The following is a 56,587-nucleotide window of genomic DNA, read 5'->3' as shown; positions in this document are numbered from 1 at the left end:
CCTCCGACTCTAGGGCACCCACCGCTCACCGGGTAGTGTTCCGCTCCGATCCCCGGCAGCGCGAGGGGCTGAGCGTTCTACATCGTCGCGCCGACCACGGGCGCGTTCCTTTGCTCGCACCACGATCAGCGTGACCAGGCTGATCGGTCCCATGATGAGGAACTTCAACGCCGACCACACGTACACGAGGAAGACCAGGTGCAGGAAGCCGGGGCCGCCGTGCTCGATGGTGGTGGTGGCCCACTGCGCGATGGCGAGATAGGGAGCTGCGATGAGCATGGCCGGCACGCCCCACTTCAAACCCGCACGGGTGCGGATCAGGTCGAGCACGATGTTGCTGGGCAACCAGGCCCGCAGGATGCCGCGGGTACGGATGCTGGTGACGAGTATGGCGCGGAGCATGGCTCAGTCCTCCCAGGAGGCGACTCATCTTCGGGAGGGACGTGCCGGGGGCCGGTTCCCCTGGACTGTCAACCACCGCATCCAGCTGGTGCGGCAGCGTAGTTAACTTGTATCGCCTAGATCACATCCTACCAATCCGGGCTGACACAGGGAAGTGCGACTGCGGCCAACCGGCTTATCGGTGCGCCGACCCCTTGCTGCGTACCTGCCCTCGAGAGGGAGGTCAGGATCATGCCAGAACACATCGAGGGACAGTTCGCGTTCGACTTCGACGAGATGGCCCGCGAGGAAGCACGTGCACGCCTGGACGAATGGGGCGGTGCACCGCTGGGGTTCACGCGGGACTACTTCCCGCCCGCGCAGCTTGATGAGGCGTTCGAGCACTGGAAGTTCCTCAACGGCTCCATGGGCTCGTGGAAGCGCAGCCACATGTGGCACCGGGAAGGCTGGAACGGGACCGGCACCGAGTTCGGCGGGCACCGCGGCGAGATCTTCGAAGCCGAGCTCGGCCCCGAGGACGGTCACGAAGGCCCCGGCGGAATGCTGGAGCAGATGATCTGCGAGCCGTGCGAGTGGCACGTGATCGGCGACGAGAACTCCGTCATCGAGCAGTGGCACGATCACGCGGTGCCCGGTTGGCGTGACCTGCCTGTTCTACCGGCGACGATCCGTGTCCGAGATGGCGGCTCGAGCCTGTCGAAGCTGGCCATGAAGTGGATCACCGAGCGCTACCCGCAGCACATGCAGGTTCCCGGCGCGCCGATCATCACCGAGCGCGGGCCCTACGGCACCCGGCATGTGCACCATTACTCGCCGTGGGGCGGCTACGACCTCTCCCACACCGCACTCGAACGCCCCGCCGCACCTCAGGTGCCCTCACGGGCACCGCGACGTGAGCTGCCGCCGTTCGTACCGGCCTCGCAGCCCGGGCAGTCCAGCCCGGCAGGCCGTGCCCTGTCCCAGTGAGACGAGCATACGAGGAGGGCCGGAACCGAGATCGGTTCCGGCCCCCAGACTGTGCGGCGGGTGGGTCAGGTCAGTTCACCGGTCTCGGGGTCCAGCCGAGCGTAGAAGTCCTCCTCAGCCTGTTCCCGGCGGGCGACGTCGGAGACGACGAAGGCCACGAAGTCGGCGTCCCGGTCGGTGATCGCGGCGTCCTCGATCGGCTCGGCCTGTTCCTCGCCGGGCCAGATCGTCTGCCGGGTCGGTCGGTCTCGATCCAGCCGGGTTCCGGACGCGGCGACCCAGTCGCGCAGCCGCTGCCGGGAGTCCGCGAAATCGCGTAGCCAGCCGATCGGTGCCGATCCGTTTTGCTGCGGGTCGTAGGCGCAGAGCCAGTGGATGTGCAAGGCGCTCAGCTCCCAGACCAACTCGGGGTGACGATGCCAGTGCGGCGGGATCACCGCGGCCGGGAGCCCGAAGGCGTGGCGCAGCCAGTCCACCCACCGGTTGAGCTCCAGCCAGGCCTCCTCGGCCTGCTCGGCGGTCAGCAGGTTCCAGTTCACCGGCCCCGGCGGCTCGTCCAGGGCCGCGGGCCCGTCACTGGGCGGGGTGGGCAGGTCCTCGGGTTCGGGCTCGTCCAGCTCGGGGACTTCTTCCGGGCCGGGGGTGATGTCGTCGTCATCCATGAGGGTTCCTCCTACTGGCCCATCGCGACGGTCTCGGGCTGCTGGGCTGGGCGCTCGGGGGCCTCGAAGGCCTGCGCCCGCTGGGCGGTGACTTGCTCCTGGGTCAGGCCCTCATCCCGTGGGGTCCGGTCGACGGTGTACGTCGAGCGGGCGGCGTCGTGGCCGATCTTGCGGGCGACGAATTCTTCGCCACCGACCTGGCGTCCCTCACGCTCGTAGGTATAGGGGCGTACGTATCCGTCGGCGACGAAGCGGTCGCCCTTGGCGAAGGCTTCTGCGGCGTGTTCGGCGCTCTTGCGGTAGACGACGAGATCGTGAAACGACGGCTCGAGCTGTGTGAACGTGCCGTCTTCCTCGCGTCGGTAGTGTTCGATTCCCATCCGGGCGTAGAACCGGGCGACGCCTTGCTGCCCATAGGTCAGTTTGGGGTCCGTGGCGATGAACCCCGAGACCGATGTGCCGGTCTTCATGGCCATGATCCGGCCTCCTTCCTGTGTGCCTGGCGATCAGAACCTCTGCTCGCTGCTGGCAGACAGGTGCACGCCCCGTCCGGTAGTCCTCGGAGGCCAGCGGGGCCGGCTACAGGCGACGGTCGAACCCGCCTGCGGCACTTGAGCGCGATGCCTCCGGTATCGGGTCCGGGGTCCGGGACGGATCGGCTTTGACCCCGAGTGCGGGCCGATGAGCGCGCACTGCCTCGACCGTCAGTTCCCGGCCGCGATCCTGCCCGGTCTGTGGCTGCCCGGGCTGTTGCTCGGGGTTGTTCTTCCGGGTGGCGGCCAGCTTCTTCTCGACCTGTGCGAGGTTCTGCTCCGCCTCGGCCAGGGCCTCGGTGTGCCGGAAGGGCTTGCCGATGCGCTCTTGGGCCTCGGCCAGGGACTGCTCGGCCTCGGCCAGGTCGGATCGGGCGCGCTCCAACAGGGTGGGGATGCCGGAGACTCGGTTCTCGATGCGCTGGATCACTCCCGCCCCGCCGGCCAGGAACGTCTCTCGTCCGACCACGGTGGCGCTGCGTGGGACATCGGCCAGGGCGATTTCGACCGAGGGCTCATCCCCCAAAGACGGGACCGTGGCCACGGTGATGTCGAAGCCGCTGATCTGCCCGAGGGTTCCGTAGTCGCGGCCGATGTGCTTCGGCGCCCACGTCACACCTTCCCGGTGCGCCCACTGGGCGAGGGCATGGCCGGCGTCGGTGCGCGAGTCGTAGCTGTGTCCGGCCAGCGTGATGCGGAAATTCTCTCCCGAGGTGTCGGTGACCTGGCCTGCGGCCTGTTCGAGACCGGTGATCTCCTCCTCGTGCCGGGTGATGTCCTCGCGGGCGCGGAGGCGGGTGTGTTCGAGCATGGACTCGTTTCGGGAGTGGGCGCGCTCGAGGCGGTGCAGCTTGGCGACCTCGGCCTGGATCGTGGAGTGTTCCAGCAGTAAGGGGTTGCCGGAGCTGATCGCTTTGGCCTCGGCGGCTGAGAGCTCGGCGGAGTCGATTTCTTCGACCTCGCGGACATCGAGGGACCCGCGCATGATCTGGGAGATGAACTTCGCTTTGCGCTCCACGGCCTGCCACATGTACGCGTCGAAGCTCTTCTCGGTGACCAGGCGCACCACCCCGACTTCCGGGTTCTGGTTGCCCTGGCGCAGGATGCGGCCCTCGCGTTGGGCGATATCGGAGGGCCGCCAGGGGCAGTCCATGTGATACAGCGCCACCGCGCGTGCTTGGATGTTCGTGCCGACCCCCATTTTCTGGGTCGATCCGATGAGCACCGCGACGTGCCCGGCCCGGGCTGCGGCGAAGAGTTGGGCCTTGTCGATATCAGACTTGGCTTCGTGGATGAAGCGAATCGACTCGCCGGGCATCCCGCGCAGCACCAGTTGAGCGGCCAGCTCGTCGTAGGCGTTCCACTGATCGGGGTTCGGGGTGCCGATATCGGCGAAGACCAGCTGCAGCGCCCCACGGGCCGCGGCCGGCTGCCCGGTGGCCGGGTCGAGGTATTCGTTGTCGCGGGTCTGCTCCCAGACGCGGGCGATCGTATCGGCGGCCACATCGACTTTCGTCGGCCCGGTGGGCTGATCGTCGAGGACCAGGCGGATGTCCAAGGCTGCCTTGCGGCCATCGGTGCTGATGGTCAGCATGTTGTCCTCACGCGGCGTCACCAAGCGGGCGGCGACTTTCTCGGCCCGGTCACCTAGGTCGGCGACGAAGTCTTCGAGCTCGGCGGTGGGCTGGACGACCTCCGTGGACGGGGCGCGGGAGCCGTCGTCGCGCTCAGCGATATCGGGCACCGGAAGCTGGAGGTCCTCGGCGGTTTTCACATCGGCGAAGGTGGACCACATGCGCAGCATCTCCGGGACGTTGGTGAACCGGGAGAACCTGGTTTTGAGCCGGAAGCTGCCGGTCGGGGACATCTCCATGTCCGTGCTGGTCTCACCGAAGGTGGCCGCCCACGCATCGAAGGCCTGCACACCGGCCGTGTCGAGCAGGTCCGGACGCAGGTACTTCTGCATTACGAAGGCCTCGGTGATGCTGTTCGAGATCGGGGTGGCCGTCATCCCGGTCACCACCCGGTCCTTGCCCTGGTCGCGCAGATAGGTCAGCTTCATGTCCAGGTCACTGGCGCGCCCGGAGCCCTCGATCGCGGCATCGGAGATGTTGGACTCCGTGGCCAGGTTCTTGTACATGTGCAGTTCGTCGATGACGAGGTAATCGATGCCTGTGTCCTCGAAGCACACTCCCACGTCGCGGCTGGTGTCCAGGCGTTCCTTGAGCTTGTTCTCCAGGTTGACCAGCTTGCGCTGGATGCGTTTGACGCTCATCGCATCACCGGCCTCGGCGTTTTCCAGCACGCGCCGGAGGTCGACCACCTGTCCGCGGATGTAGTCCTGCTGAGTGCTCTGACGCAAGGGGATCTTTGAAAACGCCGATTGCGTGAGCAGGATGCCGTCCCAGTCGTTGGCCGCGGCGCGAGCAACGAAGGAGCGACGCTTATCGGCGGTGACGTCCTTGCTCGACGCAGCGAGAATCCGGGCCTGCGGGTAGATCTGCAGCCACTCGGAGCTGAACTGGGCGAGCATGTGGTTCGGGATGACGATCAGCGGCTTGCTGATCAGTCCCATCCGGCGCATCTCCATCGCGCCCATGATCGCCTCGGCCGTCTTCCCGGCTCCGACCTCGTGGAACAGGCCGGTGGAGGGTTCGGCGATCATCCGCGCGACCGCGGCCCGCTGATGCGGGCGCGGGGTGAACGTCTCCGCCATCCCCGGCAAGCTCAGGTATTCCCCGGCCATGGAGTAGTCGCGTAGCACGATGTTGTTGAACCGGGTGTTGTACTCATCGACCAGGCCCTTGGCCCGCTCGGGGTCTTCCCACACCCATTCGGCGAACCGGGCCTGCATCGTCTCGGCCTTCTCCTGAGCCGCGGTGGTCTCGGTGGCGTTGAGGACCATCTGGGGTTTGCCGTCAGGGCCTTCGATCTCGTCTTTGACGATGATGGCCTTCTGTTCCATCAGCGCTTGGGCGATGGCTGGGGCCGGACGGCGTTCGGTGCCCCATTCGCTGGTCGCCTGCAGCCCGGACCGGCCCCCGCGGACGTCCCACATGCCCGGCAGCGGATTCTCGACCCGGACCTGCTCGGTGCGCAGGATCTCTGCGAGGAACTGCTGGTGAATGGCGGGACTGATCCACACGGCCCCGAACCGGGCCGTGATGTCCTCGACGCCGAGGTCCTCGGGCTGCACGTCGGTCAGCGCCTCGACGTTAGTCTGGAAGTCCGGGTCCTCGGCGGCGCGGTCCTTGGCCTGGGCGAGTTTCGTGCGCACATCGCCGCTGAGGTATTCCGGGGCATGGACGAGGGCGTCGGTGACTGGGTCGGTGTAGACCAGCCCGGTCAGCGCCTGCCGGGTCTCGGTCTCGTCCATGCCGAGCATGTCCGCGATCAGCGGCAGGTCGATGCCACCGGTGCGATCCAGACTCAGAGCGACCGCGTCGGCCGGGGTGTCGGCACCTTGGACCTCCGCGCGTGGGGCGACGACCCGGCGGGAGAGGATCGTCGCGGGGCTCGCGGTCTGGGTGGAGTCGTCGAATTCCTCCAGCGCGGTCACCAGTGCGCCGAAGGGATCTGAGCGCAGCAGCCGCAGCGGGGTGGGCATGATGCGGGCGTGGGTCTCCTCACCGGCGTCGTTGGTGCGTCCGGTCCGCCGCCAGGAGAAGCGGTTCAAGGGCCCAAAGGTGCCGAGGTATTTCTGGTAGTCCCGTCGCAGGCTCTCCCGGGCCGTGGTGATCTCCTCGGTGTCATCGGCGGTGGCGGCTTCGAGCTTGAGCAGATGCGTGGCCGAGTCCCGCAGTCCCAGCAGGGCGGTCATCTCCCGGGTCGCGTTCTTCGGCACCTTCAACGGCTCCAGGGAACCACCGTTGATCGTGGCGAATCCTCCGTCGTCGGTGGCCAGAATGGTTCCGTCCCACGTCCGCGGTGCGCTGCCGGTGGCGGCCACCGCCGGTGCCTGCCCGACCGGGGTGGTGCGCGCGGTCATCGTCTGGCCTTTACGGCGGGCGGTGAAGGTGATCTGCTCCAAGGTCGTGCGCAGATCCTCGGCGACATGGTCGAGGTCGCCGTCGGCCCGAAGGCTCTCGGCGCCATACATGCCCTGGCTGATGCTCATCGTGCCCAGCACGTGCTCGGGGTGGGTGTCGAAGTAGCCGTTAATCTTGATCTCTTGCCCGTCGAGAGTCACGGGAGTGACGGTCTCCCAGAGGTCATCGGCCGGCGGCTGGTCTTCGTCACGGCGGCGGAAGATCAACACGTCGGTGATCGCCTCCGTCCCGGCGGTGCGCTGATGGGTGCCGGTGGGCAGGCGCACAGCGCCGACGAGGTCGGCCAGCAAGGCCATCTCCCGCCGCGCGCCTGGGTTCTGGGCATCGAGGGTGTAGCGCGAGGACAACACCGTGACGAGCCCGCCGGGGCGGGTCGCGCGTAGGGACTTGAGGATGAAGTGGTTGTGGATCGACTGCCGGGTGGGGTTATCGACCGGATCGTGGAGGACGATCTTGCCGAAGGGGACGTTGCCGATCACCGCATCGAACTGCCCGTGGGCGGGGCGGGTCTCGGCGAAAGACTCCGCTCGAATGTCCGCGTGCGGGTAGAGGTGGCGGCTGATGCTGGCGGTGACCGGGTCCAGTTCCACGCCGGTCATGCGTGCATCCGGTGGGGCCAGGCCGATGAATGTGCCGGAGCCGGAGCCGGGTTCGAGGACCTCTCCGCCGGTGAAGCCCAGCGAGGTCATGGCCCGCCAGAGCTCGGGGGCGACCAACGGAGACGTGTAGTGGGCGTTGAGGGTCGTGCGGGCCGCATCGTCCCACTCCTGCTCCGAGAGCAGAGCGCGCAGTTCCTCGCGCTGCTCGGCCCACTGGTCGTTGCGCGGATCGAAAACTTCCGGGAGGGCACCCCAGCTGGACCAGCCGGCCAGCACGGCCTGTTCCTGTTCGGTGGCCGGGCGCTGCTCCTCGTCCAGGACGCGGGCCAGTCCCAGGGCATCGAGGTTGGCGCTGTAACGTGCCCGGGCACCGGAGGGCACGCCAGGATGGGTGCGCGGGTCGAACCGCGGCGCGGTGGGAGTTAGTGGACTTCGCGCAGGAACCGCACGCTCGCGGCCTCCGTCAGTACCTTCTCGTGCTCCTGGGCGTACTGGCCCGGGATCTCCGCTGCGATCAGGCCCTCGAGGAACCACACCGGCAGGGCCCAGTCCTTGGCTTTCTCCTCCAGCTCGGCTGTCGGCGGGGCCAGGTCCGGGGAGTCCTGAATCCTCTCGGCCCAGCTGACCAGATTCGAATCTGCTGGCCGGGTCTGCTCCCACTCCTCGCGGGCTTCGTCGATCGACAGGCTCGGATCCTGCATCCAGACCAGCTCGTCCATCACGACCTCCTCCGCGATCCGTCGTGCCGTTATTCGGCGCGAGACCTCCTGTAGGTACCTCCCATTCTCTCGCGAAGAGCCCGCCATCGCCAGAGGGGCGAAGCGACCGGTCTCGATCTGGATCGTCAGTTCCACGATCTGGGTCGCGATCTGCTCGCCCAGCTCGGTGAAGAACGTCTCCTGATCCTGGATCTCCTCCAGCCGGTGCGGGGCGTGGCGACGCCAGTGCTCCAGGGCTTTCGTTCCGTAGTGGTTCATCGGTGGCCTCGGCTTCCTGTTCGTCGGTCTCAGCCGGTGTGTTGGTCTCCGGGCTGGTGCGGTCGTTCTCGATCTGTTTTGCCGCCTCGGTCTCCGAGGTGCCCCACAGGTCGAACTCCAGCTGTCCCGGGGCGGGCTGGCGGCTACGCCGTGCCATCGCGGTCTCCTTCCAGCACACCCGCCGGTATCTCGCGCCCGTTCAGGCACAAACGCATCGGGGGTGGGTGCATCTCAGGTGTCAGGGGTGGTCTCGAGCAGGGCCTCGATCTCGGCCCGATCCGTCTTCAGCTGCGCCCCGTCGGTGCGGTCGGGCCAGCGGCGCAGGTCCGTGATGATCGGCGGGGCCGAGCGCAGCAGCGTCACCGCGGTCCCGAAGGGCAGCAGGCGGATCCGCTCGGGCGGCAACACCGCGACCCGGCGGATGGAGCGCTGGGAGGATCGAGATCCGTGATCGCCGAGGGTGACACTGTCGGTGAACTCATCCCGCTCGCCGATCAGGTTGGACAGGTCTTGGAGGTCCTTGCTGTTCGACGCCCCGCCCAACAGGAGTTTGACGATCGCGGCGTCCCAGATGGCGTTGGCCTGATGCTCGTTCCACTTATCCCGAGCCTGGGCCAGGGACTGCAGGACCGGCATCGTGGTGATCCCGGTACCTCCGCCCTCAGCCATGAGCGTGGGCAGCGAGGGCAACGGCGCCAAGTTCGCGATCTCGTCCAGGGCCAGCAGCATCGGCGGGTCCAGCCGGGCTCCGGGAGCCCGTGCTGCCATCCGCCGGGCGGTCTCGATGAGGTCTTCGACCAGTGCTGCCACCAGTGCGGCACTGGCCCCGGCTCCGGCGCCGGTGGCCAGCAGGTAGAGGGTGCCGGACTCGCGGAGGAACGCCTCCGGGTCGAAGTCCTCCCCGTCCCGGGGTGAGACGGCATCGAGGACCCGCGGATCGGCCAGGGCACTCAGCGACAGGCTCACGCCCTGCCAGATGGAGTCGCGGGTGCGCGGGTCGGCATCGATCATCGACTGCAAGGAATCCGCCCACCCTCCGGCAGCCTGCGGCGAGTTGGTCAGGATCGCCACCGCGTCGCTGGCGGCACTGGGATCCAGGGTCCAGCGGAACAGTTCCTCCGGTGGCCGGGCGTCGATGGCGGCGGCGTGCAGCAGGGCCTGCAGGGCCGAGCGGGTCTTGCCCTCCCAGAATCCTCCGCCTTCCACACCGCCCGAGCTCAGCCCGGTCGCTGCGGCCAGCCCGTTGGCGCGGATCATCGCCGTCAGCGGGTCCGCGCAGCCGCGAATCGGCGACCACCGCAACCCGGCCGGTAGGCTCTCGGCGAGGTGCTGGGGGTCGAAGACCGCGACCGGGCCGATGCGCTTGCGCGCCCGCAGGGTCGCGGTGAGGTTGTCCGGGCGGGTGCTGGTGGTCACCACCGCGCCCGGGGCATCGAGGATCGTGTTGATGACCACGTGCAGGCCCTTGCCGGACCGGGGCGGGCCGATGAGCAGGAGGGAGTCTTCGACCGAGGCCCAGACCTGCTTGCCGTGCGAGGTGCCCAGCAGGTAGCCCACATCCTTCGGGGCCGGGTTCTCCAAGGACGGGCGCAGGTTCCCAGCCCGGCCCAGCAGAGCCTTCGGCGAGGTCGCCTGGGCCAGATCCTGGCGGGTGGCGACCCCGGCCAGACGCCTCGGGTCCTTCTCGACCTGCTGGGTGCGACGGCGGATCAGCGACCACACCCAGGTGATCGCCGCCGCGACCGTGGAGAGCAGTAGGGCCGCGACCAGCCAGTACACGATCGCGTTGAGGTCCTCGGCCTGCAAGGCGACACCGGGATTGGTGGGGTGGATGAGGACCAGCGCCCCGGCGGCCGGTCCTGCTTCCGGTGCAGGGCTGCCGGTCAGCAGTGCGGTCAGGGAGCCGGCCAGGCGCAGGACCAGGGCCACGGCGAACAGGCCGATGAGCCCGATGATCGCGAAGGTCGTCAGCTCATCGCCCATGGAGCCGGTCTGGCGTCCGGCCGGGGAGCTCACGAGATCTCCCGCACGACCAGCGCCTTCGAGGTGCGCCCGAGCAAGATGACCTCGCTGATGCCCAGGCCCTCGATGAGGTCGCGGTCGAGCTGGACCCGAGCGTCCCCGGTCTCGGTGGCCTCGACCTGGCCGGTGACCACGGCCACGGCGAGGGCCTCACCGGGTGCGAATCCCATCCGCGTCGCCGTGACCTCCACCGTCTCGGCCTGCCCGACATGGGCCGGTGCCGCGACCTCCTGCCCGTCGTCCTCGCGGGTGGTCTCCACGGCGGGGTCGGCCTCGGCGTCGGGGTCGAGGGGGTCCGGGGCGGGGGTGCGGCGGATGATGGCCGGGACGATGTCGGTGAAGGCGGTCCCGTCGTTCTCGTGGACTTCGACCCGCACCGGGAACGCGCGGTCGTTCGAGGCGAGGTCGATGATCTGCGGGAACGCACCGCGTCGCCACACTCCGGGATCGGGTGGGGGCGGCAGGGGCGTCTCGTCGACCGTGACGGTGATCGTCCCGTCATCGTTGACGTTCAGCATGACGGTGGGCATGGACACCGGGGGCAGGCTGGGGCTGGGATTCTTGCTCATGCAGGCAGGTGCACGCCGGCGCGACCAGGGCCCCACCGAAGCCGCATTCGGAACCGTGGCGGGCAGCAATCAGGCCCGCCAGGAAGAGTCCTGACGGGCCTGCGCGGTTAGAGGCGGTGGCTGGGCGGGGCGGGGCCGGGTCCGGCGCGGCCAGTGGCATCGAAGGATTCCGTCCGGAGGGTCTGGGCCCGCACCGACTGCGCCCAAGCGCGGGCGTGGTCGATAAGCTGGTCGACGTCGGCGGCTTGGACCCTGCCGCTGGCGTGCGTGCTCCACTGATAATCACCGGCCGGCTGGCGGGTTCTTTCTTCGGCCTTCCAGGACCAGGAGGTCGGCAGCCGGTCGGGATCGGACCAGTCCGTGCCGGTGTAGTGCTCCTCGATGGCGAAGCGGGCATGACTCTCGCCATCTGGGTAGAGGACGAAATGCCCGGCTCCGAACGTCTCGGGGTCTTCGTCTTCGAGGTCGATGAACCGGGAGTAGTCGCGTTTGATCTGCTCCAGTCCCGTACTGAGCCGTTTCATGTATCCGGTCAGGCGTTCCCGGTCTGCATCGTAGGTCGGGCTTGGGATGGCCTCATCTGAGGGGGCGGAGCTAGGGTTGATTATCTCTAGGGGCACATCTTCTTGACTGAAGTTCATGCCTCTCAGGTGCGTCCGCCCGCCTTGTCCGCTGGGGTCCACTGTTGTTAGGAATCCTGGCAGATCGTCGCGACTCCTGAAGTCGCGGGGCGATACTGCTCACCGCGGTTGAGGGTGCCCTGGAACTGCCCGGTCCTGGCGAACCCGCGCCTGTGTCCTACGCCGCTGGCCGTCTGGCTTCGATGAGGTGGCGGGTGGAGTGGGCGATGAACGGGCCGTCCTGCTGGATCAGGTCGTGGAGGTCGCAGAGACGATCGTGGTACTTCTCCACGGTGAAGCCGGGCACCCACCAGATCACCTTGCGCAGCAGATACACCATGGACGCGACATCATGGATCTCGATGCGCAGCCTCGACGTCTTCACGTCGACGATCTCCAGGCCCGCGGCCTGGGCTGCGGCGGTCTCGTCGTCGGGGTGGCGTCCTCGCCGCGCAGCCGGTTGCGGGCCGAGGAAGAACTCGAACAGCTCGAACACGCTCGCCGGCCCGACGTGCTGGGCGAAGTAGGTGCCACCGGGGCGGAGGATCTGGGCGATCTCCTCCCACCAGATCGTGGCCGGGTGCCTGCTGGTGACCAGGTCGAACGCCTCGTCTGCGAACGGTAGCGGGGGTTCGTCCGGATCGGCCACCACGACCACACCGCGGGGATGTAGCAGGCGGGTGGCTTTCGCGACGTTTGGCAACCAGGATTCGGTCGCGACCGCAGTGGTGGGAAACGTCTTGGCTTCGGCGAGGACTTCACCGCCGCCGGTCTGGATATCCAGCGACGCCGTGGCCCTGCTGAGCCGGTCGGCAAGCTGCCGTGCATAGCCCCAGGGCGGGCGCTCCTCAGCGGCCCGCCCCTCCAGCCAGGAGAAATCCCACCCAGACACGTCGGCGCAGGCCCCGGCTTCGATCAGGGAATCGAACGTGTTAGCCATGGGGCACATTGTTTCAGACAACGCGGCAACCTGAGCGCGATCACCACCGCTCTTCGACGAACTGGAACCAGCGGGTACGGGGTCAGGATGAGACCTCGTCTTCGGTGATCTCGATGATCGTTCCATCCAGGATGCGTCCGTTGACCTGCACCTCGATCCGGTGCGGGCCGGGATGGATCGTGCGCACCGAGACGTGCCCGAACCGGTGCTCGCGTGAGAAACGCGCCGGCTGGCCCGCCGGCAGATCGCGCACGGTCAGCTTGAACACCTTGCCCGACTTCGGGCCGCGAGCCCCCTGGTAGTGAATCACGTAGTCGATGGCCGCTCTCGTGGCTTCTTCGGCTTGCAGGGTGAAGCTGATCGTGACCGCATCGCCGATCGCGATGCTCGCCGGCGTGCAGGTGAAGTCAGTGATCTCGATCACCGCGTCCGGATCGAACCCGAGGATCTCCATCGCCTCTGGGCGCCCGCGCTTGATGAGCGTGCGCAGGCCATGACGCACTACGAAGTCACCCTGCGTGGTGCTGGCCGCCCACCGTCTGGCGGTCTCGAGGACGAGGTCGGGGTGGTCTTTGGCGATGTCGTTGAGATGGTTCGCCACCGACCGGCGCACATACAACGACTCGTCATCCACGAGAGCATCCAGCAGCTCCAATGTGGGTGTGGGATCGGCGATGAATCCGGCGAGGCGCCTGCCCCAGGGCAGCCGCGGACGGGTGCCCTCGGAGACGAGCCGGCGCACGTGCTCGTCCGGGTCACGCGTCCACGCCCGCAGGTACCCCATCGTGGTTTCGTACTGGGCGTCGATGAACGGGCGGATCGCGAACTCCGCCGTGTACCGGGAGGTCAAGGCCGCCAGTAGCGGCAGACCGATATCGGGTCGGTCCAGCATCGTCTGAGCAATGTAGGCGTTAACGGCCATCGATGCCCAGTCCTGGAGACCTCCGCGATCGAGGGCGCCGCGAATCATCCGGTCGGCGTCCTCGGGCGAGGGCAGCGTTGTTTTCGTGAGAGCGCAGGCGATCCAGTCCAGCCGGGCCATCAGCTCACGCTCATCGAGACCATCAATCGCGAGCTGTTCGAACGTTGCCCGCTCGAATGATGCCGAAGCACCAGCGAGTTCACTGCCGAGACGTTCGATGAGGCCCGGAGAGAGTTCCTCCTTGAAATCCGCCAATGCGCTTTACCTCTCTTTGGCACGGCCACAATTCCCCTGATGACTGCCGACTGGCCCTCGTTCTTGCGGCCCTCTGCTCGCTGGTTGGACGGGTCTACGGACGAGTGCTGCTCGTTCATGAGACCTCACCGCGCGCTATCGGCCCTAGTCTGCCGGAGAACCTCGCACGCGCGGCGGAGGCGCGCTTGACAGAGCACGCCAGGTTACAGGGAGACGAGGACGATGCTGATCAGAAGGGTTCGTGAAGCTTAGAACTGAGATCGTCTGACCGGGATGGGGTTCTCAAGTATCCGCGAAGCCCTTCACAATCTTCGCCGGACTTCCAGGTGCGGTTGCTTCGTCTGGGTTTCCGCATCTGAATCTTACGCCTCATGTTTGTTTTATCTATCGCGGCAAGATCCGCAGTCATTTCAAAGTGGCAATCAGCGTGTCCCGGCGTTGCCGGTGTGACTGCTCAGATCATCCAGTGGGCGTGTTCGACGCCTGCTCGCGAGTGGTCAGAAGGGCCAGCACCACCAGTGCGGCCGCCACAGCGAATACTGCGCTGGCCGTTGCGACTGCCTGGTGGAAGCCGGGGAGAAAACCGTTGGTGCCTGCGATCATGGCACCGAGCACCGCTATGCCGAAGATGCTCCCGGTCTGGCGGGCTGCGTTGATGACGCCACCGGCCACACCAGTGTGCGAGGGTGGAGCCGCCGCCACGGCAGCGGAAGTAGCGGCGGGCATGGTGAATGCCATACCGAATCCTGCGATGAAGGACAGGACAGCGATCAGCGGGTAGGGCGTAGTCGCGTTCAGAACGATCAGGCTTCCGAAACCCACTGTTCCGATGAGCAGTCCGATCAGCATCGTCGGGAATGGTCCGATACGGGCGGCAACACGCCCTCCCAATGGGGAGGCGATGACCGCACTGCAAGCTTGGGGTGCCAGTGCTAGACCGGCGATGAGCGGGTCGTATCCACGGTACGTCTGGAAGTACAGCGACAGCACGAACAACTGGCCGAAGAAGCTGACGTTGAGTGCGAAACCGACGAGGGCTGCGACCGTGAAGCGAGGTTTTCGGAACAGCACGATGGGCAGCATCGGATCGGGATGGCGACGCTCAACCCAGACGAACACGAGGACGAGGACAACGCCGAATAGGAGCAAGCCCAGCCGGACGGGGCTCCACCCCTGCTCACCTGAGGTGATGACAGAGTAGGTGATCGCCACGAGTGCGGCGATGGAGATCACCTGGCCAGCGGGATCGAGCCGCCGAGTTCGGTCATGCGCCGAGGCGCCGATGCTGCGCATCGTCAGCCAGCAGCCAAACGCGATGATCGGCACGTTGACCCAAAAAACCGCCTGCCAACCGATCGCGGAAACCAGTAGTCCGCCGAAGACTGGACCACAGGCGGAGGCAATACCGCCGGCTCCACCCCAGAGTCCAATGGCCTTCGAGCGTTCGGCCGGGTCCGGGTAGACCGTTGCCAGCAGCGCGAGCGATCCGGGTACGACTGCCGCAGCGCCGATGCCTTGGAGGGCCCGGGCGATGATGAGCGCTGGCCCGGTCGGCGCCAGAGCGCAGGCAATGGAGAGAACTCCGAAGGCGACGAGCCCGAGGATGTAGACCTTGCGCGCACCAATCCGGTCGCAGGCGGCACCGGCAGTCAGCAACAGTGCGGCGAACACGAGCGTGTAGGAGTCGACGACCCATTGCAGGGTCGCCACCTGCGTGTTCAAGGACGCCGCCATGTCGGGCAGTGCCACGTTGACGATGGTGGTGTCGAGCATGACGATGAAGAATCCCAGCACGACGGCCACCAGCGCACCGGTTTTTCGCTGTGTGTTCACTGTGCTCCTCTCTGCGCCGTTACGGTCCGGGTGTCTGCTGGGTCAGGCTGTGGTCAGTACGCGCTGGGGCGGCGCACCGTAGTAGGTCCGCAGACTTAGGTCTTGCGGCCAGGACCGGTACGTTCGTGCATGGAGTGTGGGCAACACCAGATCGAACAGCCGCCATGAGGCACCGAAGTGCGAGGCACGGACTTCATCAGGCGTCTCGTCCCCGCGCAGGCTCAGCAGCTGCTGAGCGATGAGAGGCCCGTCGTCGAGGCCCGCGCTCATGCGGATTGCCGAGACTCCTCCCTGGGCCTCGTGGTTCTGAGCCATCCAGTAATAAGGGGCCAGTCCTGCATAGCGTGGCAGCGGGCTCGGATGGAAATTGAGGATGTCCACAGCGGGCACGTCCCTCAGCTCGCGTCCGACCTGCAGTTGGTAGTTCGCCACGATGATGTAGTCCGGAGCCAGCGCGCGCATCGCCTCCACGATTTCGGAAGCATTGGGGTTCTCGGGCTGATACACGTCGACGCCGTTCTGGCGAGCCTCGGTAGCGACATCGACCTGCACGTCATCGTCGAGGTAGTAGTCGCAGAGAACGCCGGGCGCCCGTGTGACGACCGCTGCCAGGTTGCTTCGCTCGTCAGCGAGGAGACGGTGCAGAAACTCATAGCCGAACAGTGAGTTGGTCTCGGTGATGAGGACGAATCGTGTGTTCACTGTGCCCACCACGCCTTCTCCACCAGCTTCGCCCGCCACGTCAGGGTGTCGAAGAGGGCGTACCCAGGCTGCACGGGAAGCGGCACCCGGCCGGGCAGGTCCATGATCTCTTGGGCCAAGCGTTCGACAAGGACACCTTCGGCCAACGGGGGGCAGGCTCCGAAAATCGGCATGGTCTGGTTCTTCACAAACCATTCGTCCAGGGTCTTCTCCGACGGGAAGTCCTGGTACTCGGGCATGATCCGTTCCATCAGCCGCCGTGTGACCTCCGGCGTGAATTCGGCGTCCTCGGGAAGGTCATAGACCTCTTCGATCGGCATCGAGTCTTTCGTATAGGTGAAGATGATCGTCGAATGAGCCACTGTCGGGATCTTGAACATGAACTTGCACCGATCCGAGGCGCGGAACGCTCGATGCAGGGCATACCGGTTCTTGATCTGGAAGAATTCCATCTGGTCCATGACATAGTCGCACCCGTCCATGAATTCCTCGGCCGAGTCCGGAGTGATACCTTCAGGAAACACATCGATGTTGACATCGCCTGTGAGGTCGTAAACCTGCTCAGCGACCACTTCGGCCTTGTTCCGACCAATCGTGTCGCGTCCGGCACCGTACTGCCGCTGCACGTTCGTGAGATCGAAATGGTCGGGATCGGCCAGCTTCAGATTTAGTGCTCCCATGCGCACCAAACGGGCGGCAACTGCGCCACCGATGCCTCCGGTGCCAACGACCCCGATCACAGAGTCGCGGAGTCTTTCCTGCCTGGCGCGCTGCTCCTCGGTGGTGTCGCCGAGCCAGCCGAGGTTGCGATTGACCCTCTCCCAGTAGAAGTCGTCGTCGTAGGTGCCACGGTACTGCGGACGTCCCGTACTCATCATTCCTCCTCTGAATACGACAGATGCGATGGCATTGAGTCTTGTCCAGGAACTGTTCGGTGGTTGCCGAACAGACAGGGGCTCATACTGGAGGGATGGACACGCGCACGTTTCCCGAGGCTCTTCCGGATATCTCCCGGACCGCCGCCGCGCTGGCCGACGCTTCACGCGCAGCGATGTGCTCCGCTCTGATGGATGGGCGTGCATGGACGGTCGGCGAGCTGGCGAACTACTGTGGCCTCGCGCGTTCGACCGCCTCGGAACACGTGGACCTTCTCACCGAGCGGGGGCTCGTCCTCGACATCCGCCAAGGCCGGCATCGTTACGTCCGCCTTGCTGGTAGCGACATCGCCCGCGTCATTGAGAGTCTTGGTATCGTTGCGCAGTCGAAGTTCGACACCGCCCACAGTCTTCGGGCCTCCTCCGCCACCGACCGCGCCCGGGCTGGACGCACGTGCTATAAGCACCTCGCGGGTCGCCTCGGTGTCGCACTCGCAGAACAGCTTCACGATAGAGACTGCCTGAACGAAATGTGGGAGCCCACCGCCGCCGGTCGTGAGCTGCTGGCCGCGTGGGGGCTTCCGCACGCGCAGTCGGTGACTGCCACTCCATGCATGGACTCAACCGAGAGACGTTTCCACCTGGCCGGACCGCTCGGAAAAGAACTGTGCTCGGTATTCTTCGACAAGGGATGGATTGAACGTCTCGGTGCCACCCGAGCGGTGCGTTTAACCGATGCAGGCACGACAGCACTTGCGGACTCTGGTATTCGGCTGCTGACCGCTGTCGCATCCTGAGGCCCAGAGCATAACAACTACTATTTAGTCTCGATCGCGACGGTCCAAAGGTGTCGACTGCCTGTGGAAACCAAAGCGTCGGCGAAGCTTGTGGACCAGGACGGTGCTTTCAGACTTTCCCGGCCGCGCGAGCGCTGGTATCCCACAGATCCATCTCGGCGGGGTGGAGTTGGTGTTGCGTGACAAAGGATCTCGAGGCGATCTTCCACAGCCCCTGCCCAACACTCAGGGTCGGCAATAAGGACTCTTCGGTGCCGGTCAGGCCCAGGGCCTTGGCGGTGGAGCCGAGCTGGTCGGCTTCCTGCCGGTAGATCACGCGGGTCTCGGCGTTGGCCAGCAGGGAGGCCGCGATCGAACGCATCGCCGATCCTTGATCGCCGACGGCTTCCAGGTCCGAGATCCGGTGAAAGAGCATGAGGTTGGCGATCCCGTAATGGCGGGCCAGCCGCCAGTGCGAGTCCATCCGCCGCAGCAGCGGGGGGTGGCTCATCATCCGCCACGCCTCGTCATAGACGCACCACCGCTGACCGCCGCGCGGGTCCAACAGGGCCGCCTCCATCCAGGCCGACGAGCAGGTCATGAGCACGCTCATCAGCGTGTTGTTCTCCGTCACCCGGGACAGGTCCAGGCTGATCATCGGCAGCGTAGGGTCGAACATCTCGGTCGAGGGACCGTCGAAAAGTCCCGCGAGATCCCCGACCACGAGCCGACGCAGGGCATGGCCGGCGATCCTGCCGTCTTCGGTCAAACGTCCGTCGGCATCGTCGGAAGGGTTGAGGATGTGCTCGACGACCATCGGCAAGATCGGCGTGTCGTTCTCCCGCACCGTCGCGGCCAGGGCCGTGTCGATCGCGGTGTGCTCCAGCGGCGTCAGCGGCCGGGTCAGCACGGTCTCCGTCAGTGCTCCGATCAGGTCTCGGCGGCGGGAGGCGACCGTGGAGGACCACTCGGCATCGGTCATGCCGCTGGGCCGGTAGCCCTCATCAAGGGGATTGAGCCGACTCGGCAGCCCGTGGCCCAGCGCGATGGCGCGCCCGCCCACGGCTTGGGCGACCCGGGTGTGCTCACCCTTGGGATCACCGGGCACGTACACGCGCCGTCCGAACGGCAGACTTCTGGTGTAGAGGCTCTTGGCCAGGGCCGACTTGCCCGAGCCGACGATGCCGGCGACCACGACGTTCGGGGCGGTGATCACGCCGCGGGCGTAGAGCACCCACGGGTCATAGACAAAGCTGGCCCCCGAGTAGAGGTCCTGACCGATGAACACGCCTTCACTGCCCAGGCCCCCTTCGGCCAAGAAGGGATAGGCCGCGGCCAGGCTGGCGGTGGTGTCCTGATGCCGCGGCAACCGGAACCGGCCCGGGGTGCGCAGCGCTGCCGGCCCCGGCTCCCCGGAGGCCGGCAGGTACGCCCGGGCACGGCGTTCGGCGCGTTCGGCCTCGGCGCGTGCCTTCGCTGCGGCCATGTGCTGGCGGTTCTGCTTGGCCTGGATCGCGGTGGCCGCGGCCCGGCGAGCCTTGCGGGAGCGGCGCCGTTCAGAGGCAGGGGCGACCAGCACGGAGGTGTGCAGTCGCTCGTCGTCGTCCCGGCTCATCGTCCCAGCCCTCGGCTGTCCTTGACCGCGGCGACACCGGGGTGTTCGAACCATGAGCTGTCCCGGCGCGACGACTGCGTCGCCCCAGAAGACGGTGGAGCAGGGCTCTGCCCGGCAGGTGCCTGGCGCGGGGCCGGCTTGATCACCGGGCGCGGGAAGCCCGGCACATGACTGTGGTCCGGCACTGCGGGGGCGGCGGGTGTGTCGAGGGCGTCGTCCGGGTCCGGGGTGAAGGTCCGGTAGAGGCCGACGTGGCCGAGGTCGCGGTTGTAGACCATCATGTAGCCCTCACCGGAGGCGGTGTGGTCCAAGGCCCGTATCGGCGGGGTGGTGTAGACGTAGCCGTTGGTCAGAGCGGCGTCGGTGGTCTCGGCACCGGCGTCGAAGGCCTGCAGGTGATCGATCGCGGCGTCTTCGCCTTCGTCGTCGATGATCTCGATGACCTCATCGGCGTCCTGGCCTTGGAGGAAGACGACGTTTAGCCACTGCGGGTCCGGTTCCGGGGACGGCTGCCAGGCGATGAGGTGGGCGTGGGTGCCGGCCCGGTCCAGGCGAGCTTCGACGTCATCGATGAGGGTGACAGCCTCATCGAGCGCGTCGGCGGCGGCGAAGGCATGGGCCTCACCGGTCTTGAAGTCCCCGGCATCGGTGCTGGCCCGGTCGATGTAGTACACGTGCGTCTGCGCCAGGACCTCGAGGGTTTCGCGCAGGCGCCGGGTGGTGGCCAGCAGGTCCCCAACGATGCCGGGCATCGTCTCGGGACGGGAGATGGCGTGGATGGCGTGGGCCAGACCGCGTGTGGCCTCGGCGGTCTCGGCGGCATCACGGGCGGGATCGGAGTAGGTCGGCATGATCAGCTCTCCTGAGTCGAAGGTGGACGCTCCGGCTGCAGGGCGGGAGCGGAGATAGCACGGAGGTGCACGCGAAGGGTCAGACCCGACGGCACAGGGGCAGGGCCGCGGCGGTGAAGGCGCGGGCCTGTTGTCCGACCAGGCGGCGGGTCTCACAGGAGGCCTGGATCGCAGCTTGTTCGAGTGCGGCCAGGTCTCGGTCGAGGTCATCGAGGGTTTCGGCCGAGACGGAGATCAGGCCCGTGTAGCGCACGACGCCGTGGCCGGCGGTCAGATCGGCCTCTTGCTGGAGCACGTCCTGGAATTCGGCGCTGTGCCCGGCGTCTTCGATCTGCCCGATCCGGGCGCGCTGGGTCCGGTCGGAGATGTACTCGACCTTCTTCTTGCGGATATCTCTCGCGGCCTGATCGGTGCGCAGCGGGGTGCAGATCAACGAGAACGCCCGCTGGATACCGGTCGAGAGCAGCACAGGTGAGAGGAACCCGGGGTGGACCATCGCCCGGGGCCACTCGCTGATCCACAGCACCGCGTGGAACGCGGAGTCGGTGCGCAGGTGCCCCCACCGTTCAGTCACAGCGACCGGGCCGGCGGTGGCCAGGTCCTGGCCGATCTCGCCGTGGCGTTCCAGGGTCGCAGCGATGGCCGGGTCGTAGGCCGAGCGCAGGATCACCGCGATCTGGCCGGTGCTCAGCCAGTCGGTGAAGGACAGGTCGGCTGCCCGTAGCGCTGAGGCGAGGGTGGACATGTCCTGGCGGAGGATGTTCGCCGCCCCGCGCAGGCCGCCGCCGGCGGTGCGGATCTGGCGGGCGGCGTGCTTCATGTCCAGGCTCAGACTCAGCGTGGTCGCATGCCTCTCCCCGGCAGGGCCTGCCCGGTCGATGAGCTCGGCGTAGGTCGTCGCCGCCCACGAGCCGTCGTCGCTGCCGTGGGCGGACCACCATTCGGCCAGGCCCTGCCCGGAGTCGGGCAGGGTGCGCTCCAAGACTTGGAGCTGACTGATCCGGCCCGAGCGGCAGATCGTGGCCAGCACACGACCCCAGGATTCGACGCGGCGGTTCTGCTCGACCGGGTCCAGTAACACGAACGCCGGATGAGAGAGTTCGATCATCACCGTCAGCGTCGCGGCCGTGGGGTCGTGGATCATGCCGGCCCCGGTCTCGGGATCGGAATACTCCCGCAGTCGGGCGGCATCACCGGGCAGGGCAAGGGTGCCTGCCGGGCGGGGCATGACGATCCGGCGCCGGTAGATCAGCTGGCCCATGCTGGCCCGCCACACCCACCAGCCGGCGATCGGCACCCACTCCACCGCGGGGCGACCGCTGATGGGGATCCAGGTCATCGCCGCACCGAGGATCCAGATCGGTGATGTGAGCAGGAACAGCGCCCCGCCGCCGCCGTAGAAGGAGCCGACCAGGCTCACCCCGGCGATGCCGAGGGTGACCAGCTGGGAGGCCGAGAGCCCGAGCAGGATGCCCCGACGGGTCAGGCGGCTGAACTTCGCCGGGACCAGGGCGGTCCCGGACTCCGTGGAGGTTTCCGTGGACATGAGGGACTACTCCTTCCCACTCGTCGGGCCTGAGGGCTTCGGACCCTGCCGATTCGGGCCCTGCTTGGGCGCGGACGGTTTCGGTGAGGACGTGTCCGGCGGCGACTTCGGCACCGGCGAGGACGCCGGGGCGGCGTTCGGGGCCGGGGTATCGACCGGGGCCGGTGTCGAGGTCGTGGTGTCCTGGGAGGGCTTCTCGGCGCCCTCGGTTGCCGTCTCTGCCTGTCCGGCCAGGGCTTGGCCTGCTTCGGGGCCGGCGGTGGCGGCCTTCTTCGCGACCGCGGCACCAGCCACGACCGCTGCGGCCGGCCCGGCCGCAGCTGCGCCGGCCCCGGCACCCGCGCCCGCTCCAGCGCCCGCGCTGCCGGCTCCAGCACTTCCGGCCGAACCAGCACCCGCCGACCCCGCACTTGCACTGGAGGCACCGGAGCCACCGGTGCCACCGCCGGGACCAAGAGTGGCGGCCTGGCTCGAGCTGTTGCCGGACTTCTTCCCCCCGCCTCCGCCGTCGCCGCCTTTGTCGGACTTTCCGTCGAGGACCTTGTTCGGGCTGTTGCCCTGCGGCTTGCCCGGTGTCGGCATCGGCCGGTTCAGTGCCGATTTCGCTTCCTGCTCGGAGCCCATCGAGTTGTAGAGGTCGAAGCCGATGAAAGACAGGAATCTGTAGGTGAGATAGGGCGCGAACCCGGCGAGCGCCATGAGCACGATTCCGGCGAGAGGATCGGCGACCGAGGCCAGATCCGCCTCGATCGGTGCTGAGACCTGGGTGACGGCCACGAGCAGGATGATGACCAGGACGAGCTTGCTGAAGATCAACGCGAGGACGAACATCGACCATTTGCCGATCCAGCCGCGACTGGCATCCCAGGAGGCCCCGGCGAACGCGAACGGGGCCAGGACCACGGCGACCAGCAGCAGTGCTTTGCGGATGAGCAGGCTCAGCCACACGATCGCGGCCGCGGAGATCGCGAGGCCGCCGAGGAAGATCGAGATGATCGCGCCGACTCCCGGCGCGGTGATGTTCAGGGTGGCCAGCGCGGCGACCAGGCCGGTGATCTTCGCGCCCATCGACTCGGTGGTCTCGCCGGCGGCTTGGATGATGCCGATGCACAGCTGATCGACGATCTCGAGCAGTAGGGCGGTCAGGGTGAGCACGACGAAGGATCCGAGTACGCTCTTGGCCAGTCCGAAGGCTGCGCGGGAGAGCGCGCCGGGTTCTCGGCGGATCATCCCGGTGATCAGTTGCAGGCAGAAGAAGATCAGCATCACGAAGATCGCGATGCCGAAGATCAAGTTGAAGACCTCGACGTATTCGCCGCTGGTGACATCGACCAGGGTCGTGGTGTCGAAGATCTTCCAGACGGACTCGAACATCCATTCCGCGGCCGCGCCCATGCCCGCGGCCAGCCACTCGAATGGTGCTGATACGAGGCTGGCCGCGGCTTCCCCTGCGGTGTCGCAGACCGAGGAGAGGACAGGTACGTCGCAGAAGCCCATCTCAGATGCCCTGCCCGACGTCCCAGAAGAAGTTCACCAGGGTGACTGCGGCCCCCGACAGGACGGCTGCGGCACAGCTGATGAGGACACCGATTTTGCCCCTGCCCGCGAGGTTCGGGTTGCTCGAGTTGGAGCCGTACGCCCAGACAATCGCGGAGATAATCAGGGCGAGCACGGACAGGATCAGCGCCACGGTCATCACGGCGCCGACGATCTCGCGCAGCTGTTCGATGCCGGGGAGTCCGGAGTCATTGGGGTCAATGTTGATCACGACAGACGCTCCTTCATGCAGAGTCGTTGGGTGCTTGTCTGCGGCAAGGTGCACGGGCGTTGTCGTGGCATGAAGAAGCGCCCATCCGGTATCTGGATGGGCGCTCGGGTCGTTCGTGGAGTGGGGCGGGGATCAGAGCTGTTCGCCGAGGTTGACCAGCCAGTTCAGCCATCCGGTGGCCGCTCCAGCGAGGATCGCGCCGCCGAGGGAGACGAGCACGCCGATGCGGCCTTTGGCGGCGAGGCTGTAGTTGCCGGTGCTCGCAGCGATCGCCCAGATGATCGCGGAGACGAGGACCATGAGCACGGCGATGATCAGCGCGGCCATGAGCAAGGCACCGGCGACCTCCATGAGATCACCGATGCCGCTCATGCCCTCGAAATCGGGAAAAACATCCATGCCCCCAGGTGCACAGGCACCGGGTGGGGCGCCAGCCGCCGATTCGCGTCAACGTCGGGCACGGAGCATTACCTCGGTGGAAGCCCACGCACGTGAAACCGGGCATCGAATGCGACTGACCTGGTGGGTCGAGGGTTCACGGTGCGATCAAGAGACGAATGCATCTGATGTAACTTCGGACCTTTACCGGCAGGGTCGGATGATCGAAGTGCCCGAATGGCCTGCTCGCTTGGGTCCTCATGCCGTCCAGGTGGGTTGGCCGTCGCGTGCCATCGGATGTAGGCTTGCTTTATGCAAGCCAGTGAAGAATCAGTGAAGGACGCCGTCGTCGGCGTGTGGACGTTCGGCTCCTACGAGACGAAGGACATCGACGGTAGCGACGTGGCCTACCCGCTCGGGGAGCACGCGACCGGGATGATCATGTACACCGCTGACGGGTACATGTCGGTGCAGATTGGCGCCGCTGGCCGCCCGGCGTATGCGGACGGGGCCCTGCACGGCGGCACGGACGCTGAACGCGCCGCTGCCGCGGCCGGCTACCTCGCCTATACCGGCACTTACAGCGTGGACGTAGACGTGATCACCCATCACCCGGTCGCGAGCCTGTTCCCGAACTGGGAGGGCAGCGACGTGCCCCGCCGGGCCACGATCCAGAACGACACGTTGAGCCTGGACCTGCTGGAACCCATCCAGCAGGACGGCCAGGCCCGCACCGGAACGCTGAGGTGGCATCGTGCCTCTGCGCTCTGACTGGTCGCACGATGCCTGCTCGATCGCCCGCGGCGTCCAAGCCGTCGGTGACCCCTGGGTGCTGCTGATCCTGCGCGAACTGGTGAACGGACAGACACGGTTCGACGCCCTACGCGAAAGACTCGGTATCGCGGACAACACACTCGCAGCACGGTTGAAGTCCATGACCGAAGCCGGGCTCGTCACCCGGCATCCCTACCACGATGGGCGCCGCACCCGTTACGAGTACCAGCCCACCGAGGCCGCGAAGGACGCGCTGCCGATCCTGCACGCCTTCTCGCTGTGGGCCGGCAAGCACGCCACCGGCGATGCCGACCGGGAGATCGAGATCGTCTGCCGCGCCTGCGGTACCCACAGCACCATGGGTGAGAGGTGCAGCGCCTGCGGAAGTCAGCTCACCGTGGCGACCACGGCATGGATTCGCCCGTCGAGCACCGACCGCACACCGGTACCCCTGGCCGGATAGCCCCCGGAACACTTCCGCTCCCGGCCACCGCGCCCGCGGTGGTCCGAAGAAGCACCAGGAAAGGACACCCGATGCCCGCACCCGATACCGCCTCATTGCCCGCAGCATTCTACCTGCCACTCGCCGAGAACGAGTTCGACTCCACCGCGGCCACAATGAGCCCCTGGGACGAGTCGATGCAGCACGGCGGACCGCCGGCGGCGTTGCTGGCTCGCGCGGTCGAGCGGGTGCGCCCGGATGCGGGGATGCCGATCGGGCGGATCTCGATCGACATGCTCGGCCCGATCCCGCAGGGGCGTATTCGCACCGAAGCGCAGATCCTGCGGCCGGGCAAACGGATCGAGCTGGTCGAGGCCAAGCTGTGGGCAAACGAGAAGCTCGCGGTCACCGCGACCGCCTGGCGCCTCCGCGCCACCCCCGGCGCAACAACCGAGCAAGCACACACAGTGGAAGCCCCGGCGCTGCCGGAGGAGCAGGAGCAGGTCTACTTCCCCGGCGTGGATCCGGACTGGGGGTACGGGCGGGCCATCGAGTGGCGCTTCGTCGCAGGCTCCTACCAGGAGACGGGCCCGGCCAACGTCTGGGCCAGGCCCCGCATCCCGCTCGTCGCCGGCGAGGAGACCAGCCCCGTCCAACGGCTGGCGATCGTCGCGGACTCCGCCAACGGGCTCTCCGCCGAGCTCTCCCAGACCGAGTGGGCGTTCATCCCGCCGACCATGACACTCACCCTCGGCAGACAGCCCGGCACCGAGTGGGTCAACATCACCGCGCGCACGATCATCTCCGCAGATGGCCGCGGTGTGACCGACGGGGACCTCTACGATCAGGACGGATACCTCGGAGTCGTGAGCCAACCCCTGCTCGTCGCCGCCCGCTGACCCGACCGACGCGCATCACCGCGATACCGGCACCACTCATTACGAGGAGGACATCATGACCACGGCCTACGAGCCCGAGATCACCGCACTGCTGTGCGTGGACCTGTACAACGACTTCCTGACCGAGGGCGGCAAGCTCTACCCCTGGGTCAAGGACATCGCCGAGGCCAACGACATGCACGAGAACCTGCGCACGCTAGTGGCAGCCGCCCGGGAGAAGGGCATCACCGTCTACCACGTACCGCACCACCGGTGGGAGCCCGGCGACTACCAGGACTGGAAGTACCCCTCGCCCTATCAGCTCGGTGCTGCCGAGCGGCAGGCGTTCGCCAAGGACACCTGGGGCGGGACGTTCCACGACGACTTCCAGGTCCAGGACGGCGATGTCGTGGCCACCGAACACTGGGCCTCCAGCGGCTTCCCGAACACCGACCTGGAGCACAAGCTCAAGCGGTTCGGCAAGGAGAAGATCATCTGCGTGGGACTACTGGCGAATACGTGCTTGGAGGCCACGGCCAGGATCGGGATGGAACTGGGCTTCCATACGACCTTGGTCCGTGACGCGACTGCGGCCAGGTCCGAAGAGGCGCTGCACGCCGCGCTCAACATTGACGGGCCGACCTACGCGCACGAAGTGCTCACGACTGCTGAGGTAATCCACGCGCTGGGATAGGACCAGCACTTAGTGACGGCGTCCGTGTGCGGCGATACATTAGATGCACGATTCGTGCATTAGATGCGATCCGCCGCACGAAAGGCCAGGTCAGGAGTGCGTCGCAGGGTAGGCCCGGACCTAACGTGTTGCCGCAGATCGGCGCGATTCCGCCATGTATCAAGTGCATGAATCGTGCTTTAGCCTCGATCCACCGATGAACGCTGGAGTAGGTGTCGGGTCCGATTTCAGCTGAGGTCGCAGCCTCCGGGCAGGAATGATCGCCGGGCCTCGCTGCCCGGAGCGTTCCACTGATGGTCCTCAAGTCGCGCCGTTCGCCGGCTGGTCGGTCAGGCTGCAGCTTGCTGTGGTGGTCCGTTGATGGCGGTGAATAGGTTCGTCCAGGCGGTCTCCCACGGCCAATCCTGCGGCAGGTGCAGGGTGATCCGGCGGGCGGAGGTCGCGGTCCGGGCCGGGACGCTGATGAGTTTGCGCCGGATGGTGCCGGTGGTCGCCTTGGCCAGCCCGGCCCCGGCGATCGTGGCCGCGGCCCGGGTGAGGTTGAACGCGAGGACGGCCAGCACCAGCCAGGCGGCGTTGGCATTGAACTCCCCGGAGGGCAGGTGGGCCAGCGCGCTGTCCTTCAGATCGGCGTTGACCTGCTCGATCACGGCATGGGCGCGGTGGGTCTTGTCCGCGGTGACGGTGTCCAGGTCGCTGGTGGTGAAGAAGGCGTGGAACCGGTGGGTGTCGAACAGGGTCGGCTGGTCGAGGTCCTTCGGGTTGAGCTCGGGAATGCGGCGCACCACCAGGCGGCCGGGCACGCGTTGGCCCTTTCTCTTCGAGGTGAAGGCGGTGTAGTCGATCTCGGCGACCTCGGCGCTCGAGATCCAGGTGCCGGTGTCCTCGTCGTAGACCGCGTCGGTGTACTTGATGGTCTGCCAGGCACTGTCGTCGATGGCGGCGATGGCCTTCTTCACGGCCGGGTCCATCCTGACGGTGACGGACACCTCGGCCCCGCCGGCGATCGCGGCCTGCACGGCGGCGTGGCCGTAGTAGGCCGAGTCGGCCCTCATCAGGGTCCTTGCCCCGGCCATGCCGGCGAGGCGGCCGGTGGTGGCCAGTGCGTCGCCGATCAGCCGAGCCGGTGGTGTTGACGGTGGCCAGCTGCGCGTTGAGCCCGCGGACCCCCGAGTAGCCGTAGCTGGAGCCCTGCTTGGCGTGGCCGTGGACCTGGACGATGGTGTCATCGACGTCGACGTACACGTACTGGCCGGGCTCACGGACCAGCAGCGGAGCCTGGGCGCTCAACCCGGTCAGCACCCGGGAGGCGACCGCGTCGAGCTGGCGCACGTGGCCGAAGGCGAACTTACGCAGGAACGAGCCCAGCGTCGAGGGTGCGTACCGGCCGGTGAAGACCTTTCCGGTGCCGCCGTGGCGCAGCAGGGCCATGTCGTCGATCGAGTCGGCGCCGGCGACCATCCCGGCCACCAGGGAGGCCACCTTCGCCCCGGCGTTGGCGCCCTTGTCCGTGGGCACGCTCAGGTGCTGGTCGGCCAGCGCGTGTAGGCCGGCATCTGCGGCGAGCTTGACGGCCGGCACCAGGCCGGCTGCCGACACGAGATTCGGGTCATCGAAGGACACTGACGTGGCCGCCGAAGTATGAGAGAGTTGCACCTGCGAGATGCTCCTTGATCAATTGGAAAGTGAACTGTCGCAAGTTCCATTTTCCCTGATCACAGGGGCATTCTCGTGTTTAACGCGCCATCAAAACCACTACTCGATCGGTGGATCCAGGTTTAGATGCAACTTCCGAGATTATTCTTTCACCGTGATGTGGACGTGGTCGTAGTGTCCGCCTGTGATGTCCTCGGGACTGTGCATGCCCCCACCGTCGTAGTCGCGCCACCCGTCCTTGTCGCTGCCGACCGACCAGATCTTGCCCTGCCAGATCAGATACTCCACGCCCAGGTCCTCGGCATGGTCTTGCATCCAGTGCGTGAAGTCCCAGCCCGCCTCGAGCTGATCCGGCGTCGGCATCTGCCCGATCGGGTTGCCGAACGTGACATCGCAGGCCCGGCCCAACGGGTGCTCGGACTTCTGCCCGGGTCTGGGGGAATAACAGGCCCAGGAGGTGTCGGGGTAGGCCTTCAGCGCCTCGTCGTGGACGTGGAGCATGCGCGCGGTGATCTGCCCGTCGCTGGTGGGATCGTCGACCATCTGGCTGGGATCATCCCCGTCGAAGTCGCTGGGGTCTTCGCCTGTCCCGCCACCGTCGTCGGTCTCGCAGCCGTCCTCGCCGGGTTCTGGGTTGCCGCCTTCGGCCTCGGGGAGGTCTGCCGCGTCGTGATCGTTAAGCCAAGCGGCGGGGTCGGTGTAGTCGCCGTCTGGTCCGCCTTCGCGGACTTCGAAGTGCAGATGGGCTCCGGTGGACTGGCCGGAACTTCCGACGTCGGCGATGTGCTGCCCCGCCGTGATCTCATCGCCGACCTGGACGTGGATGCCGTCTTCCCACATGTGGATATAGGCCGTGGCCAGTCGCTGCCCGTCGACCTGGTGGTCGATGACGACGATCCCGCCGCCGGAGTCGGTGTACTGGGCCTCAGCCACAGTGCCATCAGCGGCGGCGAGGATCTCGGTACCGTCCTCGGCGGCGAAGTCACTGCCGGTGTGCAGGGTCTCTTCGCCGGTGATCGGGTGCGTGCGCGGGCCGAACGGGGAGGTCGCGACCCAGGTGTCCTCCGGGAGGGGGAAGACCACGCGGGAGGTCTCCGCGGCCGGCTGATCATCTTCTTCCCCGTCGCCGCTGCCGTCCTCTGAGGTCGACAGCTTGGTGAGGATGGCCTCGGCGACCGGCTCGTAGTTGGCGTAGCGGTCGGGGTAGGCGCTGACTTCGACGGCTTGGGCGGCTTCGCCCTTGCTCATCTCCTCCCACCCGTCGATATCCAGCAGGCCCCGCGGGGAACCGCCGTTGGGACCGTCCGGCCCGCCGTAGAACGCTTCAGCCTGGTAGTCGGGATCCATCAGCTCTTCGACCGATCCCCACCCGGATTGCGGGCGCATCTGGAACAGCCCCAGAGAGTCGTTGTCGGAGCCATTGCCGTCGTTGGGCATGTCGCCGGATTCGGGGTAGGAGCTGGTGTTCGACAGCTGCTTGAGCACGGATTCGGTCAGTGCCGCCATCAGGGCGATCTGGACCCCGTCGCGGGTGACGCCCTCGGTCTTCGAGCCGGTCTGGATGATCGTGGCCGCGTGCTCGAGCTGCTTCTTGCCCAGCGTGATCGTCTCGCCGTTGGCGGTCTCGGCGGTGAGCTCATCGGGGACATCACCAACATCGCCAACATCACCGTTCTCCCCGGGGGCTACGCATTGGGCGGAGGCGGCGGGGTTCATGATCAGGCCGACGCCGACCAGGGCGAACATCGGGCCCAGCAGAACCAGGACGGCCAGAGCGGCCACGGCTTTCTTCATCGCACGGCCTTTCGTCTCAGCGCAGGGGCGTATCCAGCGCCGAGAGCCGCATGAGGAAACAGGAGTCCTCTTGCCCCTCCGTGGAGGGCGCCACCGTGGCGGTGCTCTCCGGGGTGCTGGTGGCCTTCGGGCAGGTGAGGAAGAGGGTGAAGGTGACCGGGTGCTCGGAGGTGGCGGGGGCGTCGTTCCATGTGCCGTCGCGGTGCCGGGTGCCTTCGATGGTGATCGCGGTCGCGCCCTCGGGCAGTTGTCCCGGCTGGGCCTGGGCCAGGGCCTCGTCCCACTGCTCGGGGACGTAGGCCCGGTCGATGCTCAGATGCTGGCGGGTGGAATGCTTGCGCAGCTCGACCCAGGCCTCCCGGGTCGGGAGGTAGCCGGCGATGTCCGAGGCCAGTCCGGCTTGCTCGACGCCGCTGGGGTCGGCGACCTCCAGCACGGTGGCGGTGTAGTCCAGGGGCATCAACCCGCTGGTGGTGTCCCAGGTGAACAGTGCCTCGGCGGCACTGCGGGCGAAGTCCTCCGGGTCGGTCGAGGGGGCGATGCCGGGGATCTCGACCTCCGCCGGAGCCGGGGACGGTGCTGGAGTCTCGGTGCCTGGAGGGTCAGGCTGTGGTGCGGTGTGCTCCGGGTTGGCGGGGCCGATGATGATGCCGTAGACCCCGACCCCGGTGAAGATGAGCAGGATGATCGTGGCGATGGCCAGGGCGATGTGGCGGCGGCGCAGCCGCGGGGAGCCTTCAGTTCTCGTCATACCCCCAGGTGCACTCCGACCGTCGCCGGTCGGGCGGGGCGGGGTCAGAGGGCGCGCAGATGCCCTCGTCGCGCGCCCTCGTCGTGGGCGTCGCGGGCAGCGCGCAGGTCCCGGGCGAACTGGCTGGTTCCCTCCGCGGTGGCGAGGAAGCTCTCGATCTGTTCCTCGCTCAGCTCAGCGGCGAGCGCCTCGGCGTTGTAGTGGATCCACCAGTTCTCCAGCTCGGTCCAGGTGGCGTTGAACGCGCGCAGGGGCCAGCGGATGATCTTCGCCACCGGTTCCTCATGACTGGTCTCGGGCGGGTCTCCGGCGGGCTGATCCGGGGCGTCCTTGCTCCGGTGAGCGCGCGCGATCGCGTCGTCGGCCATGCTCTGCAGATCCGTGCCGCGCGCCGGCACCGCCTCGCGCTGCTGCAGGCCGCGGATGCGCTCGTAGGCGGGATGGACGGGGCCGCCGTCGTTGATCGCCTCCAGCTCCGCGGTGATCTGCTCTCGCAGCGCCGGTGGGGTCTCGGGGTCGGTGGCGAGCTGATGCAGGTAGGCGATCTTGTCCAGCGTGGTGTGGGAAGCACCGCCGGGGATCATCCCTGCGGCCTGTGCGCGTGCTTCACCTCGGGGAGTCCCCAACGGGTCCGCAAATTTTGCGGACCCGTTCCACCGGGGCTGATGTTCGGAACTGAACTGCGTTGCGGACTCACGTCGGCTGGCGTCTTCGGCCATGAGCGTCTTGAGCTCCCCGTACAGTGCGGCGGCCTCGACGGGGGTGAGGTCCTTGTGCTGGGTGTTCTCATCCTGTTCGGCCAGCAGGTGCCCGAGCCGGTCCGAGATGCTCGAGCGGACCCACACGTCCACCGTCCGCCAGCCCAGCTGCTTCACGGCCGCCAACCGGCGAGCGCCACAGACCAGGGTCCCGTCGGTGGTGATCGTCGGCGGCTGCAGCAGTCCGAGCTGGGCGATGGACGCGGCCAGGGCGTCGATGTCGCCGAGGTCGGTGCGGTGCCGGTGCCCGATCATGATCGAGGCAACGGCCCGCTGGAGTTGGATGTGTCCCTGTGCCTGTCCCATCAGCGATACCCTCCACGGCGCGGGGCGGCCAGGGAGAGGGTGAGCACGAGGTCTTCATCGCGCAGCAGTGCCCGCAGGGTCTCGCCGATGAGCAGCCGGTGCAGGATTCCGCGACCGGTGCTGGTCGCGGCATAGGCCGGGTGCGGGTGCCCCAGCAGCGCTTTGAGCAGAATCGACCAGGAGTCGGCTTCGATATCCAGCAGCGCTTGGGCGTGCTTGTCTCGGCGCAGCGCCTCGTAGGCGGTACGCCGGGTCCCGGCGCGGGCCAGTTCCTGGCAGACGTGCTCGACCGCGGCCCGAGCCAGCGCCGGCGGCCATTTCATCATGGTCACGAAGGCGATGGCGTCTTCGACCAGGCGGGTGGCGGTGGTGAAGGTGTCGTACTCGCGCCGCTGGTCGTCCTCGTCGTGATCGGCGGGGTCCTCGGTCGGGTCGGGGTCGGTGATGTGGAAGGCCTCGTGGTAGTCCGTCAGGGGGTTCTCACGGTCGGAGATCCGTTCGGGATCGTGGAAGGCGGACACGTGCGGGCGGCGAGCTTGATGGACTGAGCACAGCAGTCCTTGGGCGCGTTCTTCGGCGATGCAGGTGATCCGCACCGCGTGGGTGATCACACCCCACGGGTCCTTCGCGGTGCGCGCCGAGCGGGTGCGCATGACATCGAACGCCGCACTGGCGGCCTCCCAGGGGTCGAGGCCGTGCTTGCGCGCCAACGGCGTGTACTTGGCCGCGGCGTGTTCCATCAGATCTGCGGCCACGGGGTCCAAGCGCCAGGCGGCGGGTCCGGCCTCATGCAGGCGGACGAGCAGGGCGCGCAGGCCCTCGCTGGTCGTGAAGTCTTCGGGTTCGGACAAGGTCGTCATCATCGGTATTTCCTCCTGTACGTCAGGTGCACGTCGCTTTCGTGGGGGTCGCATCGGGTCGTGGCGTGGGCTCATGTGAGGTCACCGCCTAGTTCCGTGCGATGGCCGAGCGGGTGGCCGGTTCGCGGATATGGCCGTGGCCGAAGGCCTTCAGCGGTGGCAGCTTCTTCGCGGCAAACGCGCCGGCGCTCTTCCCGGCGGTGACCAGGCCGCGGTCGACCTTGCGGGCGAGGTGTTCCTGCAGGGCGATCCCGCGTCCTGCCATCGCGGCGGAGGACCGGGCGACCAGGTCGGTGGGCCTGACCCAGTCGACGCCGCGGCCCTGCGGGGCCTGGAGGCGCTGGTGCAGGCTCGCGCGGCGCTGCGCGGTCTTCTCGTGCTCGATCGCATCCGGAGCCCCCGTGCCCTCACGGCCGGTGATCCTCGCGGCGTCGTGATCGGGCTCGGCCTCGGGTTCAGGGGCGTCCCACCAAGGGTTCTGCTCTCCGGCAGGGTCCGGAGCGGGTGCGGTGTTCAGCGCATTCCATGGTTCGGGATCGGGCGGGGTGAAGCTGGTGTCCCAGTTCTGCGCGTCCTGGGCGGGATCGGAACTCATGATGTGCTCTCCTTCTCTGCGGCCTCCCCGGGTTCGGACGAGGCGGTAGTGGCGGTCTGGCGGGTGCGCCAGCGGCCGATGGTCGAGGGATGAACGTCCAGGCGCGCGGCGATGGCCTTGTTCGACCACCCGGCCTCCCACAGCCGCGCCGCCTCCGCCTTCCGTCCCGACCCCGCCGATTCGCTCGTGCGCGATGGGGCAGGAAGCTGCGTGGGACCGTCGTCGGATACGGCCTCGGTCGGTGTAGGCGAAGACTCGGCGGTCGGTTCCAGCGGGGTCGGTGAGGGCAGAGCCGACCGGGGCAGGTCCGCCACGGTCGAGGACGTCAGCGGCAACTCGTCACCGTCGCCGTCTGTCCGGTCCGGCACCGTTGCGAGCTCGGGGTCGACGGCATCGGTGCGCTCGGCCTTCTCCAGCCCGTCTACAGCGGATGAGCGATGGTGGTGGGCGGAGCGGATGAGGACCACAGTCAGATGCGTGGATGCCAGCAGCACCAGCGGCGGTACCGAAGCGATCACCGACGCCAGCAATCCCGGCACGGCTGCCTCCGCGGCCACCACAGCGTGCATCGCGTTCGCCGCCACCGAGACCAGAGCCCCAGCGATGAGCAGCCCCCACGGATACCAGGCCCCAGCCCGCCCATCGAGAGCCACCACAGCGATCGTGGCGACGACGATGAGCCCATCGACGAGCAGCGGCCACACCCACGCCTGCGAGCTGGCGATCCCTGAGCGTCGCGCCAGATCCGCCAGAGCGGTGAACGAGAGCCAGAACGCGCCCAGAGCGATCCCGATCGTCCCGCATGCGGCCGTGATCACCGACCATCCCCACCGTTCCGAGCTGCCCATGATCACATCACCCGATACACCGGCGGACGCGACGGCCCCGTACTCGCCGGGGAGAACGAGCGCTGCTGGTCGCCGACGGTGGTGCGTTGCCGTGCTCCGCTGCCGTGGACGTTGTGGTAGGCCGACTGCACCGTCCGGGAGATCTCCCGCTGGCCCAGCCCCGCCTGACCGGCGGCCGCACCGAGGACGTCGAGAGCCTCACCGGCAGGCATGCCGTTCTCCGCCAGCCGGCACGCGGCCTTGAACAAGCCCAGGTTCCGTTCGCCCTCGCGCAGGCTGGCCACCCGGTCAGCGAGCGCGGCGATATTCGGCGTCCGCCGAGTCCCGCGTGACTCGGGTGCAGGCACGGCAGGGCGGGGATCGAGGAAGTCCCGCAAGCCCTGGGCATCCACGGCGGTGGCCGGGCCGTTGTTGACTTGGTCCAGCCGGTAGTGGTGTTGCTGGCCGTCGATGTGGCGGTGTGAGGGCGGGACGATGATGTAGCCGCCGTCACCGCGGAAATCCACACCAGCCCGGGCCGCCTGCCACGACCGCTGCTGCGTCGCCGGTGTGGCCGGGTAGATCAGGTGGGCGCCGCCGGAGGGGGTGCGGGTGACGACTTCCCAGTGCCCGAGCTTCCCGGCGTCGTGGGCGCGGTTGATCGCGTCGTAGCCGTTGACCTTCTCGTGCAGGTCGACATCGACGACGACCACACCACTGGGATGGCCGGTCGGCAGGCCGATGTTGGCGTTGGGGATCTGGTCCCACCACGCCTGGACCTGGCTGAAATCTGTCGTGGCATCGTGGAACCCGCCGTGGGTCAGGGGGCGCTTGCCGTTCGGCGCGCAGGGGAAGACGGGTACTCCAGCCCGGGCGAACTCGCGTGCGGCTGCGCCTAAGGGCCAGGAGTCATCGAGGCGGAGGAGGACCGAGGAGACGGCACCGTGTTCGGCCATCACGACCACGCCCCTCGGGCGGTGCCTGTGGCAGGTGCGGTCCTGTCGTGATCGCGTGCTGTGTGATCAGGTCGTGGTTCGTGTCGGTTGTGCCGTGCGTGTCTCATCACCAGGTCTCCTCGTCGAGAGCCGGCTTCGGGGTGTGGAGCAGGCTCTACGTCCGGCAGGTGCGCGGAGAGGGTCCGGCGTGTCGAGACGGCCAGCACTCACGATCGGTGAGTAGGGTGGCCGCCAGGGCGCGACTCGCACCTGACGTATACACCGGGATAGCGGGAAGTTAGTCGAGCCGGAGCTGGACCTTAGGGATGACCCGTAAATCAGGATCAGAGATCGGAAGATCGGAACCAGAAGTGTCATCTATGGGTCTGCATGTCGCATGGCGCGATAGCGGCTAGGACTCATGCCGATAGCGTGACGGAACACTCGAGCGGCGTGACCCCGGCTGCTCCAGCCCACCTGCCGGAGGATCTGATCGATCGGGGCATCCGTGTCCCTGAGGAGCCGTGCCATTTTCTCGATGCGCAGCATGGTCAAGCACGCGTGCGGGGTCTTGCCGAACGCATCGGTGAAGACTTCGCTGAATCGCGAGGGCGATAGGTGAGTCGCGGCAGCGAGGTCCGCAAGCTTCCACTGCCGGTCGAGCTGATCTTTCATCATCTCTGCGGCCTGCCGGGCTTCAGCCCGCAGCGGGCAATACTTCCGATGGCGGGGTTCAGTGGGGCGTGTACTCGCTCGTTGAAGCGGCGAGGTCCGGACCGGCGAGAAGCGCACAAACGGCGCGATGATGTCCAGCACCAAGAACCACAGCGCTTGCATCCTTGGAGCACGACGGTTGAATCCGTGCGGATCCATGCTCAGTCTCACGAGCTCGTCAACCCAGGGCATGAGCAAACCGACACGGTCTTCGCCGAGACGCAGTATCTGTGTGGGATCGGTGTAGACCGTGTCGGCGAACTCCTTCGCATCGAGCCGATTCTGAATGACGCTGGCGTACTGCCAGTACAGCTGATCCAACGCGTACTCGGGATCAATGTAGATCGTGCTGGCCGTGATCTGCGGGTCGGGATCAATGCCGCACAGCACGTTCGTCCCCAAGAGCACAACATCACCGACGTTCACAGCGCGCTCGCCGAACTCGCTATACATGAACGCGGAACCATCGCGCACGATGATGAGCCTGATGCAGTCGTACGCGACCGGCGCGATAGGGCGATGGCACGCCCTCGTCCTCGCCAGGATTGGGGAGAACTCAAATCCTTCACCTGCACTAATGGGCTTCGGCATCTTCCTCGTCAGACCACTTTCCCTTGATGGGGTAGCGTTCCGTCGCAGACGCGCTTAATGCAAAAGGCTGAGGATTCTTCAGATACTTGCACCCTGGAATTGGGCAAAGAGTGCGAGGCGCGGGGTGATGTCGGTCGTTAGCCCCCATCACCCCGCACCTCGACTCACGCAGGGTGTCTTACGCCGTCAGCACAGGGCGTCGCAGTGTGGAACGGTGAGCCATTGCGTCCTTTCGGGCCTTCGGCACTTCCAGGAAGTCCGCGATGGCTTCGATCGAGCGGGCCGTGGCCTGTCCGTCCCCGTAGGGGTAGATCGCGTTGGCCATGGACGAGTACGCCTCCTCATCGTTGAGGAGCCGTTCGACTTCAGCGATGATCTGGGGGCGGGAGCGGCTGACCAGTCGAGCGGCGCCCGTGGCGAGGGACTCGTGACGTTCGGTGACGTCACGCAGGACCAGAGTGGGGATGCCCAGAGCGGGTCCTTCTTCCTCGGCGCCGGAGCTGTCGGAGACGATGATGTCGCTGCGCTGCAGCAGCTTGCAGAACGCTAGGTACGGCAGGGGCTCGACCAGGTCGATGTTGTCCCTGCCCTCCAGTGCGGGCACGATCACGTTCCGGACGGCGGGGTTGGGGTGGACCGGGATGACGATGCGCACGTCGTGCCGGTTGGCGATGTCGGCCAGGGCGTCCGCGATCTCCTGCATGGGTGCCCCGTGGCTGACGCGGTGATGGGCGGAGGCGACGATGACGCGGCGCGGATCATCGTCGAGGTCATCCAGCAGCGGGTCGCCGTACCCGGTAACGTTCTCCATGCCCCAGTGGAGGGCGTCGACGACAGTGTTGCCGGTGATCACGATGTTCTTCTCCGGCACGCCTTCGCGGATGAGGTTGGCGAAGTTCCCGTGGGTCGGTGCCAGGTGCAGCGCGGCCATCTGCGCGACGAGCTTGCGGTTGCCCTCCTCCGGGAAGGGCGAGGTCGCCACGCCGCTGCGCAGGCCTGCCTCGACGTGCACGATGGGCACCTCGGCCTGGAACGCGGCCAGGGCTCCGGCGAGGGTGGTGGCGGTGTCGCCATGGACGAGCGCCACGTCGAGCCCGTCAAGCGCCGAAGTCGCTGAGAAGCGGGCCAGGGCACGGTGAGTGACATCGGTCAGGGACTGGCCGGGTTCCATGATGTCGAAGTTCACATCGGGGGTGATCCCGAACTCGCCGAGCGTGTGCGTGAGCATCTCCCGGTGCTGGCCGGTGGAGATGACTCGCAGGTGGAAGCGGGAATCCTCGCGCAGTGCGTGGATGAGCGGGGCGAACTTCACGGCCTCAGGCCGGGTGCCGAGGATGATGCCGATGGTCTTCATGTCTGTTTCCTTCGTGTGCGTGTCCCGAAAATGGGGCGTCTCTGGGGTTCAGGGGTGGGTGTTGTTGGTGTGCAGGGTGATCTCGGCGCGGGGTGCGACGAAGTAGTGCTCGACGGAGTAGGAGATCGTCGCGAAGTCCATCGACCCGGTGCCGGTGAAATCAGCGGCGACGATGCGAGCCGTCGACTCCTCGCCGACCTTCCACTTCACGAAGATGCCGCGAGCGGCATCGATGGCCTTGTAGTAGACGGCGCCCTGCCAGGGCTGCGGGCCGCGCAGCCCGATGAGGAACTCGTCCTCCCCGTCGCCGTCGAAGTCGGCGCACATCACCGAGTGGCCGGGGCCTTCACCGTTCTCGTTGGGCTCTCCGTAGGTGTCGAGCAGGAACCGGTTCCAGGAACCGGGGCTGACGGGGTCCTTGACGTACACGGCAACGGTGTTGCCGTGGAAGGGCTCGAGGGTAGCCACGTAGGCGAGCGGGTCGTCTCCGATGCGGCCGCCGTCGACATCGCCGCTGCCGCGGAAAGTGGTCTGCTCGAACTGGCTGTGCTCGCCCTCGTCGGAGGCCATGAGAATCCCGTCGAGCCCGTTGGGGGCCAAGCCCGGCTTGCGGGCGACACCGTGGATCATGCGGAATTGGTTGTCGTTGACGACCTCCATGTCCCACTGCTCGGCGGTGTGGACGTCGTCGGGGGCGGTGAAGAGCACGATCGGGAGCACGGAGTGGACACTCTCGACGGCGACGATGGGGAAGCCCAGGATCTGGATCCGGTCGTGGCGGGTGAAGTGCCCCACGCGCAGGCGGTGCATGCCGATGGCGCGGCCGACGTGGTGGCGCTTCCAGCGTTCGCCGCGGCGCACCGCGTCGGGGCCAGGGTTCTCCAGCCAGTCAATCTTCCCGCCCTCGGGATCGGCGTGGTGGATGGTGCCGCCGGGGCCGTAGAGCTGATAGGAGATGACGTAGTCGTCGCCGTGCTCGCCGGTGATGTTGGCGAAGTCCGCGCCGACGGGCTCCTTGATCTTGTCCAGCAGGAGTCGCTTCTCCCAGGTCGGGTTCTCGTACCAGTAGAGCTCGCCGGCCTTGAGGCCGTGGCCGAAGAGGTCGGGCTTGCCATCGCCGGTGATGTCGGGGGCTTCGAGCCAGTAGCCGTCGCGCAGGAAGTCGGTAACGGTGCTCGAGGAGAACCACGGGATGGTGATGTCGGCGGCAGCGCGCTCAGGGGCTGCTGCGGGGGCGGGTGAGGTGAGAGACATGATGAGTGTTTCCTTTCGTGGGGTTTACGAGCTCAGCGAACTCGGGTGCGCCTTCTTGGCACGCGCGGCGCGTACCGACCGAGTGGCGGCCAGGCACATGATGATGAGACCGATGACGGTCAGTCCGGCTCCGACGACGGTCGGGCTGCGGAAGCCCCACCCGGCGCCGATCGCCGCTCCGGCGAGACTCACGCCGATGGTGTTGCCAAGGTTGAAGGCGGCGATGTTCGTCGCCGAGGCCAGGGTGGCCGCGCCCTGGGCGTGGCGCATCACACGGGCCTGCAGGCCCGGAACGGTCGCGAAACCGACCGCGCCCATGAGCGTGAGCAGTACCGCGGTCGCCCACGGGATCCCCGCGGCCATGCCCAGGGCGAGGATGACGATCGGCAGCAGGATCGACAGCACCACGACCGCCTTATCGGGGTTGCGGTCGGCGGCGCGTCCGCCGATGACGTTGCCGAGGAAGAGGCCACCGCCGAAAAGGACCAGCAGCCACGGGATCGCCCCGGCGGAGAAACCGGTCTCGTTGCGCAGCAGCGGCTCGATGTAGGTGAACACGCCGAACATGCCGCCGAAAATGAGCGCGGTGGTGATCAGCGAGGACAGCACCTGGGGCTTGGCAAGGGTGGCGAACTGCTGGCGCACCGGCAGCTGATCCTGCTCGGGATCGGTGCGCGGGACCAGGGCCATCAGACCGATCAGGGCAAGCACCCCGATGACACTGATGATCCAGAACACGGCCCGCCATCCCAGCTGCTGGCCGATGAAGCTGCCCAGGGGCACACCGAGCACGTTGGCGATCGTGAGGCCGGCGAACATGATCGAGATCGCCGACGCCTGCCGCGACTTCGGGACCAGGGATCCGGCCAGAACCGCGCCGATCCCGAAGTACCCGCCGTGGGCGAGCGCGGCCACGATGCGCCCGGCGAACATGACCTCGTAGCTGGGCGACCAGGCCGAGAGAATGTTGCCGATGACGAACAGGGCCAGCAGCGCCACGAGGGCGACCTTCGGGGGCCGGCGCATCAGAAACGGGGTGAGGATGAGAGCGCCGGGCACCACCGCCAGGGCATAGGCGCCGACGAGATGCCCCGCGGCGGGAATCGTGACACTGAGGTCAGTGGCGACCTCAGTGAGGAGTCCTGCGATAACGAATTCGGTCAACCCGATCCCGAAGCCGCCGATGCTCAATGCGAGCAACGCCAATTTCGCGCGGGAATTCCGAACGGGGCTGATAATGCCCACATCGGGTTTCGTGTCGATGGACAATAGCCGTCCTCATTCTCTCCATAGGTCCGTGTGCGAGATGTGCCCGATACCTCGCCGCCAAGGCGACAAATCAACGGGTGTCAATTCCACTATCGGACCGCGTCGAGCCATCAACCATCCCTCTGCTTCGTCTAGCACCGGCCTGCCTATCACTGGCAGGGATAGGCACGGCACCGGCGAATTTGAGACCCTGGTGAGTATGGCAGCAGCATCGCTTCGGCCCACCGGGCACCCTGACCCACCCGCCGTTCACACGTCGACGAACCCGCTTGGAGACTTCCTCCAGGCGCACCGTTCGCGTCTCACGCCGGAAGAGGTCGGGCTGGTGGCCTACGGGATCCGCCGGGTGCCCGGACTGCGGCGCGAAGAGCTCGCCCAACTCTCGGGTATCTCGCCGACGTACTACACACGCCTGGAGCAGGGGCACGCGGCAAACGTGTCCGGGTCGGTCATCAACGCCCTCGCCCGGGCACTTGGCCTCGATGAAGATGCGACGATCTACCTGCACAGCCTCGCCGGCACCATCAAGGAAGCACCGGCGCCGGCAGCGCCTGCGTCACCACCGGCCGGCGACCCGCTCTTCGAGGACGTGGTGGCGTTGATGCCCAGTGCGGCGGTGTTCGCGATGTCGCGCACAAACGACGTGCTCGCCTACAACGATCTCGCCGGACGGATCTTCTTCTCCCACCTCGACGAATGCGCGCCGCTCAACACGCACCGGCTACTGTTCACCGACCCGTACACCCGCGACCTTTACTCGGACTGGCAATGGGAGGCCCGACTGGCGGTGGCGTCACTGCGTTTCATGTCGGGCAACTCGCCGCACGACCCGGACATCCGCAACCTCGTCGGCGAGCTGTCGATGGCCAGCCGGGAGTTCGCGAAGTTGTGGGCGGAGCATCCGGTCACTCGCTGCACCCGGGGTCGTAAGAGCTTGATCCTGCCGGACTGGGGGACCGTCGAGCTCGACTATCACGTGCTGCATTCCCCGCTGGATGACGGCCAGCGCCTACTGGTGCACACCGCGCCCGAGGGAACCGTCGGCTACGACGCGCTCCGGATGCTCAGCGACTAGTCCGATGCTTGAGAACACGCGCTCCTTCACAAGCCCAGAGGCGAGGTGGCCGAGGCGATGACGTCCACGATCGAGCCGACACCTTCAACCGGTTGGCAGCCGCAGCCGCATCCACCGCTGCGTCCCGGGGCGCTCATCGACCCTGAGACCTGTGGCGGCACGATCACCGCCGACGTCGTGATCATCGGCTCCGGGATGGGCGGTGGTGCCCTCGCCTACGCCCTCGCAGGCTCCGGCCTGTCTGTGCTCATCGTCGAACGCGGCGACTTCCTGCCCAGGGAATCGGAGAACTTCGATGCGGCGCAGATGTTCCTCCACCACCGCTACCAGACCAGCGAAGCCTGGATTGACGGGCACACTGGTACGGAGTTCCAGCCCGGCGTCTACCACTGGGTCGGCGGGAACACGAAGATGTACGGGGCGTGCCTGCCCCGCTTCCGCCGTGAGGATTTCGAAACCTTCGACACCGCCGACGGGATCTCGCCCGCCTGGCCGATCCGCTACGAGGATCTTGACCCTTACTACACGCGGGCAGAGAAAATCTTCGACGTCCATGGCAACGCCGGTGAAGATCCGACCGAGCCGCCACATGCAGGACCCTATCCGCATCCCGCACATGCCCATGAGCCGGTCATCGAACGATTCGCCGCACGGCTGCGCCGCCAGGGTCTACAGCCGTTCCACATGCCCAACGGGATGACGTTCACCGCGGACGGGGATCGTGCCCGCGCGTCCACCGACGACGGCACTCCCTCCGGCACCGATGCGAAATCGGATGCCGAAACCCGGCTGGTCCGCCCGGCCCTGGCCAACGAGAACGTGCGCCTGCTCACCGGCACCACCCTCACCCGGCTCACAACCGACCCCGCGGGCGAGCACATCACCGCGGCTCACGGCAGCAGGCAGGGGCGCCCCGTGACGGTACGCGGTCAGCGGTTCGTGTTGGCCGCCGGCGCGGTCAACTCCGCCGTCTTGCTGCTGGGCTCGGCGACCGAGAGGCATCCGGACGGGCTGGGCAACTCATCCGGCCTGTTGGGACGCAACTACATGGTGCACAACAGCACCTTTGTCATCGGACTCCACCCGCTGCGCCGCAACCGGACCCGATGGCAGAAGACCCTCGGCCTCAACGACTGGTATCTGCCCACTCCGGCGCACCGATATCCGCTGGGTAACGTGCAGATGCTCGGCAAACTCCAGGGGGCGCACCTGAAACCTGCCCGAGCGCGGTTGCCGCTGTGGTTCCTCGACAAGGTCGCAGCACGCACCGTGGACCTCTATCTGACTACCGAGGACCTCCCTCGGCAGCACAACCGTGTGCGCCTGGCAGGCGGGCGGACTGTCATCGACTGGACGCCGACGAATCTGCGTCCCCATCAGGAGCTCGTCGAGGAAGTCACCGCCGCCGTGCGAGGCAGCGGATACCCACTGGTCTTCACTGAGCGGATGGGCATCCAGACCAACTCGCACATGTGCGGCACCGCTGTGGCCGGACACGACCCCGACGGCAGCGTCCTCAACCCGGACTGCCGCAGTCACGACCTCGACAACCTCTGGATCGTCGACGGGTCATTCTTCCCATCCTCGGCCGCGTTGAATCCGGCGCTGACGATCGCCGCGAACGCCCTGCGCGTCGCCGAGCGCATCCTCGCGTAGCCACCGACCTCACGAAAGGACCCACCATGTCCACCACCCGCCGCGCCTCCTTCTCCTTCGATGCCCTCTCCGCGGACACTGTCACCGATGCCGACGAGTTCACGCTCGAGAACCCGAGCATGGTGGTCAACCTCGATGCTGATCCTGCCCGCATCGACATGCCACTGGGCGGGTATATCCCGCCGCTGGCCTCGACGATGCTCGCCGCCGGCACCCAGGTCTCCGGCCGGCTCCTCGCGCTCATCAGCCTGCCCGGGCAGCCGCTGCCCGAGTCCGTGTTCCGCGCCCAGGGGTGGGAAGACTTCTACGGATCCGACCGCGCCGACGCGCAACCGGGGACGGCGGTGCTGCTGAAGTCGACGCAGGACAGCGTCGGCCAGGTCGAGCTCGTGCCCGCGCAGATCCTCGCCGACCCGCACGCCCCGCAGGATCCCTTTCCTCACGAGGTGAAGCTGAATCTGTGGTTCAGTCCCGCGGGGACCGACTGCGGGATCCACCGGGATCACGCGTTCATCGAGACCCATACGCAGCTGCTGGGGACCGGCCGGATGCAGAAGTTCGCCTACAACTCGCATGCTTCCGTCTTCGAGGACCAGATCCTCGCGCCCGCCCAGACCCAACCGTCCATCTTCGGCCGATGGGATGACGGGCGGCTCGCCTACCCCTGGCACCAGTATCGGGCAGACACCGACGTGGTCTGGCTCGCCATCGAGTATCACGCGCTGACATCGTGACCGCGCCGCAACTGCCTGCCCGGCGAAGGGTCCATGCCCCGCGTCGGTCGCAGATGATATCCGCATCGCTGCCGAGCTGCACCGGGGCTGCGCGCGGCGATCTCCTTATTCAAAACTCCGGTCTGCGACGCACGCGGTCCGGCTTCCCGCGAAAGGGGACCTGTTGTTATGCCGTCACACCCGAACGGCCATCCTGGCCGTGCCGCCTTGGGAGCATTCCTCCGCTCCCGCAGGCAATCCTTGACCCCGGAGGACCTCGGTCTCGATCTCACCCAGCCCCGCGAAGGCCCGGGCCTATTTCGTGAAGAGGTCGCTCACCGCGCTGGCATCTCTGTGGCCTACCTAGCCCGGTTTGAGCAGGGCACGGCCACCCAGGCTTCCGTAGCCGCGCTCAACGGTCTCGGGCGCGCGTTGATGCTCGACGCTCACGAGCGCGACGAACTCTTCCGTCTCGCCGAGACGCCTCCTGCCACGCGTCGCCGCGAGCCTCCGCCCGAGCATGTCAGCATCGGCACCGCGCAGCTGCTCACCGCGATGGCCGATGTTCCCGCGATCGTGCTGGGCACTCGCGACGACGTCCTCGCGTGGAATCGACTCGGGCATCGCCTCATCGCCTCCCACCTGCCCTTTGAATCGCCTCTAGACCTCGACACACGCCCAAATCGCGTGAAGATGGTCTTCCTCGATCCCCGACTGCGAGAAACGTATCGCGATTGGAAGGTCGAGGCGCAGCGAGCGGTCACCCAACTTCAACAGCTCGCCACACACCGATCCGACGATCTCGCGCTCATGAGACTGGTCGGAGATCTGGTCGTGGCTAGTGACGAGTTCGCCGCCTACTGGGCAGACCCGCAACCAGCAGCGCCGACCCGCGGAATCCGCGAGCTTTACCACCCCGAAGTCGGGGACTTGGATCTCCGCTTTGAGATCCTCACCCTCGAGGGCAGCGAGCAACGACTACTGACCCATTCCGCCGACCCCGGCAGCGTGTCCGAGGAACGCCTCCGCGACCTGGCGGCACTCATCCCGGCCTGACCTACCTCTTGGCCAACCATCTTCTCGGCGGTGCCGGGCCCGCGGGTCCGGCACCGCTTCGCTGTGTCCGGCACGCCCCTCCTCTCACCGACTTGCAAGAGCTCCGGTGGTACGGCGGAGACCGACATCGTGGTGTGCTGGCGGCGGCGGCGACTCGGCCCCGTGGGCTGATCATCGACGCTGTACCGTCGCGCCCATTGGTGTCGCTCGACCCTTTGTCATGACAGAGGCCACGGCGTCGCCTCGTGCACGCAGAATCGCGTGATACCCAGGGAGACCAGGTCAGCAACCCGGCCAGCACGGTACGCAAGCGGACGCAACGAAGCCGGGGTGGGAGCTCTCCGTGTTGGAGGGCTCCCACCCCGGCTTCGTTCGTTCCTTCCTCGGCCTGCGGGCCACTGCTTCTCACGGTGGCCCGCAGGCCGTGCGCAGATGGGATGGACCCGTGGTGACGGTCCGGTGGTGCTTGGAGGCTCAGACGCGTGCGGGCTTGGGCAGCCGGAGCACGATCGCGATGAGCACGGCCGATGCCAGGGCGATGATGCCGTTGACGCCCATGGCCAGCTGCAGGCCAGGCAGCATGCCGGCGGCGAGCTGGCTGGCCAGGATTGCCGACATCACCGGGGTGCCCAGCGTGATGCCGACCTGCTGGCTCATGGTGACCAGGCCGGTGGCCAGGCCCTGCTGGTGCGAGGGCACCGCGGCCGTCGAGGTGACGGTGTAGCCGACGATGGCGACCAGGTTCGCGACGCCGCCGATGAAGGACAGGATTGCGACCGGCACCACCCAGATGCTGGACTCGGTGGCGAAGAACAGTGGCACCGTCATCACGCCCTGGACGACGAGACCGATGATGATCGCCGTCTTGGAGCTGGTGCGGCCGATGATCTTGGGGGCGATGAGACCGCCGAGCACGGTACCGATGCCGAGCACGCCCAGGACCACTCCGGTGCTGATCGCGCCCAGGCCGAGGATTTCCTGCAGGTAGAGCGTGAGTAGGAACACGAGAGACGTGAACGTGCCGAAGGCCAGGAGCCCGGTGATGTTGCCCCACGCGACGTTTCCGCGACGCAGCATCGACAGCTCGACCAGCGGTTCCGCGACCTTACGCTCGATGGCCCAGAAGACCACGAACAGGATCGCGGCGGCCAGGATCGGACCCCAGGCGCCGGGGTGGGACCAGTCGGCGTGGCCGGCGGTGTCGATGCCGAAGACCAGGGCGACCAGGGCGAGGGTGACCGTGATGGCGCCGGGCACGTCGAGCTTGGGTCGGTTACCGGTCGGCTTCTCGCGCAGCACGAACGGAGCAACGAGGATCACGGCGACGGCGACGACGACGTTGATGAAGAACGCCCAGCGCCAGGACACCGCGCCGGTGAGCAGGCCGCCGAGCACGGCCCCGGCGGTGAAGCCTGCAGCCATGAGCGCGCCGTTGAGGCCGAGTACGCGGCTACGGGCCGGTCCTTCGGGGAAGGTCGTGGTCATCAGGGACAGTGCGGCAGGAGTGACCATCGCGGTCGCGATGCCCTGGCCGACGCGAGCGATGATGAGCAGGGTCGGGTCCTGGGCGAGGCCACCGGCCAGGGAGGCGACGCCGAGGAGCACGATGCCGATGAGGAAGAGCTTCTTCCGCCCGAACAGGTCGGCGACGCGGCCGAAGAGCAGTGTGAAACCAGCCGCGCACAATGCGAAGGAGGTCACGATCCATTGCAGGCTCTCGGTGGGGAACCCGAGTTCGCGGCCGATGTGCGGCAGCGCGACATTCAGGATGGAGAAATCCACCGCGAGGGTGAAGTTCGCCGTCAACAACACCGCGAGGGCCAAACGCTGAAGGGCAGTAAGCCGAGTTTGACCGCGGTCTATTTCTTCTGGTGCTTCGGTTTTTGTGGACATGCTCCCATATTGGAAGCCGGTCAAAGGCGTAGCCAGATCCCTGAGTTGCCTATCACTCACAGGGGTAGGCTAGGAACTCGCAGGCACGGCACAATGGAAGCATGGAGGACCACACGACAGTGACCCGCGCCACAGCCGCCTACGAGGCCCGCGCCGACGACCTCGGCGAATTCCTGCGCTCGCGCAGGGATCGGCTCAGCCCCGAAGACGTCGGCGTCCCCTCCTACGGGCGCCGCCGCGTGGCGGGCCTGCGGCGTGAGGAACTCGCCCAGCTCGCCGGTGTCTCCGTGACCTACTACACCCGACTTGAGCAGGGTCAGTCTCAGAATGCCTCCGACTCGGTCATCGAGTCTCTGGCTCGCGCTCTGCGCCTGGATGCCGATGAGACCGCGCACCTGTTCGCCCTGGCCCGGCCGGGGATGGTCAAACGGCCTGCCGTGGACCGGCCCGAACGGCCCAACGCCGGTGCCCGTCAGCTCCTCCACGCGATGGAATCGGTGCCCGCTGTCCTCCTGGGTCGTCGCAACGACATCCTCGCGTGGAACCGTGCCGGGCATCTCCTCCTGGCCGGGCACCTCGACTTCGAAGCTCCCACTCGCGAGGACGACCGTCCCAACCAGATGCGGATGCTTTTCCTCGACCCGCACACCCGCGAGCTCTACCGCGACTGGGAGGCTGAGGCCACCGTCGCGGTCGCCTCGCTGCGGTATGTCGCCGCCCAGTTCCCCGACGATCGGCGTCTGCACGAGCTCGTCGGCGAACTCAACGTCGGTAGTGAAGACTTCGCGCGCCTGTGGGTCCAGCACACGGTCCAGCTGTGCACCAGCGGCACTAAGCGGCTGCACCACCCTGAGGTCGGCGACCTCGACGTCGACTACGAGGTGCTGCACCTGCCTGAGGGCGACGGGCAGCGCATTCTCACCCACTCTGCAACGCCGGGCAGCAGCGCCCGCTCCGCTCTTCAGCTGCTCCTCAACTCCGCCTGAGTCCTGCCTCTCCCTGCGCGCTCGCTGCGGCATCGTGTGATCGCCGAGCGTTGCCCAGCGGACACGACAGAACTGCCCCGAAGTCTGATTTGGACTCCGGGGCAGTTTCGCGTTCGGTGGGCCGTGTCTATGCCACGCCCACTGCCGCTTGGTCGAACGCGTCCGCCAACAGGGTGTACGAGGCGTCACGGTCTGCCGGATCGCTAGTCAATGTGTTGACCATGATCTCGCTGGCCCGATGCTGCTCGGCAAGCGCGAGGAGCTGGTCGCGCACATGCTCCGGGGTGCCGTGGATGAAGCCGTTTTCCCGGGTGACTGCGCGCGCCCGTTCTTCATCGCTCCATTCCTTGTCGCGTTCTGCGTGTTCGAGACTCGGGATCGGGCTGTCGTAGTTGAGGTCCTTGCGAGCTCGCCACAGGGCGGCCGCTGCCGCCAGTCGCTGCGCCTTCTCGGCGGTATCCGCTGTCACGGCACGCACCGCGATAACGGCGAACCCCGGCTTCTTCCCGACCTCGTCCCAGTAGGCGCGCATGCCTCGAGGCGTGGATGACGGGCTGAGGAAGTGCCCCTGCACGTACCCGGCCCCCAGGCTCGCAGCGAGAGGAGCAGAGGTTCCGCCGGCGCCGAGCACCCACACCCGGTGCTCGGGCTCTGTGACGGTCTGCGGCATCCCCTCAGGGAGTCGACTCAGCAGGGTCTCGACCTTGTGGGGGAAGTCATTCGTGTGCAGCGCAGCGCGGCCGATACCGATATCGACACGATCGCCATGGACCCGCTGGAGCAGCCCCATCGTCTCGGCGACTTTCTGAGGCGTGTACAGCGGGAGCAGGATCCCACCGGTGCCCACCCGGATCCGCGTGGTGCGTTCGAGGGCCAGGGCAGTCATGGTCTCCGGGGCTGGGCTGGCGAAGGACATCGAGTGGTGGTGCTCGGCGTACCAGATCCGCCGGTACCCCTCGCGTTCGGCCCGTTCGGCCAGGCGCAGGCTTTCCTGCAGCGCCTCGGTGCGGTCGAGATGGTCGGTGATGGGTGACTGGTCGAGGACCGACAGCGTCACGGGTGTGGTGGAGCCAGTCATGAGGCGATCAGCTCCCCGGTCCGGTTCTGCGCGGTGGCCGGCACGATGCGCCAGTTCCCGCCGACCTGGAACACGAGATCCTCGATGTCGCTGCCGGCGATCGATCGCAGCACGGGAACCAGTTCCCAGGCGTGATCGGCGGTGGCGACGTTCAGGGGCCATTGGGCCACGGTCGCCCCGCGTAGGTGCGGGTGGTGGAATCCGGCGCCGTAGATGGCGATGATGCTGATCGGGACGAGGCCTGCGGCTTTCTGCTCCGGCCAGCTCAGCAGCCAGGAGGCCAGGAGCCCGCCATGGGCATCGCGGTGCAGGCCAGTGAAGTCGATCTGTCCGGTGTCGAGCAGGAGGTAGGAGTTGAACTCCTCCAGCACCTGCCGGGCTGGGGTGTCGAGGAGTTCGACGGCGCGCTGGAACGCGGCCTCCTTGCCTTGGCGGGTGACCTCGCCGAAGTGGTCCCCGTCGCGCAGATCGGCGAAGTGGCGGACGAGGGCCTCCAGCGGTGCAGGGGTCGTGGTCGCGGTGGTCATGATGATGCTTCCTTTCGCTGTGTGTATTCTCGGGGGAAATCTGTGAGTGCCGCGGCGAGTGCGCCGATGACGGCGCTGGCCGGGCGGAGGACGTCGCCGTGCCCGATCCCGGGCAGGACACGATGGTCGACGGGCACTCCGTCGGCGCGAAGCTGCTCGGCGTAGGCGGCGACGTCGTCACGGACGGGGTCGTGGTCACCGACGACGAGCACGGCCGGGGCCACCTCAGCAAGCGAGTCGGCCTCGCGCGGGGAGAGCAGGAGTCGAGTCCCGTCGGAGGCCACCGCCGAAGCCTGCGGCGTACCGTGCCAGGACCGCCAGGCTGTCCTTAGCAGCCCGGGCGGCGGGAATGAACCGGGGTCGGCATGGTAGGAGACGGCGCGGCACTCGGGATCGATTGGCGGGTAAGCCAGGATCTGCGCCTGCAGGCTCTCGCCCCGGTCGCGGGCGGCGATCGCCGCGACAGCGGCGAGGGTGCCTCCGGCGCTGTCGCCGCCGACGATGATCGAACTGTCCGGGCTGGTCTCGCGCACCCAGCCGATGGCGGTGAGCATGTCGAGCACGGCCGCGGGGTGCCGATGCGTCGGCGCGAGCCGGTAGTCGAGTGAGAGCACGTTCCGGCCTGACAGGCTCGCGAGCAGACCGGTGGCGTGCTGCCAGTCGGCGGCCGACCCTTGGTGCCAGGACCCGCCGTGGGCCCAGATGATCCACCCGGCAGCCCCGTTCTCGGTCTGCCGGTGCATGGTCGCCGGTAGCGCTGGTCCGTCTTTGCTGGCAGGCACGGTGACCCGAGTTGGGCTGATCGTCGCGCGTAGGCGATCCTGCGTGAGGGGGGTGGTCATATCTGGCGCAGAGCTCCACCGTCGATCGACCACTCCGCTCCGGTGACCTGGGCTGCCCGCGCCGAGAGCAGATAGGTCACCGGCCCGGCGATGTCCGTGGGTGCGCCGATGCGTCCAGTGGGCAGGCGCCGCTCCTTCTGGATGAAGTGCTCGATGGCCTCCTCTGGGGGAAGCTCGAACCTCTCCGCGAGCTGCTCAGCGAACCCTCTCGGGGCATCGAAGAGAGCTGTGCGGGTGGGGCCGGGTGAGATCACGTTCGAGCGCACCCTCCCGCCGTAGTCGATGGCCAGGGACTTCGACACCGAGAGCAGAGCCGCTTTCGCTGCCGCGTAGTCGGCGATCGTGGGATCCGGCATCCGCGCGGCTTCGCTGGCGATGTGCACGATCGATCCGCCACCCTCCGCTGCGGCCAGCAACGGTAGCGCGGCCCTGATGAGTCGAATCCCGGCGTGGAGGTTCAGCTCGAAGATCCGGTGCCACTGCTCGTCGTCGATGTCGGCGAACGAAGGCTGGGAAATGAGGATGGCCGCATTGTTGACCAGCCCGTCCAAACGCCCATGGCGTGCCCGGACAGCTTCCACAGCTTCAGTGGCAGCGTGGGGGTCGGTCAGATCGGTCTTGAACAGCTCCGCCCCCTTGGGCAGGGCCACGTCGGTGGTGCCGCGGGCGAGGACGACCACGTGCGCGCCCTCCCGGGTGAGCAGTTCGGTGGTGGCCAGGCCGATGCCGCTGGTGCCTCCGGTGACGATGACGACGTTGCCGGTGAGGTTGAGGTCCATGATGTGTCTCCTTCTTCAGACTCGGGAATCAGCGGTGGCCACCGCGGCCGGTTCGGCGACGGCGGGGGCAGCAGTGGGCGCTGTCGGTTGGACGGCGACTCGCGGGAGGGCGGGCTTGCGGCGGGGCCGGGCGAAGCGGTCCATCATCGGTTTCTCCACGAGCGCGTAGAGCGCCCAGCCGGCCAGCAAGGTCAGGGCGAGGAACCCGGCGATGAACAACAGCGCGACCGAGGTGGAGAAGGTGGCGTTGTCCATCATCTGGCGGACCCAGAAGATCGAGACGCCTTGGACGAGGTAGAAGCCGAAGGAGGTGTCGCCGAGCCATTGCATCGGCTTGGACTGGAGGAAGCTCTTGCGTCCGGTCGCGTCGTAGGAGGCGGCGGTAGCGATGAGCACGGTCACCGGGATGATGGTGGCGACGTTGAAGGTCCACACGAAGGGCACCACGTTTGCCAGCGCATATCCCGCGACGGCCAGGAGCAGGGCGTGCCACATGCGGAAGGCGGGCCACCGCTTCTCCAGGACCAGGCGGGCGACGATCGATCCCAACAGGAACTCGAACAGGCGCGAGGGCGGGAAGATGTAGCCGAACCAGAACTGGAACGAGGACACCGGGGTCAACGCCGACTTCGGGGTGTCGGGGATGAGGGTGAGGTTGATGATCTGGATGGCGATCATGCCCACGACCATGAGCCCCGCCCACGCCCACAGGCGGTTACCCGGGAGCTTGCGGATGAGGACGATGAAGAACGGGAAGAGCATGTAGAACAGCAGCTCGCTGCTCAGCGTCCACGACGGCGGGTTGACGGCCACGTTAACGGCCCCGTCCGGGGAGTAGGCGTGGAGGAGGAAGAAGTTAAGCACCGAGGCGTGTGCCGGGGTGATCGCGGCGGCGAACAGCACCATCGACAGCACCCACATGACGATGTGGTTCGGGAAGATCTTCATCACCCGGCGACGCCAGAACGCGGTGAGCTTCTCATCGGGCTTCGCCGCCCACGCCAGGAGGAACCCGGAGAGGACGAAGAAGAACGACACTCCCACGTACCCGGTGACCAGGAAGATCTGCTCGGCCACGCGCGCGACCTCGGGGTCGGCGAACAGGTTGATCGGGTCGTTCGGCGGGATCGGTGAGGAGGAGAGGGTGATGTGGAATCCGAACACCAGCAGGGCGGCGAAGAATCGCAGCCCGGTCAGGGACGGCAGCTTCGGTGGTCGCGTCGTCGTCGCGGGGACAGGAGTGGTCATGTCAGGCACCCTTCTTAGGCGGGAAGTTCCACGCCGAGGCTGTGGGTGAAGAAGTTCGTCGGATCCCAGGACTTCTTCGCCCGCTGCAGGCGGGGATAGTTGCCCTGGTAATAGAGCTCGGACCAGGCCACGCCAGAGCGGTTGCGCTTCGGGTCGGCCATGTCGGTGTCCGGGTAGTTGATGTAGCAGCCATCGACTTGCCCGTCGGGCACCGGGACGCCACCGGAGGAGGCGAACATGGCCTCGAAGGTCTCGCGCGCCCAGCCGAGATAGAAGTCATCATCTGCTTTGTCCGGCCAGAACGTCTGCAGGCAGATCTTGAAGATCGAGTCGCGCTGCACGTTCGCCGTCGCATCCTTCTTCACCGCGTTGACCGCGCCGCCGAAGGAGAAGACCACCATCATGGTGTCCGGGTTGGTGAAGTCCTCCCGGGTCATCTGCTCCCACATCACGTCGAGCTGGGCGTCGGTGAACCGCTTCTTGAAGTACGCGGACTTGTGCGCGCCCCGGCTGGTGGGGTTGGTGATCGTCGGGTTGTCCGTGCCCACCATGCGAGTTGCCTGCATCCAGGAGATCTCCCGGGTCTGGTGGAAGTCAGGCAGGGCCGGCAGCTCCCCGTTAGGCTTGGTCATCGCCGAAGTCTCGATGTCCACGCCGTCGGTGATGCGGGCGATGAACCGCTCGAGGACGCCGGTCGCATCGGGCGCGTCGGCGTCGATCTGGGTGAACATGCCCAGGCTGCCATGGGCCTTGTGGTTGAGGTTGAATAGGCTCGACAGGTGCGATTCCGGGGTGCCGGGGTCCTTGAACTCCTCGTGCCAGGCACCCCAGTTGTCCATGAGCTTGCGGAACTTAGTCTCGTCGACCTGGTCCCACGGGAACGCGAGCGCATTGACAAGCACACGAGAGGGTGCCTCGATCAGCTGGCCGGCCGGCTCGGAGCCCTTCGCGTGCGGGGAACGGAACCAGTACTTCGTGACGACGCCGAAGTTGCCACCGCCTCCACCGGTGTGCGCCCACCACAGATCGCCGAGCGCCCCGCGGGAGCCGCGGGTGGCGACCTGGATGGACGCCTTCCCGTCCGCGTCGACGGTGACGACTTCCACCGCATACAGGTGGTCGACGACCAGGCCGTGCGCCCGCGACAGGAGGCCATATCCGCCGCCGACGATGTGCCCGCCAGCACCGACGCTGTAGCAGATGCCACCGGGGATCGTCACGCCCCAGCGTTTGAACAACTGCTCGTACACGTTCGAGAGGCGCGCACCCGGTTCGACCGCGAAGGCCCGCTTCTTCTCGTCGTAAGACACCCCGACCATCGTCGACACGTCGAGAATGACTTCGATGTCAGAGTTGCAGACGAAATCGGCGAAGCAGTGCCCTCCACTGCGAACGGATACCTTCTTCCCGGCATCGACCGCTGACTGCACCGCCTTCTTGGCGTCCTTGGCACTGTTGATCATGTGCACGTAGTCAGGCTTCGCTACGAAGCGCACATTGTTTCCCGTCCTGAGGTCCAAGTAACGCGGATCCTTGGGGCCAATGACACCGCCACCACTGGGTAGGGCGCTGGAGACGCTGGCATCGGCGAAACTGGGCGCGGCGTTGAAGGGCATCATCGCCCCGGCGGCAGCTGCTCCCGCCGAGCCCAGCAGAAATGAGCGCCGTCCGACGCGGCCTTTCGACGGTGGCGTTTCAATCGTGGTGGTGTTCATTATCGGTTTCTCTTCATTGGTGTAGGCAGCACAAATCCGCACTTGCCTTGCGGCAGATCTGGTGACTGGCAGACGGGACAGTGGAACAACTGGGAATGAACCCATCGAATCACCGCTGGAGGAGGCCAACCACACCCTGCGAGTGACAGGCTCCCCAGTGACAGGCTTGCGTGACGGCTTCCCGAGGCACTGGACTGTCGGCTACCGTCGTCGTGCATCCGCGCTTCAGGCTCGTGGTGTTCAACCCGCCCTGCCTTGACTAGTCCAGTCACCAACGTGCGACTGGCTTGACGCGAACCCCTGAACAGGCGGAAGGATCGCCCCGAGACGGTAGTTGGCGAGGGCCGCGATTGATTCTCTATTCGGCGCCCCGCCAGACGTCGGAACAATGCCGCTGTAGCAAGAGCCGTGCCAGGAGCCGCTCCGGCGACGGCTTCCGTGTACCGCGGTAGGGACTGATGCAGGGTTTGGTGACATCTGATCTGGCTTGTACACAGGCAAGCCTGGAAGGATAGACACCATGCCCCAGCCCTACCCGAAAGAGTTCCGCGATGACGTCGTCCGCGTGGCCTTGAACCGCGACGAGAAGACCACGATCGGACAGATCGCCAAGGACTTCGGCGTCCACGAAGGCACCATCGCGAAATGGCTCCGCCAGGCCGAGATCGATGCTGGTAACAAGCTCGGCAATACCACCGACGAATCCGCTGAACTGCGGGAGCTGCGGCGGCGGACTCGCCTATTGGAGCAAGAGAACGAAGTCCTGCGCCGCGCGGCTGCGTATCTGTCGCAGGCGAATCTGCCGTCAAAAGGACGCTTCTATGCCTCCGTGTCAAGCCATCCGGGTCCGAAGCTCCCGAAAGAGAGAACGGCAGACGTATCGCTTGAGGCACCTTCGGATCTCGCGCTTGGATAGCCCTTCCGCGCGCCGGCGTTCAACATACTTGCAGGTGGCAGGGTCGTAGCTCATCCGCGAGCGAACGACGACGTCGACGGCCCGGTTGAGTTGCCGGTCGCCCGAGCGGGAGAGCCGGTGGCGACTGGTGTTGCCCGAGGAAGCCGGCAACGGGGCAATGCCCCCGAGCGCGGCGAAAGCCGCTTCCGAGCGCACCCGTCCGTGGTGTGAGTACGACGCCACCAAGATCGCTCCTGTGACCGCGCCGACCCCCGGGATGCCCTGGAGGCCCGGGGCGAGAGCCTCGGTCAGCGCCGACAGCGCCTGGTGGTTCTGCTGGAGTGACCGGGTCTGCTCGATGATCGCCTTGGCCAGCCTTCGTGCCTCCTCACGGAAGATTCGATGTGATGGCTCATCTCGCCCGGTCCGCCAGGCCGCGATGGTGGAGATCTGCGCGTCGGTGAGCGGTTTGCGCGCATCGACTCCGACGTCGGTGGTGCGCAGCAGTGCCGTGAGCGCGTTCTTGTTGGCCGTGCGCTGCTGATCGGTCAGTGACCGGCTCGCCAGCAGCACGCGGAGCGCCGCGCGGTCACCAGAGCGGCGTGGATGAGCGAGCTTCTCAACGTCGGTGCAGAGCGCCGTTCGAGCGGCTGCTTCTGCATCCAGGGGGTCTGACTTGCCTGTTCGTGCTCGGGAACGGCGGTAGAGAGCTCGGATCTCGGCGACCTCGATCCCCTCGGTCAGAAGGGCGGTGGTGATGCCGGCACCGTACGAGGAAGTACCCTCCACGGCAGCGAGCACCGCCGTTCCGCGAGTCCTTCGTCGAATCCAGGAGACCGCACGCTGCATCCCGGGGGCAGTAGTCGGGAACGCTCGCGTATCGACCGTCGATCCCGTTCGAGAGTCGATGATGCAATACGTGTGGGTACGCGCGTGGGTATCGATCCCTACGACGTGCTCGTAGCGTTCAGTAACGGTGGCCATGGTGAGTTCCTCCAGTCGTCAGCACATCAGTGGGCTGGCCCGGGTCGCTCAGAGTCACATCTGTAATGAGTCACGCCCCTGGGGACGGACAGGCTTCTGATCAAGGCATCTGCGCGGAGAGACCGAGCCGAGGCTCGGACGAGGACACGTCCTTTTGAAGACATCGCGAACTGTTCACGAGTCGGTTCTACCCGGAGTCACTCGGCCGAGCTACGGCTCAGCATCCCAGCCGGCCGCAGGCCCGCCAGAGGCCATTACAGCTCTACCCGCTCGTGAGAGAGCTCGCCGTCGACGGTATTCCCGTGGCGGTGTCGTGCCGGGTCTTGAAGCTCTCGCGCCAGCCCTACTACCGGTGGTTGGCCACACCGGTCCCTGAAGCCGATATCGTCGAAGCGTACCGGGCCAACGCCCTGTTCGACGCCCACTGCGACGATCCCGAGTTCGGATACCGATACCTCGCCGATGAAGCAGAGTCGGCCGGCCATCCCATGGCAGTGCGCACCGCGTGGCGGTTGTGTTCGACCAACTCCTGGTTCTCAGCCTTCGGCAAGGGCCGGGGTAAGAATGGAAAGAAGCCCGGTCCACCCGTCCACGACGACCTGTGTGCCGTGGTCGACGAGGACGGTCGGACCCGGCACAAGTTCACAGCCGATGGCGTGAACCGGCTCTGGTTGACCGACATTGTGCGCCACGAGGCGCTGTTGAACCGAGTGGAGGTGAGAGACCACCACCGCCTGGCTGTCGCAGCAGCCAGGTGAAGTTGAGGGCAGCCTGAACTCCGGGATGGGAGCGAGGGCGGGAAGCAGCCCTGACAACGCCGAGACGATT

Annotated in this window: 51 protein-coding genes and 1 pseudogene; 13 read left to right on the top strand and 39 right to left on the bottom strand. The window is 66.9% G+C overall.

Annotated features, from left to right (window positions below):
- Positions 1-9 precede the first annotated feature (9 nt).
- Entirely contained in the window at positions 10-402 is a 393-nt protein-coding gene (locus tag BLIN9172_RS04955) for a hypothetical protein (protein ID WP_009881986.1), read from the bottom strand.
- Positions 403-633: 231 nt separating this feature from the next.
- On the opposite strand from BLIN9172_RS04955, the gene BLIN9172_RS18060 reads away from it, so the two are divergent.
- Entirely contained in the window at positions 634-1,368 is a 735-nt protein-coding gene (locus BLIN9172_RS18060) for a DUF6349 family protein (protein WP_009881987.1), read from the top strand.
- Between the two features lie 65 nt (positions 1,369-1,433).
- Here BLIN9172_RS18060 and BLIN9172_RS04940 read toward each other — a convergent pair whose 3' ends face one another.
- The 12 genes from BLIN9172_RS04940 to BLIN9172_RS04880 all read right to left on the bottom strand — a co-directional run bounded on the left by BLIN9172_RS04940 (position 1,434) and on the right by BLIN9172_RS04880 (position 16,926).
- Positions 1,434-2,030, bottom strand: a complete 597-nt coding sequence (locus BLIN9172_RS04940; protein ID WP_009881988.1) for a hypothetical protein — start codon at positions 2,028-2,030, stop codon at positions 1,434-1,436.
- 11 nt (positions 2,031-2,041) lie between these two features.
- The gene (locus BLIN9172_RS04935) at positions 2,042-2,506 is read right to left on the bottom strand and encodes a single-stranded DNA-binding protein (protein ID WP_009881989.1); all 465 of its coding nucleotides are present in this window, start codon (positions 2,504-2,506) and stop codon (positions 2,042-2,044) included.
- Positions 2,507-2,609: 103 nt separating this feature from the next.
- Positions 2,610-7,592, bottom strand: coding sequence for a helicase-like domain-containing protein (locus tag BLIN9172_RS04930; RefSeq protein WP_009881990.1), 4,983 nt, complete (start codon positions 7,590-7,592; stop codon positions 2,610-2,612).
- 41 nt (positions 7,593-7,633) lie between these two features.
- Positions 7,634-8,188: a hypothetical protein gene (locus tag BLIN9172_RS04925; RefSeq protein WP_009881992.1), complete on the bottom strand. Its 555-nt coding sequence runs from the start codon at positions 8,186-8,188 to the stop codon at positions 7,634-7,636.
- A 231-nt stretch (positions 8,189-8,419) separates the two neighbouring features.
- Positions 8,420-10,204, bottom strand: a complete 1,785-nt coding sequence (locus BLIN9172_RS04920) for a TraM recognition domain-containing protein (protein WP_009881994.1) — start codon at positions 10,202-10,204, stop codon at positions 8,420-8,422.
- The gene (locus BLIN9172_RS04915; RefSeq protein ID WP_029416642.1) at positions 10,201-10,779 is read right to left on the bottom strand and encodes a hypothetical protein; all 579 of its coding nucleotides are present in this window, start codon (positions 10,777-10,779) and stop codon (positions 10,201-10,203) included. The genes BLIN9172_RS04920 and BLIN9172_RS04915 overlap by 4 nt, the downstream gene beginning before the upstream one ends.
- 107 nt (positions 10,780-10,886) lie before the next feature.
- Complete coding sequence (locus BLIN9172_RS04910; protein ID WP_035278257.1) at positions 10,887-11,303, bottom strand: hypothetical protein; 417 nt, start codon at positions 11,301-11,303, stop codon at positions 10,887-10,889.
- A gap of 274 nt (positions 11,304-11,577) precedes the next feature.
- On the bottom strand, positions 11,578-12,339 hold the full coding sequence (locus tag BLIN9172_RS04905; RefSeq protein ID WP_009882001.1) for a class I SAM-dependent methyltransferase: 762 nt from the start codon (positions 12,337-12,339) through the stop codon (positions 11,578-11,580).
- An 82-nt stretch (positions 12,340-12,421) separates the two neighbouring features.
- Positions 12,422-13,516, bottom strand: coding sequence for a DNA alkylation repair protein (locus BLIN9172_RS04900; protein ID WP_101554059.1), 1,095 nt, complete (start codon positions 13,514-13,516; stop codon positions 12,422-12,424).
- A 459-nt stretch (positions 13,517-13,975) separates the two neighbouring features.
- Complete coding sequence (locus BLIN9172_RS04890) at positions 13,976-15,310, bottom strand: MFS transporter (RefSeq protein ID WP_257904157.1); 1,335 nt, start codon at positions 15,308-15,310, stop codon at positions 13,976-13,978.
- Between the two features lie 81 nt (positions 15,311-15,391).
- Entirely contained in the window at positions 15,392-16,051 is a 660-nt protein-coding gene (locus BLIN9172_RS04885) for a methionyl-tRNA formyltransferase (protein WP_233429230.1), read from the bottom strand.
- On the bottom strand, positions 16,048-16,926 hold the full coding sequence (locus BLIN9172_RS04880; protein ID WP_009882006.1) for a ThiF family adenylyltransferase: 879 nt from the start codon (positions 16,924-16,926) through the stop codon (positions 16,048-16,050). Before BLIN9172_RS04880 ends, BLIN9172_RS04885 begins: the two co-directional genes overlap by 4 nt.
- A gap of 95 nt (positions 16,927-17,021) precedes the next feature.
- Between BLIN9172_RS04880 and BLIN9172_RS04875 the strand changes: the two genes are divergently transcribed.
- A complete protein-coding gene (locus tag BLIN9172_RS04875) occupies positions 17,022-17,723 on the top strand; it encodes a helix-turn-helix domain-containing protein (RefSeq protein WP_009882007.1) in 702 nt (233 codons plus the stop codon).
- A gap of 109 nt (positions 17,724-17,832) precedes the next feature.
- Here the strand turns inward: BLIN9172_RS04875 and BLIN9172_RS04870 are convergent, their stop codons facing one another.
- The 6 genes from BLIN9172_RS04870 to BLIN9172_RS04845 all read right to left on the bottom strand — a co-directional run bounded on the left by BLIN9172_RS04870 (position 17,833) and on the right by BLIN9172_RS04845 (position 23,881).
- Positions 17,833-19,317 carry a putative type IV secretion/conjugal transfer ATPase gene (locus tag BLIN9172_RS04870; protein ID WP_009882008.1) on the bottom strand — a complete coding sequence of 495 codons (1,485 nt, stop codon included), beginning with the start codon at positions 19,315-19,317 and terminating at the stop codon, positions 17,833-17,835.
- Positions 19,314-20,168 carry a hypothetical protein gene (locus tag BLIN9172_RS04865; RefSeq protein ID WP_009882009.1) on the bottom strand — a complete coding sequence of 285 codons (855 nt, stop codon included), beginning with the start codon at positions 20,166-20,168 and terminating at the stop codon, positions 19,314-19,316. The genes BLIN9172_RS04870 and BLIN9172_RS04865 overlap by 4 nt, the downstream gene beginning before the upstream one ends.
- Before the next feature lie 79 nt (positions 20,169-20,247).
- Entirely contained in the window at positions 20,248-21,714 is a 1,467-nt protein-coding gene (locus tag BLIN9172_RS04860) for a PrgI family protein (RefSeq protein ID WP_009882010.1), read from the bottom strand.
- A gap of 6 nt (positions 21,715-21,720) precedes the next feature.
- Positions 21,721-23,211 (bottom strand): hypothetical protein, encoded by a 1,491-nt coding sequence (locus tag BLIN9172_RS04855; protein WP_009882011.1) that lies wholly within the window; start codon positions 23,209-23,211, stop codon positions 21,721-21,723.
- 1 nt (position 23,212) lies between these two features.
- A complete protein-coding gene (locus tag BLIN9172_RS04850) occupies positions 23,213-23,482 on the bottom strand; it encodes a DUF6112 family protein (protein WP_009882012.1) in 270 nt (89 codons plus the stop codon).
- Positions 23,483-23,614: 132 nt separating this feature from the next.
- A complete protein-coding gene (locus BLIN9172_RS04845) occupies positions 23,615-23,881 on the bottom strand; it encodes a DUF6112 family protein (RefSeq protein ID WP_025388076.1) in 267 nt (88 codons plus the stop codon).
- Between the two features lie 291 nt (positions 23,882-24,172).
- Between BLIN9172_RS04845 and BLIN9172_RS04840 the strand changes: the two genes are divergently transcribed.
- From BLIN9172_RS04840 to BLIN9172_RS04825, 4 genes are all read left to right on the top strand, one after another.
- Positions 24,173-24,631, top strand: coding sequence for a lipocalin-like domain-containing protein (locus BLIN9172_RS04840; protein WP_009882014.1), 459 nt, complete (start codon positions 24,173-24,175; stop codon positions 24,629-24,631).
- Positions 24,615-25,097, top strand: a complete 483-nt coding sequence (locus BLIN9172_RS04835) for a winged helix-turn-helix transcriptional regulator (protein ID WP_009882015.1) — start codon at positions 24,615-24,617, stop codon at positions 25,095-25,097. Before BLIN9172_RS04840 ends, BLIN9172_RS04835 begins: the two co-directional genes overlap by 17 nt.
- A gap of 71 nt (positions 25,098-25,168) precedes the next feature.
- Positions 25,169-25,975 (top strand): thioesterase family protein, encoded by an 807-nt coding sequence (locus tag BLIN9172_RS04830; protein WP_009882016.1) that lies wholly within the window; start codon positions 25,169-25,171, stop codon positions 25,973-25,975.
- Between the two features lie 55 nt (positions 25,976-26,030).
- On the top strand, positions 26,031-26,648 hold the full coding sequence (locus BLIN9172_RS04825) for a cysteine hydrolase family protein (RefSeq protein ID WP_009882017.1): 618 nt from the start codon (positions 26,031-26,033) through the stop codon (positions 26,646-26,648).
- A 329-nt stretch (positions 26,649-26,977) separates the two neighbouring features.
- Here the strand turns inward: BLIN9172_RS04825 and BLIN9172_RS04820 are convergent.
- The 12 genes and pseudogenes from BLIN9172_RS04820 to BLIN9172_RS04765 form a co-directional block, all read right to left on the bottom strand.
- Positions 26,978-28,304: pseudogene (locus BLIN9172_RS04820) on the bottom strand (IS1380 family transposase).
- Positions 28,305-28,445: 141 nt separating this feature from the next.
- Complete coding sequence (locus BLIN9172_RS04815; protein WP_009882020.1) at positions 28,446-30,098, bottom strand: M23 family metallopeptidase; 1,653 nt, start codon at positions 30,096-30,098, stop codon at positions 28,446-28,448.
- A gap of 16 nt (positions 30,099-30,114) precedes the next feature.
- A complete protein-coding gene (locus BLIN9172_RS04810; protein ID WP_009882021.1) occupies positions 30,115-30,849 on the bottom strand; it encodes a hypothetical protein in 735 nt (244 codons plus the stop codon).
- Between the two features lie 44 nt (positions 30,850-30,893).
- On the bottom strand, positions 30,894-31,913 hold the full coding sequence (locus tag BLIN9172_RS04805; RefSeq protein WP_009882022.1) for a ParB N-terminal domain-containing protein: 1,020 nt from the start codon (positions 31,911-31,913) through the stop codon (positions 30,894-30,896).
- The gene (locus BLIN9172_RS04800) at positions 31,913-32,776 is read right to left on the bottom strand and encodes a hypothetical protein (RefSeq protein WP_009882023.1); all 864 of its coding nucleotides are present in this window, start codon (positions 32,774-32,776) and stop codon (positions 31,913-31,915) included. Before BLIN9172_RS04800 ends, BLIN9172_RS04805 begins: the two co-directional genes overlap by 1 nt.
- An 85-nt stretch (positions 32,777-32,861) precedes the next feature.
- The gene (locus BLIN9172_RS04795) at positions 32,862-33,368 is read right to left on the bottom strand and encodes a hypothetical protein (protein ID WP_009882024.1); all 507 of its coding nucleotides are present in this window, start codon (positions 33,366-33,368) and stop codon (positions 32,862-32,864) included.
- On the bottom strand, positions 33,365-34,216 hold the full coding sequence (locus BLIN9172_RS04790; protein WP_009882025.1) for a DUF2637 domain-containing protein: 852 nt from the start codon (positions 34,214-34,216) through the stop codon (positions 33,365-33,367). The genes BLIN9172_RS04795 and BLIN9172_RS04790 overlap by 4 nt, the downstream gene beginning before the upstream one ends.
- 2 nt (positions 34,217-34,218) lie before the next feature.
- Complete coding sequence (locus BLIN9172_RS04785) at positions 34,219-35,151, bottom strand: bifunctional DNA primase/polymerase (protein ID WP_009882026.1); 933 nt, start codon at positions 35,149-35,151, stop codon at positions 34,219-34,221.
- 357 nt (positions 35,152-35,508) lie between these two features.
- On the bottom strand, positions 35,509-36,435 hold the full coding sequence (locus tag BLIN9172_RS04780; RefSeq protein ID WP_009882027.1) for a helix-turn-helix transcriptional regulator: 927 nt from the start codon (positions 36,433-36,435) through the stop codon (positions 35,509-35,511).
- Positions 36,436-36,613: 178 nt separating this feature from the next.
- Positions 36,614-37,789 carry a non-hydrolyzing UDP-N-acetylglucosamine 2-epimerase gene (gene wecB / locus BLIN9172_RS04775; RefSeq protein ID WP_009882028.1) on the bottom strand — a complete coding sequence of 392 codons (1,176 nt, stop codon included), beginning with the start codon at positions 37,787-37,789 and terminating at the stop codon, positions 36,614-36,616.
- Between the two features lie 48 nt (positions 37,790-37,837).
- A complete protein-coding gene (locus BLIN9172_RS04770) occupies positions 37,838-39,043 on the bottom strand; it encodes a hypothetical protein (protein ID WP_101554058.1) in 1,206 nt (401 codons plus the stop codon).
- 24 nt (positions 39,044-39,067) lie between these two features.
- On the bottom strand, positions 39,068-40,312 hold the full coding sequence (locus BLIN9172_RS04765) for an MFS transporter (protein ID WP_009885391.1): 1,245 nt from the start codon (positions 40,310-40,312) through the stop codon (positions 39,068-39,070).
- 199 nt (positions 40,313-40,511) lie between these two features.
- Between BLIN9172_RS04765 and BLIN9172_RS04760 the strand changes: the two genes are divergently transcribed.
- The 4 genes from BLIN9172_RS04760 to BLIN9172_RS04745 all read left to right on the top strand — a co-directional run bounded on the left by BLIN9172_RS04760 (position 40,512) and on the right by BLIN9172_RS04745 (position 44,812).
- Positions 40,512-41,387, top strand: coding sequence for a helix-turn-helix domain-containing protein (locus BLIN9172_RS04760; protein WP_009885392.1), 876 nt, complete (start codon positions 40,512-40,514; stop codon positions 41,385-41,387).
- 57 nt (positions 41,388-41,444) lie between these two features.
- Positions 41,445-43,043, top strand: a complete 1,599-nt coding sequence (locus BLIN9172_RS04755; protein ID WP_009885393.1) for a GMC oxidoreductase — start codon at positions 41,445-41,447, stop codon at positions 43,041-43,043.
- 26 nt (positions 43,044-43,069) lie between these two features.
- On the top strand, positions 43,070-43,777 hold the full coding sequence (locus BLIN9172_RS04750; protein WP_009885394.1) for a hypothetical protein: 708 nt from the start codon (positions 43,070-43,072) through the stop codon (positions 43,775-43,777).
- Between the two features lie 168 nt (positions 43,778-43,945).
- On the top strand, positions 43,946-44,812 hold the full coding sequence (locus BLIN9172_RS04745) for a helix-turn-helix transcriptional regulator (protein ID WP_101554057.1): 867 nt from the start codon (positions 43,946-43,948) through the stop codon (positions 44,810-44,812).
- Between the two features lie 474 nt (positions 44,813-45,286).
- On the opposite strand, the gene BLIN9172_RS04740 is transcribed toward BLIN9172_RS04745, so the two are convergent.
- Positions 45,287-46,705 carry an MFS transporter gene (locus BLIN9172_RS04740; RefSeq protein ID WP_025388072.1) on the bottom strand — a complete coding sequence of 473 codons (1,419 nt, stop codon included), beginning with the start codon at positions 46,703-46,705 and terminating at the stop codon, positions 45,287-45,289.
- Positions 46,706-46,806: 101 nt separating this feature from the next.
- Here BLIN9172_RS04740 and BLIN9172_RS04735 point away from each other — a divergent pair, with 101 nt between their 5' ends.
- Positions 46,807-47,691 (top strand): helix-turn-helix transcriptional regulator, encoded by an 885-nt coding sequence (locus BLIN9172_RS04735; protein ID WP_101554056.1) that lies wholly within the window; start codon positions 46,807-46,809, stop codon positions 47,689-47,691.
- Positions 47,692-47,818: 127 nt separating this feature from the next.
- Here the strand turns inward: BLIN9172_RS04735 and BLIN9172_RS04730 are convergent, their stop codons facing one another.
- From BLIN9172_RS04730 to BLIN9172_RS04705, 6 genes are read right to left on the bottom strand one after another with little or no spacing between them, the layout of a single operon-like run.
- Positions 47,819-48,769 carry an MsnO8 family LLM class oxidoreductase gene (locus BLIN9172_RS04730; RefSeq protein WP_009885398.1) on the bottom strand — a complete coding sequence of 317 codons (951 nt, stop codon included), beginning with the start codon at positions 48,767-48,769 and terminating at the stop codon, positions 47,819-47,821.
- A complete protein-coding gene (locus BLIN9172_RS04725) occupies positions 48,766-49,296 on the bottom strand; it encodes a hypothetical protein (RefSeq protein ID WP_009885399.1) in 531 nt (176 codons plus the stop codon). The genes BLIN9172_RS04730 and BLIN9172_RS04725 overlap by 4 nt, the downstream gene beginning before the upstream one ends.
- Positions 49,293-50,138: an alpha/beta hydrolase gene (locus BLIN9172_RS04720; protein WP_009885400.1), complete on the bottom strand. Its 846-nt coding sequence runs from the start codon at positions 50,136-50,138 to the stop codon at positions 49,293-49,295. Before BLIN9172_RS04720 ends, BLIN9172_RS04725 begins: the two co-directional genes overlap by 4 nt.
- A complete protein-coding gene (locus BLIN9172_RS04715) occupies positions 50,135-50,917 on the bottom strand; it encodes an SDR family NAD(P)-dependent oxidoreductase (RefSeq protein WP_009885401.1) in 783 nt (260 codons plus the stop codon). Before BLIN9172_RS04715 ends, BLIN9172_RS04720 begins: the two co-directional genes overlap by 4 nt.
- 15 nt (positions 50,918-50,932) lie before the next feature.
- Positions 50,933-52,165, bottom strand: coding sequence for an acyltransferase family protein (locus BLIN9172_RS04710; protein ID WP_009885402.1), 1,233 nt, complete (start codon positions 52,163-52,165; stop codon positions 50,933-50,935).
- 14 nt (positions 52,166-52,179) lie between these two features.
- The gene (locus BLIN9172_RS04705) at positions 52,180-54,009 is read right to left on the bottom strand and encodes an FAD-binding oxidoreductase (RefSeq protein ID WP_240812175.1); all 1,830 of its coding nucleotides are present in this window, start codon (positions 54,007-54,009) and stop codon (positions 52,180-52,182) included.
- Between the two features lie 391 nt (positions 54,010-54,400).
- On the opposite strand from BLIN9172_RS04705, the gene BLIN9172_RS18280 reads away from it, so the two are divergent.
- Positions 54,401-54,796 carry a transposase gene (locus tag BLIN9172_RS18280; protein WP_009885404.1) on the top strand — a complete coding sequence of 132 codons (396 nt, stop codon included), beginning with the start codon at positions 54,401-54,403 and terminating at the stop codon, positions 54,794-54,796.
- On the opposite strand, the gene BLIN9172_RS04695 is transcribed toward BLIN9172_RS18280, so the two are convergent.
- Positions 54,713-55,759, bottom strand: a complete 1,047-nt coding sequence (locus tag BLIN9172_RS04695) for an IS110 family RNA-guided transposase (protein ID WP_025388069.1) — start codon at positions 55,757-55,759, stop codon at positions 54,713-54,715. The two genes, BLIN9172_RS18280 and BLIN9172_RS04695, sit on opposite strands and share 84 nt — an antisense overlap.
- A gap of 323 nt (positions 55,760-56,082) precedes the next feature.
- Between BLIN9172_RS04695 and BLIN9172_RS18050 the strand changes: the two genes are divergently transcribed.
- Positions 56,083-56,517 carry a hypothetical protein gene (locus BLIN9172_RS18050; protein WP_180956940.1) on the top strand — a complete coding sequence of 145 codons (435 nt, stop codon included), beginning with the start codon at positions 56,083-56,085 and terminating at the stop codon, positions 56,515-56,517.
- Positions 56,518-56,587 lie beyond the last annotated feature (70 nt).

Origin of the sequence: Brevibacterium linens ATCC 9172 (assembly GCF_900169165.1) — a bacterium.
Taxonomy (GTDB): Bacteria; Actinomycetota; Actinomycetes; order Actinomycetales; family Brevibacteriaceae; genus Brevibacterium; species Brevibacterium linens.
Note: the sequence above shows the minus strand (reverse complement) of the source record. Positions and strands in the feature narration are given on the sequence as shown.

What these genes read in the sequence shown, in the direction of transcription:
- BLIN9172_RS04735 (WP_101554056.1), top strand. Translation starts at nt 46,807, where the DNA reads ATGGAGGACCACACGACAGTGACCCGCGCCACAGCCGCCTACGAGGCC.
- BLIN9172_RS04845 (WP_025388076.1), bottom strand. Translation starts at nt 23,881, where the DNA reads ATGGATGTTTTTCCCGATTTCGAGGGCATGAGCGGCATCGGTGATCTC.
- wecB (WP_009882028.1), bottom strand. Translation starts at nt 37,789, where the DNA reads ATGAAGACCATCGGCATCATCCTCGGCACCCGGCCTGAGGCCGTGAAG.
- BLIN9172_RS04695 (WP_025388069.1), bottom strand. Translation starts at nt 55,759, where the DNA reads ATGGCCACCGTTACTGAACGCTACGAGCACGTCGTAGGGATCGATACC.
- BLIN9172_RS18280 (WP_009885404.1), top strand. Translation starts at nt 54,401, where the DNA reads ATGCCCCAGCCCTACCCGAAAGAGTTCCGCGATGACGTCGTCCGCGTG.
- BLIN9172_RS04840 (WP_009882014.1), top strand. Translation starts at nt 24,173, where the DNA reads ATGCAAGCCAGTGAAGAATCAGTGAAGGACGCCGTCGTCGGCGTGTGG.
- BLIN9172_RS04770 (WP_101554058.1), bottom strand. Translation starts at nt 39,043, where the DNA reads ATGTCTCTCACCTCACCCGCCCCCGCAGCAGCCCCTGAGCGCGCTGCC.
- BLIN9172_RS04955 (WP_009881986.1), bottom strand. Translation starts at nt 402, where the DNA reads ATGCTCCGCGCCATACTCGTCACCAGCATCCGTACCCGCGGCATCCTG.
- BLIN9172_RS04730 (WP_009885398.1), bottom strand. Translation starts at nt 48,769, where the DNA reads ATGACTGGCTCCACCACACCCGTGACGCTGTCGGTCCTCGACCAGTCA.
- BLIN9172_RS04865 (WP_009882009.1), bottom strand. Translation starts at nt 20,168, where the DNA reads ATGCCGACCTACTCCGATCCCGCCCGTGATGCCGCCGAGACCGCCGAG.
- BLIN9172_RS04815 (WP_009882020.1), bottom strand. Translation starts at nt 30,098, where the DNA reads ATGAAGAAAGCCGTGGCCGCTCTGGCCGTCCTGGTTCTGCTGGGCCCG.
- BLIN9172_RS04800 (WP_009882023.1), bottom strand. Translation starts at nt 32,776, where the DNA reads ATGATGACGACCTTGTCCGAACCCGAAGACTTCACGACCAGCGAGGGC.
- BLIN9172_RS04780 (WP_009882027.1), bottom strand. Translation starts at nt 36,435, where the DNA reads ATGCCGAAGCCCATTAGTGCAGGTGAAGGATTTGAGTTCTCCCCAATC.
- BLIN9172_RS04760 (WP_009885392.1), top strand. Translation starts at nt 40,512, where the DNA reads ATGGCAGCAGCATCGCTTCGGCCCACCGGGCACCCTGACCCACCCGCC.
- BLIN9172_RS04915 (WP_029416642.1), bottom strand. Translation starts at nt 10,779, where the DNA reads ATGAGCAAGAATCCCAGCCCCAGCCTGCCCCCGGTGTCCATGCCCACC.
- BLIN9172_RS04755 (WP_009885393.1), top strand. Translation starts at nt 41,445, where the DNA reads ATGACGTCCACGATCGAGCCGACACCTTCAACCGGTTGGCAGCCGCAG.
- BLIN9172_RS04795 (WP_009882024.1), bottom strand. Translation starts at nt 33,368, where the DNA reads ATGAGTTCCGATCCCGCCCAGGACGCGCAGAACTGGGACACCAGCTTC.
- BLIN9172_RS04710 (WP_009885402.1), bottom strand. Translation starts at nt 52,165, where the DNA reads ATGACCACTCCTGTCCCCGCGACGACGACGCGACCACCGAAGCTGCCG.
- BLIN9172_RS04905 (WP_009882001.1), bottom strand. Translation starts at nt 12,339, where the DNA reads ATGGCTAACACGTTCGATTCCCTGATCGAAGCCGGGGCCTGCGCCGAC.
- BLIN9172_RS04805 (WP_009882022.1), bottom strand. Translation starts at nt 31,913, where the DNA reads ATGGGACAGGCACAGGGACACATCCAACTCCAGCGGGCCGTTGCCTCG.
- BLIN9172_RS04725 (WP_009885399.1), bottom strand. Translation starts at nt 49,296, where the DNA reads ATGACCACCGCGACCACGACCCCTGCACCGCTGGAGGCCCTCGTCCGC.
- BLIN9172_RS04940 (WP_009881988.1), bottom strand. Translation starts at nt 2,030, where the DNA reads ATGGATGACGACGACATCACCCCCGGCCCGGAAGAAGTCCCCGAGCTG.
- BLIN9172_RS04855 (WP_009882011.1), bottom strand. Translation starts at nt 23,211, where the DNA reads ATGGGCTTCTGCGACGTACCTGTCCTCTCCTCGGTCTGCGACACCGCA.
- BLIN9172_RS04810 (WP_009882021.1), bottom strand. Translation starts at nt 30,849, where the DNA reads ATGACGAGAACTGAAGGCTCCCCGCGGCTGCGCCGCCGCCACATCGCC.
- BLIN9172_RS04935 (WP_009881989.1), bottom strand. Translation starts at nt 2,506, where the DNA reads ATGGCCATGAAGACCGGCACATCGGTCTCGGGGTTCATCGCCACGGAC.
- BLIN9172_RS04785 (WP_009882026.1), bottom strand. Translation starts at nt 35,151, where the DNA reads ATGGCCGAACACGGTGCCGTCTCCTCGGTCCTCCTCCGCCTCGATGAC.
- BLIN9172_RS04925 (WP_009881992.1), bottom strand. Translation starts at nt 8,188, where the DNA reads ATGAACCACTACGGAACGAAAGCCCTGGAGCACTGGCGTCGCCACGCC.
- BLIN9172_RS04875 (WP_009882007.1), top strand. Translation starts at nt 17,022, where the DNA reads ATGGACACGCGCACGTTTCCCGAGGCTCTTCCGGATATCTCCCGGACC.
- BLIN9172_RS04790 (WP_009882025.1), bottom strand. Translation starts at nt 34,216, where the DNA reads ATGGGCAGCTCGGAACGGTGGGGATGGTCGGTGATCACGGCCGCATGC.
- BLIN9172_RS04740 (WP_025388072.1), bottom strand. Translation starts at nt 46,705, where the DNA reads ATGTCCACAAAAACCGAAGCACCAGAAGAAATAGACCGCGGTCAAACT.
- BLIN9172_RS04870 (WP_009882008.1), bottom strand. Translation starts at nt 19,317, where the DNA reads ATGAGCCGGGACGACGACGAGCGACTGCACACCTCCGTGCTGGTCGCC.
- BLIN9172_RS04880 (WP_009882006.1), bottom strand. Translation starts at nt 16,926, where the DNA reads ATGAGTACGGGACGTCCGCAGTACCGTGGCACCTACGACGACGACTTC.
- BLIN9172_RS04715 (WP_009885401.1), bottom strand. Translation starts at nt 50,917, where the DNA reads ATGGACCTCAACCTCACCGGCAACGTCGTCATCGTCACCGGAGGCACC.
- BLIN9172_RS04830 (WP_009882016.1), top strand. Translation starts at nt 25,169, where the DNA reads ATGCCCGCACCCGATACCGCCTCATTGCCCGCAGCATTCTACCTGCCA.
- BLIN9172_RS04825 (WP_009882017.1), top strand. Translation starts at nt 26,031, where the DNA reads ATGACCACGGCCTACGAGCCCGAGATCACCGCACTGCTGTGCGTGGAC.
- BLIN9172_RS04745 (WP_101554057.1), top strand. Translation starts at nt 43,946, where the DNA reads ATGCCGTCACACCCGAACGGCCATCCTGGCCGTGCCGCCTTGGGAGCA.
- BLIN9172_RS04720 (WP_009885400.1), bottom strand. Translation starts at nt 50,138, where the DNA reads ATGACCACCCCCCTCACGCAGGATCGCCTACGCGCGACGATCAGCCCA.
- BLIN9172_RS04860 (WP_009882010.1), bottom strand. Translation starts at nt 21,714, where the DNA reads ATGTCCACGGAAACCTCCACGGAGTCCGGGACCGCCCTGGTCCCGGCG.
- BLIN9172_RS18060 (WP_009881987.1), top strand. Translation starts at nt 634, where the DNA reads ATGCCAGAACACATCGAGGGACAGTTCGCGTTCGACTTCGACGAGATG.
- BLIN9172_RS04750 (WP_009885394.1), top strand. Translation starts at nt 43,070, where the DNA reads ATGTCCACCACCCGCCGCGCCTCCTTCTCCTTCGATGCCCTCTCCGCG.
- BLIN9172_RS04910 (WP_035278257.1), bottom strand. Translation starts at nt 11,303, where the DNA reads ATGAAACGGCTCAGTACGGGACTGGAGCAGATCAAACGCGACTACTCC.